Here is a 55345-nt window from a genome sequence, read left to right as displayed (position 1 = left end):
GCACCTTGCCGCGCAGTTCCGAAAAGCTCCTGCTGCCAGATGCCGCCAGCGCGCCAACATTCCGTTGACGATTCGCAAGTCCCACTGGAAATCCGTCTCCGTTCTTCCTACGTTCGCTGACAACCCCATCGGCGCCGATCCCGGTTCCGGGCGAGCGCGCCTTTTTTATTGGCGCGGTCGCGCACCCATGGGATTCCTTGAGGGCAACTCGGATGGATGAAGTGATCAAGGCGAAGCGCCAACAACAGAACGCGGGCTCCAGCCTGCGCGCAATTACGATCCGTGGCGCGCGCGAGCACAACCTCAAGAACATCGACGTCGAGATTCCCCGCGACAAGCTGGTGGTGTTCACCGGCCTCTCCGGCTCCGGCAAATCCTCGCTCGCCTTCGACACCATCTACGCCGAGGGCCAGCGCCGCTACGTCGAATCGCTGTCGGCCTATGCGCGCCAGTTCCTCGAGATGATGCAGAAGCCTGACGTCGACCAGATCGACGGCCTGTCGCCGGCGATCTCGATCGAGCAGAAGACGACGTCGAAGAACCCGCGCTCCACCGTCGGCACCGTGACCGAGATCTATGACTACATGCGCCTGCTCTGGGCGCGCGTCGGCGTGCCCTATTCGCCGGCGACCGGCCTGCCGATCGAGAGCCAGACCGTCTCGCAGATGGTCGACCGCGTGCTGGCGCTGCCCGAGGGCACCCGCCTCTATCTGCTCGCGCCCGTCGTGCGCGGCCGCAAGGGCGAGTACCGCAAGGAGCTCGCCGAATGGCTCAAGAAGGGCTTTCAGCGCGTCAAGATCGACGGCACTTTCCATGAGCTCGCCGAAGCGCCTGTTCTCGACAAGAAATTCCCGCACGACATCGACGTCGTGGTCGACCGCATCGTGGTGCGCGCCGACATCGGCCAGCGCCTCGCAGAGAGCTTTGAGACCGCGCTGAAGCTCGCCGAAGGCCTTGCCGTCGTCGAGTTCGCCGACGCACCCGCGGCCGCGCCCGCGGAAGAGAAAAAGAAGACGGCGAAGATCCACGACAAGAGCGGCCCCGAGCGCATCCTGTTCTCGGAAAAGTTCGCCTGCCCGGTCTCCGGCTTCACCATTCCCGAGGTCGAGCCGCGCCTGTTCTCATTCAACAATCCCTACGGCGCGTGTCCGGCCTGCGGCGGCCTCGGCGTCGAGCAGCATGTCGACGAAGACCTCGTCATCCCCGACAAGGAGCTCGCGATCGGCAAGGGCGCGATCGCGCCCTGGGCCAAGTCGTCGTCGCCCTATTACGTGCAGACGCTGACCGCGCTCGGCAAGCACTACAAGTTCACGCTGACCACCAAGTGGAAGGACCTGGCCAAGAAGACGCAGAACGCCATCCTCCACGGCTCCGGCGAGGACGAGATCAAGTTCTCCTACGAGGACGGGGTGCGCTCCTACGACACCAAGAAGCCGTTCGAAGGCGTCATCACCAACATCAACCGCCGCTACCGCGAGACCGAGAGCGAGTGGGCGCGTGAGGAGCTGGCGAAGTATTTCCACGACGTGCCCTGCGAGGGCTGCAAGGGCTTTCGGCTCAAGCCCGAGGCGCTCTGCGTCAAGATCGGCGGCAAGCATATCGGCGAGATCTCCGAGCTGTCCGTGAAGGGCGCCGGCGCATGGTTCGAGACCGTGCCGGAGGCGCTGAACGCGCAGCAGAACGAGATCGCCGGCCGCATTCTCAAGGAGATCCGCGAACGTCTCACCTTCCTGCTCGACGTCGGCCTCAACTATCTCACCTTGTCCCGCTCCTCCGGCACGCTGTCCGGCGGCGAGAGCCAGCGCATCCGCCTGGCCTCGCAGATCGGCTCGGGCCTGACGGGCGTGCTCTACGTGCTGGACGAGCCCTCGATCGGCTTGCACCAGCGCGACAACGCGCGCCTGCTCGACACCCTCAAGCGACTGCGCGACCTCGGCAACACCGTGATCGTGGTCGAGCATGACGAGGACGCCATTCTGCTCGCCGACCACGTCCTCGACATCGGCCCCGGCGCCGGCATGCATGGCGGCAACATCATTGCCGAAGGCACGCCCGCCGAGATCATGCGCAACCCGAAATCGCTGACCGGCAAGTACCTGACCGGCGAGCTCGAGGTCGAGGTGCCGGAGCGGCGCCCGCCGAACCATCGTCGCACCATCAAGGTGGTCAACGCGCGCGGCAACAATCTCAAGAACGTCACCGCCGAAATCCCGCTCGGCCTGTTCACCGCCGTCACCGGCGTGTCCGGCGGCGGCAAGTCGACGCTGCTGATCGACACGCTCTACAAGTCCATCGCCCGCAAGCTGAACAATGCCAGCGAGGGCGCCGCCCCGCATGACCGCATCGAGGGCCTCGAGCACATCGACAAGATCATCGACATCGACCAGTCGCCGATCGGCCGCACCCCGCGCTCGAATCCGGCGACCTACACCGGTGCCTTCACGCCGATCCGCGAATGGTTCGCCGGCCTGCCCGAGTCCAAGGCGCGCGGCTACGAGCCCGGCCGCTTCTCCTTCAACGTCAAGGGCGGCCGCTGCGAGGCCTGCCAGGGCGACGGCGTCATCAAGATCGAGATGCACTTCCTGCCCGACGTCTACGTCACCTGCGACGTCTGCAAGGGCAAGCGCTACAACCGCGAGACGCTGGAGGTCCTGTTCAAGGGCAAGAGCATCGCCGACGTGCTCGACATGACCGTCGAGGAAGCCGCCGAGTTCTTCAAGGCGGTCCCGCGCGTGCGCGAGACGTTCCAGACCCTGCACCGCGTCGGCCTCGACTACATCCACGTGGGCCAGCAGGCGACGACCCTGTCCGGCGGCGAAGCCCAGCGCGTCAAGCTGGCAAAGGAGCTGTCGAAGCGCGCCACCGGCCGCACGCTCTACATCCTGGACGAGCCCACCACCGGCCTGCACTTCCACGACGTCAAGAAGCTGCTTGAGGTGCTGCACGAGCTGGTCGCGCAGGGCAACACGGTGGTCGTCATCGAGCACAATCTCGAAGTCATCAAGACCGCCGACTGGGTCATCGACCTCGGCCCCGAAGGCGGCGACGGCGGCGGCGAGATCGTCGCCTGGGGCCCCCCGGAAGACATCGCAAAAGCGCCGCGGAGCTATACGGGCAAATTTTTGGCGCCGGTGCTGAAGAAGGCCGGGAAGCCGAAGCGGCGGAGCACGAGCGAGGCGGCGGAGTAGGACGACGCAATGCCGTACGGCTTCGAATTTGGAGATGATGGCGCATCTCCTGACGTGACCGTACGCGCCAACGTCCCCCGGAACATCGCACACAAAACGGCGCTTCTAGCCGCAATCGCGACACAGCTCAGATTTCCGGATTATTTTGGAGGAAATTGGGATGCGCTCGAGGAGTGCATCTGCGATCTATCCTGGCTGCCAACCGGGCGGGTACTCGTGAAGCACGACGACGCGCCGCTCGTTGACGATGTGCGGAACGCGATTGTCTACGTTGCCATACTGAACAGCGCCGCCCGCAAGATGTCGAAATCGGAGCAACATCCGCTTTCGATCATGTTTCCCACCCAATACCGTGACCAGGTCTTGTGGCTACTTCGATCCAGCGAAAGCTCGTAGAATCAAACGTGCAGGCGGTTTGGCGCTGATCTCGGAGGAAAACCGACATGTCCGCTAGCCTCATTCAAACTTACCGCGCCTTCGCCTACAACAATGCCTGGGCCAACCATCGCCTGCTAACCGCCTGTGCCGCGCTGAGCCAGTCGGAATTCGAAGCCCACCGCACCGGCTTTTTCCCGAGCATCCAGCGCACGCTGAACCACATCTACGTCATCGACCTCTTCTACCTAGATGCACTGGAGGGCGGCTGGCTCGGACCACGGGCCTGGGCGAACGAGGTGCCGTACCCCACGGTTTCCGAACTGAGGCCTGCCCAGGCCGCGATGGACAAGCGCCTGCTGGCCATCTGCGACGCGCTCACGCCCGAGCTGCTCGACGGCCTTGTCCGGATCAACCGGGACACCAGCGTCCAGACCGAACGCCGCGACCGGCTGCTGATGCATCTGTTCCAGCATCAGATCCATCACCGCGGACAGGCGCACGCCATGCTGTCCGCAACCAGCGTCGCCCCGCCCCAGCTCGACGAGTTCTTCGCGGCGGGAGAGGCGCCGCTCAGAGCCGCCGAGTTCGCGGAGCTCGGATGGACCGAGGCGACGATCTGGAAGTCCTAGCGCGTGACCCGGAAGACGGCGCAGCGGCGTTCCGAACGCTCATGCCCGCTCAGCTCAGAAATTCCGGCGGCACATGGTCCGTCAACCACACTCCGTTGTCCGCACGATAGAACTTGAGCCCCTTCGCATGCATGCCGCCCGCATCGACCCTGAAGATGTGCGGCTTGCCGTGGCGCTGTCCGACACGCTGCGCCGTCGCCTCGTCGGAGGACAGATGCACCTGCTGGCGGGCCTGCGGCTTCAGGCCCTCGGCGAGGATCGCATCGACGAACCGCGTCGCCGTGCCGTGGTACAGGATCGAAGGCGGCTCTTGCGGCGGCAAGCCGAGCTCCACCGCTACGGAGTGCCCCTGGGCAGCCCGGATCATCAGCCCGTCCGCTGACAACGAGAATCTCTTCTTGTCGCTGCTTGCGACGACGCCGAGCAGGTCGGCGCGGTCAAACGTCGTCCCCGCCGCATTGGCTTTTTCAACCAGTTCGTCGATATTGACCCAACCCTCGGCACCGAGCGTCAAGCCGATCTCGTCGGGCTTGTGTCTCAGCACGAAGCTGAGGAACTTGCTAAGTTGGACCTGATCGACCGGCATCTGTGTCTTCCTGTTTCACGCTTGTAACATCCGGCCACTTGGCTCGACCACCCCTCCTCCATGCCCTACTCCCTCGTCATCTTCGATCTCGACGGCACGCTTGCCGACAGCTTTCCCTGGTTCCTGCGCACCATCAACGACGTCGCCGACCGCTTCGGCTTTCGGCGCGTTGCGGATGAGGACATCGAGCCGCTGCGGCATGCTTCGAGCCGCGACATCCTCACCCGGCTCGAGGTGCCCTTGTGGAAGCTGCCGGCGATCGCGCGGCATGCGCGGCGGCTGAAGGCGGAGGCGGCAGCGGAGATTTCGCTGTTTGCGGGCGTCGAGACGATGCTGCGGACGCTGGCCGACAACGGCGTGCAGCTCGCGCTGGTGACGTCCGACAGCGAGGACAATGCGCGCGAAAAACTCGGCGAGGCAGCCGCGCTGTTTTCGCATTTCGAATGCTCGGCCTCGCTGTTCGGCAAGCCCGCGAAATTCCGCCGCGTCATCCGCCGCGCCGGCGTGGAGCCCGGCCAGGTCATCGAGATCGGCGACGAGGTGCGCGACATCGAGGCAGCGCGCAGCGTCGGGATTGCCTGCGGCGCGGTGTGCTGGGGTTATGCGGCACCGGCAGCGCTGCGGGCGCTGGGGCCGGATCACGTGTTTGAGCGGATGGGGGAGATTGCAGACGCGGTGTGCAATCGTAGGGCGGATTAGCGCAGCGTAATCCGCCGATCGATCGCCGATGCAAGATGGCGGATTACGCTGCGCTAATCCGCCCTACACACCCTACTCCGTCTTGCGCAGGAACGCTCCGAACGCCCTTGGGCCATCGCCGGTCTTGATCTCGCCGATCACTTTCAGCTCGGCTGCGTCGATGATATCAAGCGTGTTGCTTTCCCAGCACGCCACGATGACGCGCTTGCCGTCGGCGGTCGCATTGATGCCCTCGGGGTAGTCGCCGACATTGATGCGCTTGATCGGCTTCAGGCTCGCAATGTCGAACACGCTGACGGTGCCGCCATACTGGTCGGTGACGAAGCCGCGGCCTAGCGCCAGCGCCACCGCATAGGGGCGCATGCCGACCGGCACGCGGCCGATCTCGCGCCCTTCTGCAATGTCGATCACGGAGACGTCGTCGGAGCCGACATTGGCGGTGTAGGCGTACTTGCCGTCGGCATCGATGGTAACGCCGAACGGACGGGTGCCGACCTTGATCGTCACCTTGCGCTGGCGCGTCGCGGTGTCAACGACGGAGACGCTGTCGTCATCGCGGTCCGCCGAGAGCAGCAGCTTGCCGTCGGGCGTCACCGCAAGCCCCGACGGCGAGGCCCCGACCGCGATGCTGGCGGTGACGCTGCGCGAGGCGGCATCAATCACCCGCACCGCCGCCGCGTACCAGTCCGCGACATAGACGGACTTGCCATCGGGCGCGACCGCAATGCCGAGCGGCCCGCCGCCGACCTCGATCCGCCCCGTCACCTGCCGCGTTGCGGCGTCCACCACCGTCACCGCCTTGGCATCCGGGCTCGTGACATAGGCGAAGCGCCCGTCGGCGCTGACGGCAACGCCCGCCGGCTTGCCGCCGATCGGGATGGTCGCGACGCTGCGCGAAGTGGCGAGATCCACGACCATCAGATCGTCGCTGAGCTGGTTGGTGACGAACGCCTCCTCGGCAGCGGCGCTGCCGAGGCTGGCATGACAAAGGCTGGCGGCAAGCGCCGCCAGAACCAGCATCCGCACGGTCAGCTACCGCTCTCGATCTTCTTCTTCAGAGCTTCGAGGCCGGTCTTGTAGAGCCCGCTCACGGCCTTCACCGCGGCCTCGTCGCTCAGCTCCGGCGGCGGATCGTTGTTGGGAAAGCCGCGGTAGAACGCCCCGGCCCATTCCAGCTTGGACTTGCCGTCCGAAGCCGGCGACACCGTCAACGTCGAGGAATAATTGGTCACCGGCAGCACCTTCACGTCCACCTTGGTGATCCGGTACGAATAGCTCATCATGTCGGGCTCGTATTTGTAGAGCTCCTCATCGACCGTCGCCCCGCCCGTCAGCGTCAGCTGGCGCGTCGCGCCGACCTCGTTGCCCTTCTCGCCGGTGGTCTTGGTGACGGGCGGAAGCCAGCCCATGTCCTGGAAGTTGCGGATCGCGGCCCAGACCTTGTCCTGCGGCGCGTTGATCTCGATGGATTCCCGCACCTTCTGCCGGGTCGGCCCATGCGCCCAGGCCGCCGGTGAAAAAACCGGACCCAAGGTCGCCGTCAAGCCTGCCGCCCCAACCACAGCCAGCGCCGCAGCCATGGCCGTGCGCCGTCCAATCGTCACCCTCATCTCGTTTCCTCATACGTCCAGTTGATCGTGCGCGACTTGGAATGCGCGCTGCGGTCATCCTAGCGCATTTTGGGGCCGAGGGGAGACCGGTTCGTGGCGCCGTTGCGGCGGAGCTCGGCACGACCCACAAGCTGTTGCGCGACCCGGCGGTCAACGCCACCGAACCGAAATATTTCTCTTTATCAGAACTTCGGATTATCGTATAGAAGGGCATCCCAACCCGGCCGAGGGGCGCATCGCGATCGTCACGACACGCGGGATGGGACGTGGTGGACGCGGGCTGCGTCGGCGCGAAGGTGGTTTGCAGGGCGGGTCACACCGTGAGCAAGGACTAACGCGCACACGACCGGTGCAGCCTGCGTACGGCAAAATCGTGTGGTCCTGGCGCCCGGGGTCTGTGCGCCAAGTGTTGCGGTGATGTTGCGGCCCGACCGGGCGCGCGCATCAGCCATCCGCAAGGCGACGGGGGCAATAGTGCATCGCTCCCCGGGGAGATCACGACATAAGCCGTAAAACCACTGCGCAGGGAAGGCCGGATGTTTGGCTTCACCTGTATGCCGCTGTGCAGCTTTTTAAGCACACGCTTTCGCACAGTGGACCGCGGGTGCCAGCCGGCACCCGGCCTTCCCTGCGCCCTCGGCACTTTTGAGGGCGGCAACTGAAGCAAAACTCGGGCACGATGTGCCGCGAGAACGGGAAACCGCGCGAAGGAGCACCGGATGGTACATTCATTCCTCCAGCGTCGCCTCGACGAACCCGTGCGGATCCGAACAAAACTCGCGCAATAGCCGGTAGTGATCCGTCTCCTCGACCGTCACCGGCTCCAGCCCGTATTTCCCGAGCCGCAGCAGCCGCGCATTCGGATAAGCCATCAGCATCGGCGAATGGGTCGCCATGATGACCTGGCAGATCCGGGAATCCTCCATGCGTCGCAGCAGCTTCAAGAACTCGATCTGGCGCGCCGGGGAAAGCGCCGATTCCGGCTCGTCGAAGATGAAGATGCCCTGGCGCTGACAGCGCTCCTCGAAAAAGCGCAGGAAGCCTTCGCCGTGGGAGTGCGACAGGAAATCGGGACCGACCTGGCCGGCATCACGCGCGGCCTTGTCCAGATACCGCGCGACCGAGAAAAAGCTCTCGGCACGAAAAAACCAGCCATTGCTGATCTTCGGCAGCCAGCTCGCGCGCAGCGCCTTGCCGAGCTGGCCGCCCATCTTCTCGCGCGCCTCTGAATGATCGACCGGCATGTAGCCCTTGCCGCCCCCGGCATCGTCGTAGCCGGCGAGCGATGCGATGCCTTCGAGGATCGTCGACTTCCCGGTGCCGTTCTCTCCAACGATGATCGTGATGGCGGTGTCGAAGCTGAGCTCGAAATCATCCGGGAAGATGGGCAGGCAAAACGGATAAGCCTCGCGATCGTGAACTTTCGACGGGTCGAGCCAGATCCGCTTCAGATACGGCGCCGGCAGGTTGATCGTGCGATGACCTCGCCGGCTCATAGCCGCCTCTCCGTCCATTCCGCCACCGGCATTCCAAGCCGGAACGTAACGGGAACAATGATGCCGCGCAAGTGGCAGGGGATCCCGGCGCGAGCCCCGTTCGCAGCCTAGTCCAGCGCCTCCAGCACCAGCTCCATCGTCATCAGCACGGGATTGTCGCCGCGGACCAGGCGCCCCTCGGCCAAGCCGCCAGTGTAATCGATCAGCGCGACGTCGAGCGAAGCTTCGAGCGCGCCAAAGGGTCCGGGTGCAATCGTCCCGGCGGTGATCGCAAGCTCAGTCGCGAACGGCTCGGTCACCCCGCCATGGGTGAAGCGGGCGCCGATGGTCGAGCCGACGCCGCCATGGATCTTCGCGCCCGCGATGCCGTGCGCACGGCAGAACTCTTCGAGCGCGCCGGCAAAATCCTGATTAGGGCGCAGCCGGAGCGCGAAGGCGCGGCTCGTGGTGCGCGCGCCGGTGCTCGCAGCCGCCACCGGCCCGAACAGCTTGAAATTGGTCTCGGGATCGGGCTCGGCGGTGAACATCGCGCCGTCAATGCCGAAGGCGTCGACTTCGAACGGTTCGGCGACAACAGTCTCGTCTGGCAGCATGTGGCCGCCGCTGGTCTTGCCGCCCGCCTCCGTCCACAGCCCATGGCAGTGAAAGAACGGCGCTCCGTCGCGCGTGCCGAGCGTCATGGAGCCGAGCTTCGTGCGCGTCACGCCGCCGGGCCGGTACGTGTCGCTATAGAACGCCGCATTCTCGCCAGTCTTCGACAGCGCCGGCATGACATAGGCGAAAGGCTTGAGCGCGCCCTGCCTGAAGTTCAGCACGCCGCTCGTAAAACCTTCGGCCGCAAAGCCGCGCCGCGCGGCTTCCAGCAGCGGCAGACCTGCCTGAAGCGTGAACGAGAAGGCGCGCCCCCTCGCCTCCACCCATTGAATGCGTTCCGCGATGGGCGCGCCCGGCTGCTTGATATTCCGCATCACCTGCGCTCAGCCCGCCTTCGTCTTGTCGAGATCGAGCAGCCCGCGCGCCTCGAGCTCATCACGCACCATGCGCTTCGGCACCTTGCCATAGCCGGATTTCGGCAAGGCCTCCCAGAAGAAGAACCGCTTCGGCATCTTGTAGCGCGGCACCTTCGGCGAAAGGAACGCCGCCATTTCGGCCTCGCTCACCGCCTTCGCACCTTCGCGCGCCACGCAGACGGCGACGCCAACCTCGCCCCAGGTCGGATCGGGCACGCCGAGCACGGCGACCTCGCCGACCGCGGGATGAGTCAAGATCTTCTCCTCGATCTCGCGCGGATAGATGTTGGAGCCGCCGGAGATGTACATGTCGGAGGCGCGGCCGGTGATGTAGACGAACCCCTCCTCGTCCATGTGGCCGAGGTCGCCGGTGCGGAACCAGCCGTTGCGGAACGCCTTCGTATTGGCTTCGGGATTGTCGTAATAGCCGGCGAGCACCGCCGGCCCGATCACGCAGATCTCGCCGCTCTGGTTGGCCGCGAGCTCGCGGCCCTCGTCGTCCTGGATCGAGACCTGCATGCCGGTGCGCTCAAAGCCGCAGGTGCCGATCTTCGCGTGCGGGCCGTCCTCGGGATCGTGCAGCGCTGCCGGCAGCACGGTGATGTTGCCGGTGACTTCGCCGAGGCCAAAATACTGCACGATGACCTTGCCGAGCTTCTTCAGCGCGGTCTTCTGATCCTCCCGATACATCGGCGCGCCCGCATAGATCACGTGCCGAAGCGAGGAGTGATCGTATTTGTCGACGGCGGGGTGCTCGACCATCATCTTCAAAATTGTCGGCACCGTGAAGAGATTGGCGACCCGATGCGTCTCGATCAGGCGGAACGCCTCGTTGATGTCGAATTTTTCGGTCGGCAACAAGACAGTGCAGACGCCGCGCGCGGTCTGAACCAGCTGATGCACGCCGGCGCCATGCGACAGCGGCGCCACCACCAGCGAGGCGTCATTCTCGGTGACGCCGGGCGTCAGATCGGCGAGATGGTTGGTGATCACAAAGCCCATTTGGCCGTGTGTCAGCACCGCGGCCTTGGAGCGGCCGGTGGTGCCCGAGGTGAAGAAGAACCAGCAGGGATCGTCATGCTCGACAGCGACATTCGCAACATTGGCGCCGGCCTGCGAGGCAATGGCCTCAGCAACCGAACGCTCGCCGAACGCGCCCTTGCCGTCGACGCTCCAGGTGAACTCCAGCGCACCGCCCTTCACCGCCGCCGCATGCTCGGGAAAATCGACATGGCACAGAAACGCCTTGGCGCCGGAGGCCTCTGCGAGATAGGTGACCTCATCCGGCATCAGGCGGAAATTGGTGGGCACCCAGACCGCGCCGAGCCGGAACGCGGCGAACATCGAGAAGAACATCTCGTCGCCATTCTTGGAATGGACCAGGATACGGTCGCCCTTGGCAATGCCACGCGCGGCGAGCGCTGCGGCCAACGCCGAGACCTGCGCATCGATCTGCCGCCAGCTCCAGGATTTGTCCCCCCAGACGAAACCGGGACGCGCGCCATGTCGCCGGGCATTCTGGGTCAGCATGTAAGCGAGATTCATGACGCGGCGCGACATGCGCAGGGGCTGCATGGGGATTCCTCTTCGAGGGCGGACGGCGCGCTGGCCGCCGGCTCATTGCAGCCCATTTATCGCCATCGCCCGCGCCCCTGCAAGGCCGCCGGATGCACGGCTCCCCTACGGTTGCTTGAACGCAAACGGCGTCGCCGTGATCGCCTTCTGCTTGACGCAGGTCTGCGGGCCAAAGCCGCCGCAGAAGCTGCCATGAAGATCGAAGCGGACGGTGCGCGCAGCGCCGCGCTTCATCGGCGGGGCCATGATCTTGTAGCGGAGGACATAGCCGTCAAACACCGGGCGAATGTTGCCGTCCGGCAGCGTCACCAGGATGTTGATGACGCAGCCGCCAGTTCCGCAATAGGTCGTCTCGCGATCGCCGCATTTGGTGTCCTGGAAATCGACGATGTAGTCGTCGCGGCCGTCACCGGTCAGGTCGATCTTGCGCACCGTATCGGGCGCGAAGGTCACCTCGCCACCGTCCTGGCTGGTGCATTCCTCATTGGCGTAGCGCACTGCCTTCTGCACGCCGGGCGGATAGTCGGAGGGATTGAACGGCTTTGCATCCTCGGCGCGCGCGGCGGAGGCGAACAGAGCGAGCAGAAGCATCAAATAGCGCATGCGCGTTTGTCGCCGGCGCGGCCGCAATCGTTCAGAAAATTTTAAACATGATCGGCGCACCCTTCCTCAGTTCTCGCGTACAGAGTGTCGCATCATGGTCAAAGCGCCCGCCTTCCTCCTGTTGTCGCTGGCGCTCGCCGGATGCGCCGTGGCGCCACAGGCGCATCTGGCCTCCGATCCCGCGTTCAAGCCTGCACGTTATGCCTGGGATGGCGCCGGCGAGGATCCCAATCGGCAGCGGGCAGCAGCACAGCCAGCGCGGACCTCGGCCCGATCCGAGCGGAACGGCTCGCAAGCCGGACTTCAGCCCCATTCGAAGGAGTGGTGGCAAGCGCAGGACGGCAGCGAGGCCGAGCAGGATGCCAGGGTCAACCGCTCCCTGGTCATCTGCCAGGGATGCCTGCGTCCGCCGCAGCAGCCCGAAGATTCCAGGCTCGCCAAAGCGGCCGATTGAACCGAACGACCTCAGCTACTGAAACCAGGCGACCTGACCGCGCGTTACCGCTTCGCGCGAGGATCGCAATTGGAGGTGCGACGACATGAGCGACGTCATCGACAACAAGGACCATCACTGCTTCGAGCTCGAGGTCGAGGGCCATGTTGCGACCGAGCATTACAAGCTCGACGGCGGCGTCATCACGTTCGAGCACACCGACGTACCAAAGGAGCTCGGCGGCAAGGGCGTCGGCTCGAAGCTGGTGCAAGGCGCGCTCGACCAGGTCCGCGCCGCCGGATTGAAGCTGATCCCGCAATGCCCGTTCGTGAAGGCATGGATCGAAAAACATCCGGATTATGCGGACCTCGTGGCGAGGTGAGAGCACAGGCCCGCCGCCCGTAGCCAGCGGGCCTGCCGACAGCTACGGCCTATCGTCCGTGCTTGAGCATGTCCTGATCATTCAGATCCCAGTCCTGCCACAGCTGAAGGATGCCCAACAGCACCACCGCCGCGCCGAGGCTCGTGTGGTAGATGCGGAGAAAGCCGTCAGCGGAATAGCCGAGGGCGTAAGGCGAGGCTATGAGCCACAGTCCGACGAGGATCGTCGTCACCTCCTGCCAACGCTGCAAGGCGACATATTCGAGCTGGCTGATGCCAAATACGACCAGGCCGATTGCGACCGCATTCAGGATCGCCGTCGGGTGCCCGGCAATCGCCGGATCCTGGACGGGAAACCACGGCGAAGCCACGATGAGCGCGCCGAGCAGCATCCCGCACCAGTCTTCCCATGTCCGATGAGTATTCAAGAAACCAAAGTCCGACATCGTAACCTCCTCCAAAGAGGCATACGTCTGCGGCTGGCAATCATGACACTCCGAATGTCTAGCGACCCTGCCGGCCGCATTCGGGCGTATGTCCTTGAGAGGACGTGGGAGCCGCCGTGGAACTTGCAAGAGCGGCGCCGGTAATTATTGGAGCCGGCGTGGTGTTCACCAAGGGTGGCTTCTCATACTGCACTGCAGCTACAGGCACGCGCGTTTGCAGATATCTGCCGTGCGGCAAGCTCCCATGGCCGCGCCTTGCCAAGGACCGGGACGGTCCTAGATCAACGCCTAAGACCCACGTCGGAAGGATCTTGCATGGTGGCATCGGTACGGGACAACAAGGACAGGAGGCGCTTCGAACTCGATGTCGGCAACGAGGTCGCCTTCGCCAATTACCGGCTGACCTCGACGGCGGTCATCATCACCCACACCGAGACGCCCCGCGCGCTGCGCGGCCGCGGCATCGCCTCCGAGCTGATCAAGGGCGCGCTGGACTTGATCCGGCGCGACGGCCGCAAGGTGATCGCCGGCTGCGGCTTCGTGGTCGACTATCTCGACAGGCATCCGGAGAATGCGGATCTAGTCGGCTGAAAGCAAAAAGGGCCCGCGCGATCGCGGGCCCCTGCGGCACGACCGGCATTCGGTCAGTGCTTGAGGTCAGTGCTTGATCTCAGGCGGCAGCTTGCCGCCATTGGCGGCGAGCTTGGACATCACCTGCTTGTGCAGCCAGACGTTCATGCTGGCCGAGTCGTTCATGTCGCCGCTGTAGCCGAGCTCCTTGGCGAGATCCTTGCGCGCAGCGAGGCTGGAATCGATGTCGAGCGCCTTCATCAGGTCGACGATCGAGGTGCGCCATTCCAGCTTCTCGCCCTTGTGCGCGGCCACCGCCTTGTCGACGATCGCCGCCACATCGACCGCGGCCATGGGCGCGGAAGCCGGCGCCGACGCTCCAGGCGCGGCCCCTGCGGGCGCACTGCCCGGCGCCGCGCCACCGGCGGGCGCGGCGGAAGCCGGCTGGCCGCCGAAGATCGCGCTCATGATTTTCCCGAAAATGCTCATGTCTGCTCCCCGAAAAGGATCCGTTGGAAGGGCCTTGAGTGGCACTTATAGACCAAGTTACTGCGTGGCGCCCGCGAAGTTCTGCGAACCACCACCAGCATCAGCTTATCTGCGGCGAAATGACGGCCGAATGACATCGTCGAGGTTGCGATGCGGCATCGAATTTCACCCAAGCGTGAGGACAGGACTCGGAAATGGGCGTACGCTTCCAGCTCAGCTCGCGATGTCGTCCGGAATTCGCGTCTGGTCGGAATTGCGGGACTTCAGAGAATGGCGGCCGCTTGCGCCGTTTGCCGGCGCCGAATTCGGCCGCTCGGCAAGGGAGCTAGCGACCATGGCTACACTCTACCAGGGCAATGTCCCCACGATGGCCCAGCCCACTGATGCGGCTGGACCGGTGATCCGAACCATCCAGCTGTCTGATCTGCACGATGCGCTCAGGCGCGGCTGGGAAGATTTCAAGGCGGTGCCGAGCCACGCCATCCTCCTCTGCGTGATCTACCCGGTGCTCGGCCTCGTGCTCGCCCGCGTGGTGATGGGCTATTCGGTGCTGCCACTGCTGTTTCCGCTCGCCGCCGGCTTCGCGCTGATCGGCCCCTTCGCAGCGCTCGGTCTCTACGAGCTTTCCAGCCGGCGCGAACGCTATGAGGAAGCAAGCGCCTGGGATGCGATGGAGGTGCTGCGTTCGCCCTCGTTCGGAGCGATGCTCGGCCTCGGTACGTTGCTGCTCGCGCTGTTCGTGACCTGGGTTGCGACCGCGCAGGCGATCTATGTCGCAGCGTTCGGCTATGAGGGAGTCACCGGAATCTCGGATTTCATGACGCGCGTGCTGACGACGCAGCAGGGCTGGTGGCTGATCGTGGTTGGCTGCGGCGTCGGTTTCCTGTTCGCGCTCGCCGCGCTCTGCATCAGCGTCGTGTCGTTCCCCTTGATGCTGGATCGCCATGCCGGCGCGTTCGAGGCGATGAGCACCTCGCTGCGCGTGATCGCGAGGAACCCGGTGCCGATGGCGGCCTGGGGCGTGATCGTCGCGGTCCTGCTCGCGCTCGGCACCATCCCGGCGTTCCTCGGCCTTGCCGTGGTGATCCCCCTGCTCGGCCATGCCACCTGGCATCTCTACCGCAAGGTGATCGTCTCGGAGCCCGGTGCACGTCCGGTGCCGCCCCCGCCGCATCGTCCGCGCAAGCCGGCTGCCGACTTCCCGGCCAACCTCTTCCCCTGGCGTAACAGGACGGGCGCCTGACGATATCGTGACATGCGATCCTGCCCTGGTTCGGGCAGGATCGCGGCCTGTCGCACGCCTTGCTTTGGCCGCGGTTCCGATCGAGATTGAGCGCCCCGGTCAGATCGCTTCACGGAATTCGTTACCTCGAATGACCTCGACGATTTCTCGTCTCGCTCTCGCAGCCTTCGCCCTCTCCGCGTCAATCCTGTCCGCCCAGCCAGCGTTCGCCGCGGTTGCCTGCGGCTCGGGCAATTTCGATGCCTGGCTTGCGGACTTCAAGACCGACGCTGCGGCCAAGGGGATCTCACAGCAGGCCATCGCATCTGGTCTTGCCGGCGTAACGCTGGATCAGAGCGTGCTCAACCGCGACCGCTCGCAAAAGGTCTTCGCCCAGACCTTCGAGGAATTTTCCGGCCGCATGGTGCCGCCGCGCCTGGAACGCGGCTCCAACAGGATGAAGCAGTACGGCTCGGTGCTGTCGCGCATCGAACAAACCTATGGCGTCCCCGGCGAGGTTCTGGTCGCGATCTGGGGCCTGGAGACCGATTTCGGCGTCAACACCGGCAAGTTCGCCACGATCCGGTCGCTCGCCACACTGGCCTATGACTGCCGGCGCGCCGAGCAGTTTCGCGCCGAGCTGCTCGACGCACTGCGCATCGTCCAGCGCGGCGATCTCGTGCCAGCCGAGATGAAGGGCGCCTGGGCCGGCGAGCTCGGCCAGACCCAGTTCATGCCGTCGTCCTGGATGAAATACGCCGTCGATTTCGACGGCAACGGCAAGCGCGACCTCCTGCACAACGCGCCCGACGTGCTCGCCTCCACCGCCAATTATCTTGCCGGCTATGGCTGGCAGAAGGGCAAGGATTGGCAGCCGGGCAGTCCGAATTTCGCGGTGCTGCAGCAGTGGAACAAGAGCGAGGTCTATTCCAAGACCGTCGCCTATTTCGCCACCCAGCTGGCGCGCGCCCCTTAAAGACCCATCAACAAACGCGTAGGGCCGATCGTCTGACGACCGGCCCTCTCTCGTGCGTTTGCCTACCCGTTCACTTGGCCATGGTGGCGTGCATCGCCTTGTTCAGATGCGCGCCGCACGCACTCATTTTGCCGTTGAGCAGCGAATCCTGGGCAGCCGCGATCTCCTTCTGCGCGACGAACTTGCTGTCGCCGTCGGCCATGTTCTCGATCGCGGTCTCCGTCTTCTCCAGGTTGGCGGAGCTGCAACCGCCCGTGGCGTACTTGGCGGCCTGGGCCGGCGCGACGGCGAACGCGACGGCGGCAATTGCGATAACCCCGAGTAACTTCGTCATGATGTTACTTCCTTCTGTTGTTCTTGAGACAGGACCCGCGACATTGCCGGCCTCTGCAACATGACTTTCCCCCGGACGCGGCAACTTGCCGCAATAAATTCCCCGCGAGAATTGCGTGATGTTGCGCATCACGCAGAGCCGCATGCGAAATTTCTGATTTTCATTACATCCCGGTAATCATCGTCACACGCTCGGCGTGTGTGCGCTGCGCTATCGTGGGTGCGAATGGGCCGTTCCGACGCATCCTGCCGCGAAAAAGCCTGTGGGACCCTTTCGCGCCTAAAGTCCATCCCACAAATAATGAATCTATATTCAAAATAACGATTTTCGTCTCATGCGAATCGCGCATGCCCGACTTGGGTGTAGAAGCTGACGACCCGACTTGCTGGTGACAGGCACGCAACCTATTTCGGCTATGATCGAGATCAGTCGACAGCCCTTAAACCCGTGATTTCACGGAAGTTTGTCGTCAGATTCGGTCCATACAGTTCAAGCCTTGGGCGGGACTGGCGAGAGGTTAAGCCTCCCTTACTCGCGGTATGCGTTACTCGCTTAGCTGCATCGCAACATCGGAACTTTCGCACTGCACCACTCTCACCTATATTCATTTCAACGATGCAGCCCGGGCAAGGGTTGAATCGAACTACAGGAGACTACCAATGCTGCTCTCGCTCATCCGCATGATCCAGGCCTTCCGGGACTATCAGCGCAATGTTGCCGAGCTGTCCCAGCTCAGCGATCGCGAACTGGCCGATATCGGCCTCGATCGCTCGGACATCCCGCGCGTTGCCGCCGGTCAGTATCAGGGCTGATATCGTTTCAGCCCTTCCACCGGAACGGACCGATAGCGCCCGCCTCGTGCGGGCGTTGTCGTATCTAGCGGCAGAAAACTCGATCTCGGCGATTCCACTCCACGCCGAAAAGCGCTACCTGTCCGCCCCATGACAGGACCTCAATCCAACATCGTGCACGTGATCGGCGCCGGCCTTGCCGGCTCTGAAGCCGCCTGGCAGGTGGCCAAGGCCGGCGTGCCCGTGGTGCTGCACGAGATGCGGCCGACCCGCATGACCGAAGCGCACCGCACCGACGGGCTCGCCGAGCTCGTCTGCTCCAATTCGTTCCGCTCGGACGACGCCGCCAACAACGCCGTCGGCCTGCTGCATGCCGAGATGCGCCGGCTCGATTCGCTGGTCATGCGCGCAGCCGACGCCAACCAGGTGCCCGCCGGCGGCGCGCTCGCCGTCGACCGCGACGGCTTCTCCGCGGCCGTCACCAAGGCGCTGAACGACCATCCCCTGATTCAGATCGCCCGTGGCGAGGTTGCAGGCCTGCCGCCGGCCGACTGGAGCAACGTCATCGTTGCCACCGGCCCCCTCACCTCCGCACCGCTCGCCCATGCCATCCGCGAGTTGACCGACGAGAACGCGCTCGCTTTCTTCGACGCAATCGCGCCGATCGTGCACCGCGAATCCATCGACATGTCGGTGGCCTGGTTTCAGTCGCGCTACGACAAGGTCGGCCCCGGCGGCACCGGCGCGGACTACATCAACTGCCCGATGACCAAGGAGCAGTATGACGGCTTCGTCGCCGCGCTCATCGCTGGCGAAAAGACCGAGTTCAAGGAGTGGGAGACCAACACGCCCTATTTCGACGGCTGCCTGCCGATCGAAGTGATGGCGGAGCGCGGCCCCGAGACCTTGCGCCACGGCCCGATGAAACCGGTCGGTCTCACCAATCCGCACGATCCCACGACGAAAGCCTACGCGATCGTGCAGCTGCGCCAGGACAACAAGCTCGGCACGCTCTACAACATCGTCGGATTCCAGACGAAACTGAAATACGGCGAGCAGCAGCGCATCTTCCGCACTATTCCCGGGCTGGAGAAGGCGGAGTTCGCCCGCCTCGGCGGCCTGCATCGCAACACCTTCCTGAACTCGCCAAAGCTTCTCGACAGTCAGCTGCGCCTGCGCGCACAGCCGCGTCTGCGCTTTGCCGGCCAGATGACGGGTTGCGAGGGCTATGTGGAATCGGCCAGCGTCGGCCTGATCGCCGGTCTCTATGCAGCCGCGGACGCGCGCGGCGAGACGCTTGTCAGCCCGCCCGGCACGACCGCGCTCGGATCGCTGCTCGGCCACATCACCGGCGGCCATATCGAGACCATCGAGCCCGGCACACGCTCGTTCCAGCCGATGAACATCAATTTCGGTCTATTCCCACCGCTTGCGACCGCGCCGACAAAAAAGCCCGACGGCACGCGCCTGCGCGGCAACGAGAAGACGGTGGCCAAGAAGCAGGCGATGAGCGCACTGGCACTCGCCGATCTCGATCGCTGGATCGCCGATCATTTGCGCATTGCCGCAGCCGCGTGAGTTCAAGATGAGCCTCCCCAAAGACGACGCCGCGACGCTCTCGGCGCGCTGGACCGAGGGCGTGCTGCTCAAGCGCGACGTGTTCTCGACCGTCGAGCGCGGGCGCTTCCGCGGCGAGAGCGGCGAAGTCGATGCCGTGCTGCGCCGGCTCGACGAGGTGCCGTGGTGGTCATTCCTGCTGGCGCGCCATCTGTTCGCTCGCGAGAAGCACGCGCTGGCGCTCGCCAAAGGCCTCAACGTTGGACCGGAGCTGCTGTGGGCCGGACGCCGCGCGCTGGTGCGCGGCTTCGTCGACGGCGTCGCCTTGCATCTGGCCAAGCCGCATGGCGACCTCGCCTATTTCCGTTCGGCCAAGGTGGCCCTGCGCCGGCTGCGCCGCGCCGGTATTTGCCACAACGATCTTGCCAAGGAACAGAACTGGCTGGTCGGCCGCGACGGCCTCGCCTATGTCACCGACTTCCAGCTCGCCGCCTGCTTTGCACGGCGCGGCCGGCTCTATCGCATCCTCGCCTATGAAGACCTCCGGCATCTGCTCAAGCACAAGCGCTCCTACGCACCTGAGGCGCTGACGCCGCGCGAGCGAAAGATCCTTGCGAAGAAGTCATTCGCCGCCAGCCTGTGGCTTGTCACCGGCAAGAAAGTCTATCGCGCGATCACGCGCGGCTTGTTCAACTTCACCGACCGCGAGGGCGGCGGCCGCAGGCTGGTCAATGATGCGCCGGTGCTGACCGAGCTGATCCGCAAGAACCCGGCCGTGCGCGACACCGCCATCGTGGCTTTCGCGGACCGCCGCTCCGGCGTCGGGCTCTATGCCTTCGTCGAAGCCGATCAGGCCACGCTCGAGGGCCAGTTGCGGAATGAGCTTTCGGCCGCCAAGGGGCCGAAACCGCCGGAGCACATCCAGGTGGTTCACGCGCTACCGCGCGACGCCAGCGGCAAGCCGCGAACCGAGATCCTGCAACTGGTCGCCATGAACCAGCTCGATTTGATCGAGCCGATGATGAAGAACGACCAGGACCGCGCTTTCCTCAAGGACATCCTGGAACAGCGAAAAAACCTGCGCGACCGCTTCAATTTCGAGGCGAACCTGCCAGCGAACTGACGGGCAGTCTCGCCTTGAAGCGTCCACATTGGCGATAGAGAAGCGGTCGGACAAGTCAGGCTCGGCGGGGTCATGGGCACTCGGGGGACGATGATGCATCGCGTGGTTGGCGGCCTGATTGCCGGCCTTCTGCTGCTGGCGGCCGCGCCCGCAATGGCCGAGACCCCGGCCGAGCTGATCTCCAGCTTCCGCCTCAAGCACGGTGAGGTTCGCGTCGTCCGCGATTCCACCCTCGACCGCATCGCCATGGACCAGGCCCGCGCGATGGCGGCGAAGGACGACCTCAGTCACGACGCGGTCGGCCCCTTCAATCGCCGTGTCGCGCCCGCCGGCGCCGGCCGCGCCGCCGAGAACATCGCCTACGGCTACGACAATTTCGAGAAGACCCTGGGACAGTGGATCGACTCGTCCGGGCACCGCAAGAACCTGTTGCTGCACAACGCCTCCCGCGTCGGCATCGCCAGCGCCAGGAATGCCAGCGGCAAGCGCACCTATTGGGCCATGGTGATCGCGGGCGATTACGAGCCGAAGGGCAAGGGCAAGAAGAAGGACAAGGAGCCCCTCGTCGCCGTGAAACGCGAGGCCGCACCCGCGAGCAAGCCCAAGCCCAGCAGCTGTCACATCAAGCTGCTCAGCCTCTGTATCTGAGGCAAGCCAACGTCAGCCGCGTCGTGCCGCCTCGATCGCAGCGACGTCGATTTTCCTCATCCCCATCATCGCATCGAAGGCACGCTTGGCTTCAGCGCCGCCGGCCGCCAGCGCCTCGGTCAGCACGCGCGGGGTGATCTGCCAGGAGACGCCCCATCTGTCCTTGCACCAGCCGCACGCACTCTCCTGTCCGCCATTGCCGACGATGGCGTTCCAATAGCGGTCCGTCTCCTCCTGGTCATCGGTTGCGATCTGGAACGAAAACGATTCGTTGTGCGTGAAAATCGGACCACCGTTGAGGCCGAGACAGGCAACGCCGGCGACGGTGAATTCGACGGTGAGCACATCCCCCGCCTTTCCGGACGGGTAATCGCTGGGCGCGCGGTGGACGGCGCTCACGGCGCTGTCGGGGAACGTCTCGGCATAGAAGCGGGCAGCCGCCTCGGCATCCCTGTCGTACCAGAGGCAAATCGTGTTCTTCGCCATGTGCGTCCTTTCAATTCCCCATCAAATTTTGCTTTCAATCAGCATAGGCATCGGGATCCGGATGCTCCAGTTTGCCCGATCTTGCTCGTTGCGTCATTGTGTCTAGCTGAGGGAACCCGATGGCAGAGGCTTCTGACTTGATCGACATCGCCCGAATTCGCGCCGACACACCCGCCGCCTCCCGGCTCGCATATCTCCACAACGCAGGCGCTGGCCTGATGCCGGCGCCGGTCGTAGCGGCGATGAAGGGACACATCGATCTGGAGACCGAGATCGGGGGCTACGCTGCCGCCGATCGCGAGGCCGACCGGCTCAACGCGGTCTACGGCTCGGTGGCGCGTCTCTTGAATGCCGCGCCCGATGAGATCGCGCTGGTGGAGAATGCGACGGTCGCCTGGCAGATGGCGTTCTATTCGCTTCCGTTTCGCAAGGGCGACCGAATCCTGACCGCCGAAGCGGAATACGCCGCCAACTATGTCGCCTTTCTCCAGGTCGCCAAACGAACCGGCGCGGTCATCGACGTGGTGCCCAGCGATGCGAGCGGCGAGCTCGACGTAAACGCGCTCGAACGGATGATCGATGAGCGCGTAAAGCTCATCGCGATCACCTGGGTCCCGACCAATGGCGGGCTGGTCAATCCGGCGGCAGCTGTCGGCAAGATCGCGCGAGCGCACGGCATTCCCTATCTGCTCGACGCCTGCCAGGCGGTCGGCCAGATGACGGTGGACGTCGAGGCCATCGGCTGCGACATGCTGTCGGCCACGGGTCGAAAGTTCCTGCGCGGCCCGCGCGGCACCGGCTTCCTTTACGTCCGCCAGGCGCTGCTGCAACGACTAGAGCCGCCGATGATCGATCACTTCGCCGCGCCCTGGGTCTCGCGCGATGAATATCGGCTTCGCGACGATGCACGCCGCTTCGAGACCTGGGAGAACAATTACGCGGCCCGGCTGGGCCTCGGCGCCGCCGTCGATTACGCCCTGGAGATCGGCATCGCTCCGATCGAACAACGCTGCCGCATGCTTGCCGGCCGTCTTCGCGGCGGCCTTGCCGCCCTTCCCGGCATCACCATTCGCGACCTCGGACGCGCGCCGGGTGCCATCGTCAGCTTCACGCTGGACGGGCACGAGGCGGACGCCGTTGTCGCCAGCGCCGCTACAGCAGGCATCACCATCGGCGCTTCAGATCCGTCGAGCACGCGTATCGATGCCGAACTTCGCGCCTTGCCGCATGTCGTGCGGGCATCGCCGCATTACTACAACACGGAAGCCGAGATCGATCGGCTGATCGCTCATCTGGCGGATCTGGCGACACGGTAGCAAAAAGGCCGGCGCGGCCGGGCCGACCTTGAAGTCGGTCCAGCCTCGCGCCGTCTGGGCTTCAAGCTCTCGTCGTCAGCGCCGAGAGCTGGTCGGTATCGAAGCGGCCGCGTAGCTCGCTGATGGCTTTTGCATCCGGGGGACCACTTGCCGTCAGCTTCGCCAGCTCCTCGAAGTAATGCTCGTGTCCCGGCGGGGATACGGTCATGAGCACGCGCGCGGGCTTCTCGCTCGCGTTGGTGATGTTGTGGGGAACACCGGGAGGAATGAAGAGGAAGGTCCCTGGGGTCGCCCGGACAATCTCATCCCCGACGAACCATTCACACTCGCCGTCGAGCATGTAGAAGGTCTCTTCCTGAACACGATGAACGTGCCGGCCGGTGGCGAATCCTGCCGGAATTGTCCAATCGAACATGCTCGTATGCCCAGTGTCTTCGCCCGTCACCAGGAAGGCCATTGGTTGGCCGCGCAGCGTGACCCCCTCGGTCTCGCCGGGCCTGCGGATGACGTGTTTCGCGGTCATGTACACCTCCATCGCTTGTTGCAGCGTTCCTCACGGCTCGCGCGATGGTGGTCCAGTCCAGCCGGAAAGTCGCAAAGCCGTTCGGAAAACGTTGCAAAAAAGCTGCGAAATGTGGCCTTCTTCGATGATGGCCACGATCCTTGAATTTGGTCCCTTTCGCCTCGATGGCGATGCGGGGATCCTGTTCCACGGTGCTGAGCCGACCGCTCTCGGCCAGCGCGCAGTATTGCTCCTGGCGCTCCTCGTCCGGCAGGCTGGTGTGCCGGTTTCAAAGGATGCCTTGATCGAGGCGGCCTGGCCCGCCCAGGCCGTCGAGGACAGCAACCTGACCGTCCAGATCGCGGCGGTGCGGCGCACGCTGGCGGACATCTCCGGCGAGGCGCGTTGGATCGAAACGCTGCCGCGCCGCGGCTATCGCTATGTCGGCCCGACCGTGACGAAGTCCGATCCGGGTCCCGCACGAGCAACACCGCAAGCGCCGTTGCTGTCATTGCCCGACAGGCCGTCGATCGCAGTGTTGCCTTTCACGAACTTGAGCGGCGATGCGGCGCAGGACTATTTTGCCGACGGGATGGTCGACGACATCATCACCGGCCTCTCGCGCATCAACTGGCTGTTCGTGATCGCGCGGAATTCTACATTCGCCTACAAGGGCCGCGCGGTGGACGTGAAGCAGGTCGGCCGCGAACTTGGCGTACGCTACGTGTTGGAAGGCAGTGTCCGCAAGACCGGCACGCTGGTCCGCATCACCGGCCAGTTGATCGATGCGTCGACTGGCATGCACGTCTGGGCCGAGCGATTTGACCGCCGGTCCGAAGACGTCTTCGCCCTCCAGGACGACATCGCATCGTTGACCGTCGGTGCGATCGCGCCCAGCCTGCGGCGCGCCGAGATCAATAGGGTCAGGCGCAAGCGGCCGGACAGCCTGGATGCCTATGATCTCGTCCTGCGCGCCCAGCCGGACGTCGATTCCGGCATGCCGGCCCAGGTCACCCAGGCGCTCGTGCTGCTCGAACGTGCGATCGCGCTCGAGCCTGCGTACGCGCTTGCGCACGGCAATGCAGCGATGTGCCATCACTGCCTGTTTCTTCGAGCCGGTTTGCAGGAGGCCAATCGCCAGGCCTCGATCCGCCACGCGCGCTCGGCCATCGCTCACGGCCAGGATGATGCGCTTGCTCTCACGCTCGCGGGCTTTTCGATCGGCATGGACGGGCACGATCGCTCCGCAGCGTTCATCGCGTTCGAGGCCGCGCTCGCCATCAGCCCATCATCGGCGCTGACCTACATCCTCGGCAGCGTCATGCTCGGCTGGGGCGGAGATGCCGACCGCGCTATCGAATGGAGCGAACAAGGCCTGCGGCTCAGTCCGTTCGATTCCTGGGCTTTCGCCGCGTTCGACGCCCAGGCTCTTGGGCACTTCCATCGCGGCCGATATGAGGAAGCGTGTCGCGCCGCTTACCGCTCGGTTCAGGCCAATCCTCGCCACAGCATCACCCATGTGCAATTGGCCGCGGCGCTGGCAAAGCTTGGACGATTGCAGGAGGCGAAGGCGGCGGCCACGCGGGTGCTGGAGCTGCACCCGACGTTCCGCTATGGCCGTCAATTTCAGGGCGTCAACTGCGCGCCAGCGCTCGCTTCCTCCCTCGGCGATGCCCTCCGCATCGCAGGCCTTCCGGAGTAGCGCCCAGCCGGCTTGGCGTCTCAACGTGCCCTACGTGCAGCGCGCGCTCAGTCCGGATGCACTGAGCTTCGCCATCACCTCGTCGAGATGGGCGCTGTCGCGGGTCTCGATGACGAGTTGCAGGAGCGTGGCCTTGGCCGGCAGGTCGGAGAAGGTCCGCTGGTGCGAAACCTCGATGATGTTGGCGCCGGCTTCGGCCAGGAGGGCCGCGACGGCGGCCAATTGCCCGGGTCTGTCAGGAATGTCGAGCGAGAGCTGGGTCAAACGCCCCTCGCGCGCCAGCTCGCGGGTGAGGACGGATGCGATCAGCCGCGTGTCGATATTGCCGCCGCTCAGGACGAGACCGACCTTCTGGCCGGCAAAGCGGGTCGGATCGGACATCAGCGCGGCAAGACCGGCGGCGCCGGCGCCCTCGACGACCGTCTTCTCGATCGAGATCAGGGTCGCGACCGCGCGCTCGAGCTCGGCTTCGTTGACGAGCGCGATGTCGTCGACGAGGCGGCGGACGATCTCGGTGGTGATCTTGCCGGGCGATTTCACCGCGATGCCTTCGGCCAGCGTATCGCCCCGCGCCGGCAGATTGCCGGCATGGATGGCGTTGTACATCGAGGGATAGAGCCAGGCCTCGACGCCCAGGATTCGCAGCGACGGCTTGATCGATTTCGCCGCGATGCCGATGCCGCTGATCAGGCCGCCGCCGCCGATCGGCACGACCAGCGTGTCGAGCTCCGGCACGGCCCTCATCATCTCCAGCCCGACCGTGCCCTGCCCCGCGATCACCAGCGGATCGTCGTAGGGGTGGACGAAGATCATGCCTCTGGCTTCGCCGTGGCTGCGCGCGAACGCGGCCGCCTCCTCCAGCGTCGCGCCCGTGACGACCACCTCCGCGCCGTGATGCCTGGTGTTCTCGACCTTCACCATGGGCGTGCCGACCGGCATGACGATGGTGGCGGGAATGCCGAGTCGTTTGGCGTGATAGGCCACGCCCTGCGCGTGGTTGCCAGCCGACATCGCGATCACGCCCCGCGCGCGCTCCTCCGGCGTTAGCGCGGTGAGGCGGTTGAGCGCACCTCGCTCCTTGAACGAGGAGGTGAACTGGAGGTTCTCGAATTTGAGCCAGATCTCGCAGCCGCAGATGCTGCTCAGCGTGCGGCTGTAGCTGCAGGGCGTCTCGACGACGGCGCCCCTGATCGTCTCGGCGGCAGCTTGAATGTCGTCAGGAGCGACCGGAAAGCCGCCGAGGTCGGACGATGTGGTTTGGGACAACTCAGCCATGGGACAGCATAGAGCATCCGGCGGCTCGAGGCGATAAGCCAGCCGCTATTTGGTAAATTCCCGGGAACGTGAAGCCCGCCACAATGTCCAGAGCGTACGCAGCCGCGACGTCGGCTGCGGCGCGAACGGATTGCGGCCGGGCTGCGACAGGCGCTTGAGATCGGCCCTGACCTGGCTCAGCGGCAGAAACGCCGGACGCGCCTGCACCGGAACGTCCGCCAGCAGCGACAAGGCCGTGGTCAAATGCTGCTGCGCCTCGCCAGCAAGCTGCTCCAGTACGGCGCGGAGGCTCGCCGTCTCCTTGCCAGCGAACACGTCCTCCATCTGGCAGCCATGGCTCGCCAGCACCTGTTGCGGCAGGAATAGCTGCCGGCGCGACGCATCGCGCGGCAGGTTCGCGATGATTTGCACGATGCCCTGCGCCAATCCCGCATGACGGGCGAGATGTTCGGCCGCCCCCGACGGCGGCCCCAGGACCTGCGCCGCCAGACCAAATAACGCCGACGAGGTCGCGGCCAGATAGCCCTCCAGCGCCGCCATGGTCGGCATCGGATCGTTGTAGAGGTCGAACTGGTGCTCGTCGACGAGCAGCGACAGCGGCTCGACCGGCAAGTCGAACTCACGGATCGCGCGCAGCAGCTCCGCCGCGACCGGATTGCCCTCGGCGCTGCCATGGACATGGCCTGAGAGCATGTCGGTCCACCATTGAAAGCGGATTTCGCCGGGCAAGGGCTGGCTCACCTGGTCGCGGACGCGGACGATCTCGACATTGAAGGCATAGAGCGCCAGCAGCGCGCGGCGCTCGGAGGCGGGCGCAAACAGCGTCGCGGCATAGCGCGGAAAGTCATGGCTGCGCACGAGATCGGCGCAGAAAGTGGCGGAATCTGGCGGCGGCGCGGCGCTGCTCATGTGCTGTTCATGGCACCGCGATCAGCGCAGCGGCAACCCGCCGCCGTTCGCCGATCATGATGTTGTAGGTGCGCACGGCGGGACCGGTCTGCATCGTGTCCAGCACCACCCTCACCGCCTTGAGCGCCTGCCGCAGCGCCGGCGGCGGCAGCCAGACCCCGGTTCCGGTACCGATCAGCAGGGTGTCGATGCTGTTGGCGGCCGTGAAGACCCGGTCCAGCGAATAGCGGTCGATCCTCGCGGGATCCGTCACGTCCCAGGCCCAGATCGCGTCGGGCAGGCACAACAGCGAGCCCCGATGCGACATGCCTGCGAAGGCGAAGCCGCCCTTGCCATAGGCCTCGATCGGCGCCGAGCGCGGGAAATGCGGTGCGTTGGGATCGCCGGCCATGAGCTTCGTCCGAATGGGCTTACTGCCCTCGCAAACGCCTGCGAGGGCATGCGGTTCGGATCATGCCTTGCTTTTCTTCGCCGGCGTAGCCGTATCGGGCGCATCCTCGCGATGCTCGCCGACGCCGAGATAGATCAGGATCGGCGCCGCGATGAAGATCGAGGTATAGGTGCCGACCAGCACAACGCCGAACATCATCACCGCGGTGAAGCTGTGGATGGCGTGACCGCCGAACAGGAGCAGCGCCAACAGCGCCAGCGTCACCGTGAAGTGGGTGATGATCGAGCGCGACAGCGTCGAGTTGATGGACTCGTTGAGCAGCTGCGGCATCGGCATCTTCTTGTAGCGACGCAGCATTTCACGGATGCGGTCGTAGATGACGACGGTGTCGTTGAGCGAATAGCCCAGAATGGTCAGCAGCGCGGCGATGCTGGTCAGGTCGAAATCGACCTGGCTGATCGACATGAAGCCGATCGTGAGCACGATGTCGTGCACGTTGGCGATCATGGCGCCAAGCGCGAACTGCCATTCGAACCGGAACCACAGATAGATCAGGATCGAGATGATCGCGAGCATCAGGCCGAGCATGCCGTAGGCGAGCAGCTCGCCGGCGACGCGCGGGCCAAGCACCTCGGTACGCTGAATGTCGACGCTGTCGCCGAGCGCGCCACGAAGCTTTTGCAGCGCAGCCTGCTGGGCGGCGTCGCCGCCCGGCTGTTCCGCAACGCGGATCAGGACGTTCTCAGGGCCGCCGAACTCCTGCAACTGGACTTCGCCCAGTCCCAGCGCGTCGAGCTTGGTGCGCATCGCCGCGATGTCAGCGGTGCCGGACTTTGCCTTGACCTCGAGCAGCGTGCCGCCCTTGAAGTCGATGCCCAGATTTAGCCCATGGGTGAAGAACAGCGTAATCGCTACGATCGACAGCACCGCCGAAATCGGGAAGCTGATCCGGCGGAAACGCGTGAAGTCGAAATGCGTGTTGTCCGGGACGATCCGCAACGACGGCAACAGGCCGAGGGCTGCGACCACAGTGAGAATGGCGATGAGGACGCCGAGCCCGATGAGAACGGTGTGAGTCACGATCAGGCTCCTAGATCGGCACGCTCTGCGGCCGCTTCCACCGCACCCACCAGGCCACGATCAGCCGGGTCATGGTGAAGGCGGTGAACACCGTGGTGATGATGCCGATACCGAGCGTCACGGCGAAGCCGCGCACCGGGCCGGTGCCGATGTAGAACAGCACCGCGGCGGCAATGAAGGTGGTGATGTTGGAATCGAGGATGGTCGCGAGCGCCCGCTTGAAGCCGGCGTCGATCGCCGAGATCGCGTTGCGGCCGCCGCGCAGCTCCTCACGGATGCGCTCGTAGATCAGCACGTTGGAGTCCACGGCGATACCGACGGTGAGCACGATGCCGGCGATGCCGGGCAGCGTCAGCGTTGCGTTGAGCAGCGACAACAGGCCGAAGATCATGGCGACGTTGATGGCCACGGCGATGTTGGCGAACACCCCGAACAGCCGGTAGGTCAGCAGCATGAAGATGATGACGAGGATCGAGCCGACATAGGCCGCGAGCTCGCCCTTCTCGATCGAGTCCTGGCCGAGGCCCGGACCGACGGTGCGCTCCTCGACCACCGTCAGCGGCGCCGGCAGCGCGCCGGCGCGCAGCAGGATCGCCAGATCGTTGGCCGACTGCACGGTGAAGCTGCCGGAGATCTGGCCCTGGCCGCCGGTGATGGGCTCGCGGATCACGGGCGCCGAGATCACCTTGTTGTCCAGAACGATCGCGAACGGCAGCCCAACGTTCTCCTGCGTGGCCTGCGAGAACTTGCGCGCACCCGAGGTGTTGAACTTGAAACTGACGACCGGCTCGCCCGTGCGCTGGTCGAAGCTCGCCTGAGCGTCGGTCAAATCGCCACCCGCGACCAGCACCTGCTTCTTGACCACATAGGGCGTGGGCGGCGGCGAGGCGCTCATCAGCAGTTCGGATTCCGGCGGCAATCTGCCCGCTTGCGCCTGATCCGGCGGCACGGAGGTATCGACCATCCGGAATTCCATCTTCGCGGTCCTGCCCAGCAGCTCCTTCAGGCGGGTCGGGTCCTGAAGGCCGGGGACCTGCACCAGGATGCGGTCATTGCCCTGGCGCTGGATCACGGGCTCGACGGTGCCGAGCTCGTTGACGCGGCGTTCGACGATCTGGATCGACTGCTCGATGGTCTTGCGCAGGCGATCGAGGATCGCAGCCTGCGGGACGCTCAGGCGGATCACCCCGCCGCCGGCATCGGTCACCTCGAGGTCGCGCTGACCGCTGGATCCCATCAGGCCGCCCAGCGGCTGAGACAGTTCGCGCAGCTTGGCGAGCGCAGCCTGAGCGTCTGATTCCTTGGTGATGCGAACCTCGACCGCGTCGTTGCGCACGGTCACGCCGCCGGTGAAGCCGATCTTGGCATCGCGCAGCGTGCGGCGAACGTCGTCGCGGATCTGGTCGAGCCGTTCCTTCTTCACGTAGTTGGAATCGACCTCGAGCAGCAGGTAGGAGCCGCCCTGGAGGTCGAGGCCGAGCACGAGCCGGCGCTGCGCCCAGGCCGGCCAGGTCTTGACCTGCGACTCGGGGAAGAAGTTCGGGACCGCGCAGAGGCACACGATCAGCGCCGTCAGGATGATCCCGAGCGCCTTCCACCGCGTGAAATACAACATCGACTGGACCTGTCAGATCAGGAGACTTGAGATGCTCGCGGACGCGCTCACTTCGAGGCGGCGTCGTCCTTGGCGGCTTCCTTGCTTTCCTTGGCCGGCTCGCCCTTGGCGCGCACGCCCGAGATCATCTGGCGCATCTGCCGCACGCGTACGCCGTCGGAAATCTCGAACTCGATCTGATCGTCGTCGACGACCTTGGTGACCTTGCCGACAAGGCCGCCCGAGGTCACCACGGTGTCGCCGCGGCGGATATTCTTCACAAGGTCGGCGTGGTCACGGACCTTCTTCTGCTGCGGACGCAGAATCAGGAAGTACATGATCACGAAGATCAGGGCGAACGGCAGCAGCGACATCAACATGCTGTTGGTGTCGCCGGCGCCCGCGGCCTGGGCATACGCAGGGGTAATCAGCATTCGGACGATCCTCGTGAGAACGGGGGAAAGCCGGTCAGGCCCTCAAAGGCGACCGGTTCGGTCAAATTCGCGCGGACTATAGCGGCCATTGCCCCAATTGCAACGCTGCCAGACTGCCCTTTTGACCCACCTTGCAGCGCGCCGTCAGGCCCGATAAGGCTGCGTTCTCAGGAACTTCGGACATGCCCAAAAACCTTAGCAAAAGCCCGGCCGGCAAAGGCCCCCGCACCCCTGCCCGCAAGCCCGCCCCCGTCGCGGCAAAACGCCCCAAGGGGGCCGTCAAGGCAGCCCTCGAGGCGGCCCCAAACCTCTCCCAGGAGCGCATGGTCCGCGCGCTGGAGACCATTGCGGCGCACCTCTCCGCCCAGGGCAAGCCGGCCCTCGAACGCGAGTCGTTCAAGCAGGCCGATGCCTATGTCTGGCACCCCGACGGCCGCCTCGCCGCCGTGCCGCGGGTCAGCCGCGTCGAGCTGTTCCTGCTCAAGGGCGTCGACCGCATGCGCGACATCCTGATTGAGAACACCGAGCGCTTCGCCAACGGCCTGCCCGCCAACAACGCGCTGCTCTGGGGCGCGCGCGGCATGGGCAAGTCGTCGCTGGTCAAGGCGGCGCATGCCAGCATCAACGCGGAGCGAAAGCCGGCGGACAGGCTGAAGCTGATCGAGATCCACCGCGAGGACATCGAAACGCTGCCGATGCTGATGGAGAAGCTCCGGGACGCCAGCTTCCACTTCATCGTGTTCATCGACGACCTCTCCTTCGACGGCAACGACGCGTCCTACAAATCGCTGAAGGCCGTGCTCGAAGGCGGCATCGAGGGCCGGCCCGAGAACGTCATCCTCTACGCCACCTCCAACCGCCGCCATCTGCTGGCGCGCGACATGATCGAGAACGAGCGCTCGACCGCGATCAATCCCGGCGAAGCGGTCGAAGAGAAGGTCTCGCTGTCGGATCGCTTCGGCCTGTGGCTCGGCTTCCACCGCTGCAGCCAGGACGAATACCTCGCCATGGTGCGCGGCTATTGCAGCCATTTCGGCGTTAAGGTCGACGATGAGGCGCTGGAGCGCGAGGCGCTGGAATGGTCGACCACCCGCGGCTCCCGCTCGGGCCGCGTCGCCTGGCAGTTCGTGCAGGAGCTGGCGGGCCGACTGGGCGTGAAGCTGTCGGCGAAGTAAGGCTGGCTTTCACCCCACTCACAACTGTCATTCCCCGCCTTGTGCGCAATTGCGCACTGGAGCGGGGAATCCAGTTCGCCGCAGCCTATCGGCTCAACCACAACTATCTCTTGAATACTGGATCGCCCGCTTTCGCGGGCGATGACACCGTTCGTGTGGTGAGGGGCTGGCGGCGCCTCACGCCCCGTTCAGGAACTGAAGCGGGTCAACCGGGCTCGATCCTTTGCGGATCTCGAAGTGGAGCTGCGGCGACGCCACCTCCCCGGATTGACCCGACTTGGCAATGACCTGACCGCGCTTGATGGTATCGCCGCGCTTCACCATCAGCTCACTCGCATGGGCATATGCGGTGACGTAGCCGTTGGAGTGCCGAACCAGGACAAGATTGCCGTAACCCTTCAGCTCGTTGCCGGAATAGGCGACGACGCCGTCTTCCGCCGCCTTCACCGGCGTCCCCTCGGGCACCGCGAGATTGATGCCGTCATTGGACTTGCCATTGGTCTTGGCGCCGTAGCTCGTGACCACCTTGCCGCGCACCGGCCAGCGGAAGGTCGGCAGCGCGCTGGTGGTCTCCGCAGCTTTCGCCGGGGTCTCGGCGGGCTTCTCTTCGACGTTGGTCGTGGCCTGGGCCAGGCGAGCGCTCTGCACCGGCGCGGCGACAGCCGCCATCTTGGTGGCGGGCGCGGGAGCGGCAGCAACCGGCTGGAGCGTGCCGACGACCGGAGCAGCCCCGACAGGAGCCGCCGCAACCGGCGCCGCGAGGGCAGCGGTCTTGGCACCGGGCACGGTCAACCTGGTGCCGAGCTTGAGCTTGGCCGACGGATCGAGGCCGTTGGCACGGGCGAGCTCGGCCGACGTAATATGGTTCTTGCGGGCAATGCTGGCGAGCGTGTCGCCGTGGTTGACGAAGTGGGTGCTCGGCGGCGCCGCAATGGCCGCAACCGGCTTGGCTGCAGGCGCCATCGCAGGAGCCGCAGCGACGGGAGCCAACGCGGGCGCAGGTGCAGCGGCCGTGGCCGGATGCGGGATGATCAGCTGCTGGCCGGGCGAGAGCGAACGCGGCCCCTTGTAGCCGTTGGCGGCAAGGATCGCCTGCGGCGTGACACGATAACGCTTGGCGAGGACGTCGAGCGTATCGCTGGTGCCGACGATGATCTTGGTGCCTCCGGCCGGCTGAGCCGCGGCAACGGAACGCGGCGGCACGGTGGCCGTGGTCTCAAGATGCGGCTGCGTCGGGGGCGCGTAGGAGCTGACGCCGCGCCCGCCTCCGGACACGCCACCACCACCCGTGACGGGATAGGATTGCGGTGAGGACACCGCCGGCGGCGGCAAGGGCTGAGACTGATAATAGCCGGGCTGCGTCTGCGGCCGCGAATATTGCGGCAGCTCGCGCTGCTGCGGCGGCGGGGCCTGCTGCACCGAACCGGTCTGGTCAGAGGAGAAGGGGTTGGAGAAGTTCGACTGGGACAGCCGCGACGACATGTCGGCGCTGCATCCTGCGAAACTGAAGGAGATCAGCGCCAGCACCGCGACCTGCGGTACGCGGCGCGAGTAAAGCAACTCGGCGACGACGGACATGGTTACTCACTCGTACGCAACAGAACTGGTGTTTTAAGTAAACACGCGCCGAGTAAATAACGGCTTAACCCTCCCAATAAGATGTTGGCGGCGCAGCCGATCCGGAAATCTACAGCTCCCGCGCCACCCCGGGCAGTGCCGGCACGAAGCGGACCTCGACGAGTTCCTTGCGCTCGATCCCGGCTTCGGTGCGGGTCAGGCGGACCAGCGTCTGCACACCCTGATGCGGGCCGACCGGCGCGATCAGGATGCCGCCGACCTCGAGCCGCTCGACCAAATTGTCCGGAAGCTGCTCGACCGCGGCGGTGACGATGATGCGGTCGAACGGACCGATATTAGGCGGCAGATTGAGCCCGTCGCCGAGCATCACCTCGACATTGTGACAATCGAGCTTTTCGAGCCTGGCGCGTGCCGTGTCGGCAAGCTTGCGGTAGCGCTCGACTGTCAGGACCTGGCCGGCGAGCCGCGACAGCACGGCAGCCTGATAGCCGGAACCTGCCCCGATCTCGAGCACGCGGTGCCGCTTCTGGAGCTGGAGCTGCTCGGTCATGTAGGCCACGACGAAGGGCTGGCTGATGGTCTGCCCGCAGGCGATCGGCAGCGCGCTGTCACGATAGGCCCCGTCGCGATCGGCCTCGTCGACGAAAAGCTCGCGCGGCACCTCCTCCATGGTTCGCAGCACCGCCTGATCGCTGATGCCCCGACGCCTCAGCGTGAGCTGAAACATCATCTTTTCCGGCGGATGCTGATGGGAGGTCATTGCCTGCTTGTGCTGTCTTGCCGGGGCCAGTGGACGTTAAACCCGGGCGCAAGAATCGTGTTCCTGCTCAGGAACCCATGATAACCTTCGCCTGGAGCATTTGACCACAAATTGGCTTCCCACGGGCGAGCCGCGATGACCATTTTCAGGTATCCGTTCGTCGAAACGCGCATTGCGTCAATTCGTGTTATCTGCGAACGTTTTTGGCAATGGGCAAGGGACTCAATTATGACCGCGACAGGGCTTTCCGGCCGCTCTGTATTTCTCGTCGAGGACGAGGTGATGATCAGGATGATGGTCGCGGACATGCTCGAAGAGCTCGGCTACAAGGTCGCAGCTGAGGCCGGCGACATCACCGAGGCCATGCGGCTCGCCCAGGCGACCGAGTTCGACATCGCCATTCTCGACGTCAACGTCAACGGCAAGGTGATCTCGCCGGTCGCCGATGTGATCAAGGCGAAAGGCTGCCCGTTCATCTTCGCCACCGGTTACGGCTCCTCCGGCCTGCCCGAGCAGTACCGCGACCGGCCGGCGCTTCAAAAGCCGTTTCAGCTCGACGCACTCGGCAAGACCATCGAAGCCGCACTTCGCGGCGGCTAGCCGCTATTTCAGCGTCGCGCTGAGCTCTTCCGAAAACGCTTCGTTGGTACGGTCGAGCCTGAGCGGCGTGACCGAGACGTAGCGCTCGCGAAGCGCAGCCAGATCGGTGCCGTCCGCCGGGGTGTCCATCATCGCGGCGCGCTCGAAGCCGATCCAGAAATAGGGATTGCCGCGGCCGTCCTGGCGCTCGTCGATCCTGAGGAAACCGAGATTGCGCTTGCCCTGGCGCGTGACGCGGATGCCCAGCACATCCTCGGGCGCGCAGGACGGGAAGTTGACGTTGATGACGGTGTCCTTCGGAATGCCCGCGGCAATCACCTTGCGCAGGATGTCGGGCCCGAACTTGCGGGCGGTGTCCCACGGCGGGCGCTCGCGGGTCTCGACGCTGAACTCCTGCGACAGCGCGAATGAGGGCAAGCCCAGGATGGTGCCTTCCAGCGCGCCGGCGATGGTGCCGGAATAGACCACATCCTCGGCGACGTTGCGGCCCTTGTTGACCCCGGACAGCACGACGTCGGGCAGCTTAGCCCCGAGGATATGGCGCGCGCCCATGATGACGCAGTCGGTCGGCGTGCCGCGCACGGCAAAGTGCCGCGGACCGACTTCGCGCAGGCGCAAGGGATCGTTCAGCGACAGCGAATGCGACACGCCGGACTGGTCGAGCTCGGGCGCCACCACCCAGACGTCGTCGGACAATGCGCGCGCGATCTCCTCCACGACCTTGAGGCCGGGGGCGTGGATGCCGTCGTCATTGGTACAGAGAATGCGCATGCGAAGGGTCGATTCCAAAAAAACGGGGTCTGAGCGGTCTTATCCGGCTCCGGCCGATCAGGCAAACCGGCTGATCGGAGGTTCCCGGCCACGTCCTACCGGCGGATGCGCCATTGCGGCAGGAAGCGCGCCAGCCGCCCCTCGGCACGCAGACTCATCGCGGGTACCGCCGGACTGACGATCGGCGCCTCGATCACGCCGAGCGCCTCCAACTGCGCAACGAACGCATCCGGCTCCGGCGTCTGCGGAAAGCGTTCGCGCGCCACCGTCAGCGCGTTGTCGAAGTCGGCAGCATTCACACCGGGCTTGGCCCGCCGGCTCTGCACGAGATCCTCGTCCCAGAGCCGCGCGATCTCGATGTCGAGCACGCCGCGCAGGCGCTGATCGACGGCCTGGATGCCCGCCCCCGTCACCGCCCATTGTCGGCCGACCCAGAAGATGTCGCGGTGCAAGGCCATGAACGGTGGGTTCGCGTTGCGGGGCCGGCAGGATAGCCGGCCGCCAGATCTTCGCAACCGATCGTTTCCGCCGTTACAGGCGAGCAATGCGATTCTCGTCTTGACGCGTTTTCTTGGCGCGAACCGTACCCACTTCGCCCGAAAACGCTTTAGTCGCGCCCGATCACCTTCACGCCGCCCATATAGGGCTGCAGCACGTCGGGGACTGGGATCGAGCCGTCCTCCTGCTGATAGGTCTCCATCACGGCGATCAGCGCGCGGCCGAGCGCGGTGCCCGAACCGTTCAGCGTGTGGACGAAACGCGGCTTGCCGTCGGGACCGCGCGAGCGCGCATCCATGCGCCGTGCCTGGAAGTCGCCGCAGACCGAGCAGCTCGAGATCTCGCGGAATGCCCCGCCCTCGCCCTGCCCCGGCATCCAGACCTCGATGTCATAGGTTTTTTGCGACGAGAAACCCATATCTCCTGCGCAAAGCGTCATCACGCGATAATGCAGGCCGAGCCGCTGCAGCACCTGCTCGGCGCAGGACAGCATCCGCTCCAGCTCGTCCTTGCTCACCTCCGGCGTCGTGATCGAGACCAGCTCGACCTTGGTGAACTGGTGCTGGCGGATCATGCCGCGCGTGTCACGCCCGGCAGCGCCCGCCTCGGCGCGGAAGCACGGCGTCAGCGCAGTGAGCCGCATCGGCAGTTGCTTCTCGTCAAGAATGGATTCGCGCGCGAGGTTGGTGAGCGAGACTTCCGCGGTCGGAATCAGGCCGAGGCGCTCAGTCCTCAGCCGCTCCTGGTCGGGCGAGGCAAGCAGCTCGCCCTTGATCGCCCAGAACTGATCGTCCTCGAACTTCGGCAATTGGCCGGTGCCGAACATGATCTCGTTGCGCACCAGCAGCGGCGGATTGATCTCGGTATAGCCGTGCTCGTCGACGTGCAGATTCAGCATGAATTGTCCGAGCGCGCGCTCGAGCCGCGCCAGCGCCTTCTTCAGCACGACGAACCGCGCGCCGGAGAGTTTTGCCGCCGCCTCGAAATCCATGTAGCCCAGCGCCGTGCCGAGGTCGTCATGCAGCTTCGGCGCAAAGCTGTAGTTGCGCTTGTTGCCGAACACGTGGTGCTGGACGTTGCCGTGCTCGTCGACACCATCGGGCACTTCGTCGAACGGAATGTTCGGGATCGCGGACAGCTCTTTGGTCAGCTCCTCATCGGCGGCTTTGGCGGCGGCCTCGAGCTGCGGCATCGTAGTCTTGAGCTCGGCGACTTCGGCCATCAGCTTGGCCGCGCGCGCCTCGTCCTTGGCCTTCTTGGCATCGCCGATCTCCTTGGACGCCGCGTTGCGCCGCGCCTGCGCCTGCTCGGACGCCAGGATCGCCGCGCGCCGCGTCTCGTCGATCGCGAGCAGCGAGGCCGACAACGGCTTCAGGCCGCGCCGGGCGAGGCCGGCGTCGAAGGCTTGCGGATTGTCGCGGATCGATTTGATGTCGTGCATGGCTGTGGTCCTGGATCGGCGCGTAAACAGACAACGGCAAACGTTGTACGTCAGCGCGTCCCCTAGCACAGCTGCCATCATCCGCGAAAGCGGATGATCCAGTATTCCAGAGACGGTGGTGATTCTCCGAGGGGCCGCGGCGTACTGGATTCCCCGCACCAGTGCGCAATTGCGCACCAGGCGGGGAATGACACCGGAGCGTGGGGCCGCCCTACTCCGCCGGATTAGCCGGCGTCGACACGTCGGTGCCGGTGGCGGCCTGCGCCGCGGCGGCAGCCTTCTTCTCCACCATCGCCACCGCGATGATCGAGCCCTCATAGAGCGCCATCAGCGGAATCGCCAGCGAGCACTGGCTGATCACGTCGGGCGGCGTCAGCACGGCCGCGATGACGAAGGCGATGACGATGAAATAGCGCCGCTTCTCGCGCAGCATCTTCGAGGTGATGATGCCGATGCGGCCAAGCAGCGTCAGGATCACCGGAAGCTGGAAGGCAATGCCGAAGGCAAAGATCAGCGACATCATCAGCGACAGATATTCGCCGACCTTCGGCAACAGCTCGATCTTTGCGGTCTCGTCGCTGCCGAGTTGCTGCATGCCAAGCGAGAAGCGCGCCAGCATCGGGAACACAACGAAATAGACCAGCGCCGCACCCAGCACGAAAAAGAACGGCGTCGCGACCAGATACGGCAGGAAGGCCTGCTTCTCGTGCTTGTAGAGCCCGGGCGCCACGAACATGTAGACCTGCCCCGCCACGATCGGGAACGAGATGAAGGCCGCGCCAAACATCGCCAGCTTCAGCTGGGTCAGGAAATATTCAAGGAACGCAGTGTAAATGAGCTTGGCGTTTGCGGGATCGCCGACGGCCAGGACGTAAGGCCATACCAACACGTTGAATATCTGCTTGGCGAAGAAGAAGCAGAAGATGAACGCAATGCCAAAGCCGAGCAGCGCCTTGATCAGCCGCGAGCGCAGCTCGATCAGATGGTCCATCAGCGGGGCTTTGCTGGCCTCGATATCGGCGTCGGTCATGACGCTTTGGCGTCCTTGATCGCTTCGGATGGCGCGGTGTCCTGCGCAACCGGTGCCTGCTCGACCTCACGGGTGATCGCGAGCGGCTCGTTGGCGGCCGCATGCGCCTCGGCTTCAATGAAGGTCGCAGGCGTCGGCGCTTCCGGGGTGGTTGGTGTTACCGGCGGTTCGACCGCCGTTGTGGTCGACGTCTCTGCCGGCTTGTCCAGCGCATCGACACGGAGCGCGTCGCTGACGTCCTTCTGCAGCGAGGTCAGCGGATTGAAGCTGGTCGCGGCTTCCTTGACCTCGTCGAAGCTCTTCTTGAGGTCGGCCATTTCGGCCTCGCGCATCGCTTCCTGGAACTGGCCCTGGAATTCGGCGGCCATCTTGCGGGCCTTGCCCATCCACTGGCCGACCATGCGCAGCACGCCCGGCAGCTCTTTCGGGCCGATGGCGATCAGGGCCACGACCCCGATCAGGACCAGTTCACTCCACCCGATGTCGAACATGAGGTCTTCCGTTCACGCGAAGCCGCAGCCGGCCCAATCCCTTGCGCGCAGGATCGGGCCGCACCCCGCGTCTCGCGTGCTTCTTCCGGCTCAGACGGCCTTGCTGCCGACGTCGGACCGCGCCGCGGTCGGCGCACCATTGTGCTCGATGGACTTGGCCGGCTCGGGCTTCTCGGCGGGCTTGTCGTCGTCCTGCATGCCCTTCTTGAACGCCTTGATGCCCTGCGCCACGTCGCCCATCAGATCCGAAATCTTGCCGCGGCCGAACAGCAGCAGGACCACTGCGATCACCAGGATCCAGTGCCAAATGCTGAGTGAACCCATCCTGCAACCCTCCAAACGCGCATGGCCGGGGACCCGGCCGATCTTCACCGAAACCTAGGCTTGGCAGGTCTCAAAAACAAGGACCTAGGCAGCGCCAATTCGCTGTTGGCACTACGTAATCTTGCTAGTGTTAACCGGTCGCAGGGCACCGGTAAAACGCAAAGGCCTCACTCTTCGGTGCCGCCTTCACCGCCCCCCTCATTGCCGCCCTGCGGCGCCTCTTCCGGGGTCTCGGGCTCGACCGCAGGCGCCAGCGCCAGATCGAGGTCCTCGCCCGGTTCCAAGGGATCCTCGTCTTCGCGGAGCTGCGGGTCGTCCGACGGCGTCGGCACGCTGAATCCGGTCGGCAGGCGCGAATCCAGCAGGCCCGTGCCCTTCAGCTCCTCGAGGCCCGGCAGATCGCCGAGCTGTTCCAGGGTGAACTGCGACAGGAAGTCCTCGGTGGTTCCGAAGGTCAGCGGACGGCCGGGCGTCTTGCGGCGGCCGCGCGGCTTGATCCAGCCGGTCTCCAGCAGCACGTCGAGCGTGCCCTTCGAGGTGACCACGCCGCGGATCTCCTCGATCTCGGCGCGCGTCACCGGCTGGTGATAGGCGATGATCGCCAGCACCTCGATCGCCGCGCGCGACAGGCGGCGGGTCTCGGTGCTCTCCCGCGTCATCAGCCAGGCGAGATCGCCCGCCGTGCGGAAGGACCATTTGTTGGCGATGCGAACGAGATTCACCCCGCGCAAGGAATAGTCGGCCTGCAATTGCTCGAGCGCGGCCTTGACGTCGACGCCCTCGGGCATGCGCTTGGCCAGCGTCGCGGTATCCAGCGGTTCACTCGAAGCGAACAGCAGCGCTTCCAGCAGCCGCAATTCCTCGGGACGTGCCTGGGATTCGTTCTCCATCGGCTCGGCCTCTTCTATCCGCACTTCAGCCAGGCTTGCCATGGCAGATTCTCCTTCTTGCACTTAACCGACCGGCGCATCAGGCGCAGGAGCTGCGTCCGGCACCGGTTTGGGGCGCCCCTTCCGGAAATAGATGGGCGCAAACGCCTCTTTCTGGTTCAGCTCGAGCTGACCTTCGCGAACCAGTTCCAGCGCGGCGGCGAAGCTCGAGGCGAACACCGTCGCGCGCTGCGTCGGATCGGCGACGTGCCGGACCAGGAAGTCGTCGAGCACGCCCCAATCGTCCTGCTCGCTGATGCTGCCGACCAGCCGCTCCAGCGTGGCGCGCGCCTCGGCGAGCGACCAGACCGTGCGCTTGGCCAGATGCACGCTCGCCAGCACGCGCGACTGGCGCTGCGAGGCGTAGGCGGTGAGCAAATCGTACAGCGTCGCCGTGTATTTCGGATGCTTGATCTCGGCGATCTGCTCGGGCTCGCCGCGCGGGAAGATGTCGCGAAGCAATTGCTGCCTGTTCATCAGCCGGTTGGCGGCTTCGCGGATGGCCTCCAGCCGGCGCAGGCGATTGGCGAGCGCGGTCGCCATCTGCTCGGCGCTCGGGCCCTCCGCGCTCGGCGGCTCCGGCAGCAGCAGGCGCGACTTCAGGAAGGCGAGCCATGCCGCCATGACGAGGTAGTCGGCGGCAAGCTCGAGCCGGATCTTTCGTGCGGCTTCGATGAAGTGGAGATACTGGTCGGCCAGCGCCAGGATCGAGATCTTGGCGAGGTCGACCTTCTGCTGTCGCGCCAGCGCGAGCAGCAGATCGAGCGGGCCCTCATAGCCCTCGACGTCCACCACCAACGCCGGCTCACCCTCGGCGAGCTCTGCGGGCCGCCCGGTTTCGAAAGATAGAATTTCTGCGGTCATGCGGAAGCCGTGTTTGCCCGTGCGATCAATGCGTCCAGCTCAGTGCGTGCGGCGACGCGGTCGAGCGGTTGCGGCGCCTTGCGCGCGGCGAGCGCGGCGTTCGCCCGCTCCAGCGCCCGGCCCGACAGCTCAGGTGTCTGGCCGGCGACCTCGCGCATCTCCTCGATATTGCCGTTGCAATGCAGGGCCATGTCGCAGCCGGCCGCGAAGATGGCGCGGGTCCGCTCGGCGATATTCCCCGACAGCGCGTTCATCGACACGTCATCACTCATTAACAAACCCTGGAACCCGATTGCGCCGCGAATCACGTCAGCAATCATTGTCGCAGATGTCGTCGCCGGATGGGCGGGGTCGACCGCGCTAAACACAACATGTGCAGTCATGGCCATCGGCAGGTCCGAAAGCGGCTTGAACGCGGCGAAGTCGGTCCGTTCCAGCTCTCCCCTCGGCGTATCGACCGTCGGCAGCTTGAAATGGGTGTCGGCAGTGGCCCGGCCATGGCCGGGGATGTGCTTGAGGACCGGCAGCACGCCGCCCTGCTCCAGGCCCTCGGTGACCGCGCGGGCAATCGCTGCGACCTTGCCGGGCTCGGTGCCATAAGCCCTGTTCCCGATGACCGCATCGGCGCCCTCGACCGGCACGTCAGCGAGCGGCAGGCAATCCACGGTGATGCCGAGATCGGCAAGATCGGCTGCGATCAGACGGGCGGACAACCGCGCCGCGGTGAGCCCGAGTGCCGAATCAGTGTCGTACAAGGTCGAGAAAACGGCGCCCGGCGGATAGACCGGCCAGTGCGGCGGACCCAGGCGCTGCACCCGTCCACCCTCCTGATCGATCAGGACAGGCGCGTCGGTGGCACCGGCCGCCGTCCGCAATTCCGCAACCAGTGCAGCGACTTGAGCTGGGGTTGCGACATTGCGCTTGAAGAGGATGAAGCCCCATGGGCGCTGGTCGCGGATAAACTCCCGCTCGACGGCGGTCAGTTCCGTTCCGGATACACCGGTAATGAAGGCCCGCGTGCTCATAACGGCCGATTAACCCTGACCCGCGAGGGGGTCAAGGAAACGGCCGTTAATTCCTCTGGACGAAGCAGGCGGACAAGCCTGCAGACTTCAGGCTGTTGCAGGCGTGCGTCGCCTCCTCGGCCGAACCATAGGGACCAGCGAAGGCGCGGTAGACGACGCCCTTGCCCTTGTCGGTGAGGTCGACGCGCTTGATCACCGGCGAACGGGAGCCGAGCACGCTGCCATATTTGCTCTGAAGCACGCGGTACGACGCGGCCGCGCTATCCTCGCTCTGCTGCGAGGAGACCTGCACGATGTAGCCACCACCGCCGCTGCTGGCGGGCGCGATTTGCGTCGGGGTGGTCGCAGCCATCCGCTGCGGCGGTTCGGCCGCCGGGACCGATTGCGGCGCCAGCGACATCGGCTGGTTGGCGCTGGCATTGGCCGAAGTCGGCGGATTGCGCGGTGCCGGCGGCACCACGGGCGCGGCAACAGGCTTCGGCGCAGCCGTCGGCTTGGCGGCGGCGGCCGATTGCGGCGTGGCGCTATCGGTCTGATCGCCCTTCACGGCGACAGTCCTGATCGGGCGCGGCGAACTGTTCGACATCGTGCCGTTGCTCGCGCCCGTGCTCGGCGGCGGTACCGCAGACGGCGACACGCTCGCCACCGAGGGCGGGTTCGCGTTCTGGTTCAGCGGCGGGAACACCACGCGAGGACCACCCGCCTTGGCGTTGACGTCGACCGGCGCTTCTTCGCGCGGCACGATCTTCTCGGTGCCATCGCCGCTCACCATGCGATCCGGCACCTTGGCCGAGGAATCCGACGGCGCGGGTACGATCTTGGTCGGAGTGTTGTCGGCCTTGATGATCGGCGGCTCACCGCTGCGGGGCGATCCGACATAGGTCTTGTAGGCGAAGGCGGCGCCGGTGCCGACCACGGCAAGCGCCAGGATCGCAGCGACCGTCATCATGCCGCCGCGCTGCTTCTTGGGCTCTTCGGGCTCCGCCTCCGGATAGTCGCTCTGATACGCGTAGGGATCGTCGGGATAGGCCGGATCGCGCTGATAGTCCTGCTCGCCTGCCTCCAGCCGGCCATAGAGCGCATCGTCGTAACGCGCCGGATCGGGCTGCTGATGCGGCTCCTGATAGGCGTGTTGCTGGTAAGCCTGATCCTGCTGGTAGGCATGATCCTGATAAGCCTGCGGCTGGTGAAGTTCAGGCTCGGGCGCGGCGGGCTGGGCTGAATAGCGGTGCAACGGATGAACCGGGTTCACGGACACGGGATAATCGGGCTCGGGAGCAGGCGCCGGCTGCGGCTGCACGTTGGCGCGCCGCATCCATGAGGGCGGCCCGGGCTGCGCCGGCGGGGCCTGCTCGGCATAGTCCTGCTGATAATCGTCCTGCCGATCCGCTTGCCGATAGTCGTCGTCCTGATAGCTCTGTGCGGGCGCAGGGACTGCCGGCGGATGTGCGCCGGGCCGCCCCTGAGCTGCGAACGGATCGGTCTGTCCGATCAGGCGGGCGAGCTCGGCCAAGGGATCGCTTTCCGCCTTGCCATGCTGGGCGCCACCGCGACCATAGTCATCGGAGGGAAACGGTCTGTCCTGATATCGTTCGGCCATCGTGATGATGCGTCCCTTCGGGAAAGCCGCGCGCCCCTCGACCAAGGCACGGCTTTCGACCCACAAGGCTTTCAACCAAGTCTAAGCGATCCGGCTTCTGCCGGTTACCCCCGATATTCCCCTTAAGTAGTTCGCCCCAAACTACCGCATCTCGTTCGGAGCATGGACGCCGAGGATGGCGAGGCCCGATGCCAGAACCGAGACGACGCCCTGGACCATGGCCAGTCGCGCCTTTGTAAGATCTGCATCATTATTGATAATGAAGCGTAAATAGGGCAAATCGCGCCCCTTCGTCCAAAGTGCATGAAATTCGCTGGCTAAATCATAGAGATAAAAGGCAATTCGGTGCGGCTCGTGGGCCGCGGCGGCAGCTTCCAGCATGCGCGGAAATATTGCGAGCCGCTTGAGCAGGTCGAGCTCGACGGGGTCTGACAGCCGTTCCACCGCCGACTCAGCGAGCCAGGCGATCCGCTCGCCGACATCCTCCGGCAGTTCCGGGAACACCTCCGCTCTCGCGTTGCGGAAGATCGAGTGGCCGCGGGCGTGGCCGTACTGGACGTAGAACACCGGGTTATCGCGCGACTGTTCCATGACCTTGGCGAGGTCGAAGTCGAGCACCGCGTCGTTCTTGCGGTAGAGCATCATGAAGCGGACGGCATCCTGGCCGACCTCATCCACCACCTCACGCAAGGTGACGAAGTCCCCGCTCCGCTTGGACATTTTCACCGGCTCGCCGTTGCGCAGCAGCTTGACGAGCTGGACGATCTTGACGTCGAGCGAACCCTTACCAGAGGTCGTCGCCTTCACCGCCGCCTGCATGCGCTTGATATAGCCGCCATGGTCGGCGCCCCAGACGTCGATCATCTCCGCAAAACCGCGGTCGAACTTGTTCTTGTGGTAGGCGATGTCGGCGGCAAAGTAGGTGTAGGAATCATCCGACTTGATCAGCGGACGATCGACGTCGTCGCCGTAAGCCGTCGCCTTGAACAGCAGCTGCTCGCGGTCTTCCCAATCCTCGACCGGCGCGCCCTTCGGCGGCGGCAGGCGGCCTTCGTAGACATCGCCCTTGGCCTTCAGGAAATCGATGGTCTCGGCAACCCTGTTGTTGCCGCTCTCGATCAGCGAGCGCTCGGAGAAAAACACATCGTGGCGGATGTTGAGGGCGGCGAGATCGTCCTTGATCTCGTCCATCATCATCGCGATCGCCTTGGCGCGCACCGTGGGCAGCCAACCGGCCTCGTTCATCGCGAGGAGCTTGTCGCCGTGCTCTTTCGCCAGCGCCGCGCCGACCGGCTTCAGGTAGTCGCCCGGATAGAGCCCCTCCGGGATCGCACCGATGTCCTCGCCGAGCGCCTCGCGGTACCTGAGGAACGCGGAGCGCGCGAGCACGTCGACCTGGGCGCCCGCGTCGTTGATGTAATATTCGCGCGCGACGTCGTGGCCCGCGAACTGGAGCAGGCTCGACAGCGCGTCACCAAACACGGCGCCGCGGCAATGGCCGACATGCATCGGACCGGTCGGATTGGCCGAGACGTATTCGACATTGACCTTGGACCCGCCGCGGACGCGGCCGTAATCGGCGCCCTCGCGCAGCACTGTCCGTAACGCCTCGGCCCAGGCGGCCGGCCTCAAGGTCAGATTGATGAAGCCGGGACCGGCGACGTCGACCTTGGCGATCAGCGCGTCCGCGCGCAGCCGCTCTGCGATCCGCTCGGCGAGGTCGCGGGGCTTTGCCTTGGCCTCTTTCGCCAGCACCATGGCGGCGTTGGTCGCCATGTCGCCATGGGAGGGATCGCGCGGCGGCTCGACCACCACGCGCGCGAAATCGATGCCCTCGGGCCAGTTGGCTTCCGCCGCCAGCGTACGGCAGGCGGCGTGCACGCGTGCAAGCACGTCGGCGAACAAATGCAGTGCTGAGGATGTGTCGGGCATGGCCGCCGCCTAACGCAAATCCGGGGTCGAGTCAAAAAGCCGCTGGTGCTCGGTCAGGGCGAAACGGTCGGTCATTCCGGCAATGAAATTGCCGATCCGGCGGGCCCGGTCGCCCTCATTGTCCGCCTCCGCCCCCAGCAGCCATTCCGGCGGCAGCTCGCTAGGGGATTTCAGGTATTTCGCGAACAGGTCGAACAGGATCTGCTCCGCCTCCCCCATCACCCGCATCACCCGCTTGTGACGGTACATGTGCTGATAGAGGAAGGTCTTGATGGCGGCCTCTTCCTCGGCGACCTCGGCCGGAAATGCGACCAGCGCCCGGCTCTGCTGGCGGACATCCTGGGCCGATTGGGGCTTCACCGCGGCGAGGTTCTTCTGCGCCTGCGCGAACACCGCGCCGATCAGGTGCGAGATCAGCTCGCGCACCAGCTCGGCGCCACGCCTGAGGTCCTCGAGATCGGGATAGTGCGCTGAGGTCTCGGCGATGATCTCGGCCGTGAGCGGCATCACCTTGAGATCGTCGAGATGGAACAGGCCGGCGCGCAGGCCATCGTCGATATCGTGGGCATCATAGGCAATGTCGTCGGCGATGGCGGCGACCTGCGCCTCCAGCGAGGCGAAGCTCCACAATTCGAGGTCGTAGATCTTGATGTAGTCGGCGATTCCGACGGGAATGCCCTGCTCGCGATAGCGCCCCACCGGCGCGCCGCTGCGGTCGGTCAGCGGGCCGTTGTGCTTGACGATGCCCTCCAGCGACTCCCAGGTCAGGTTGAGCCCGTCGAAATCAGGGTAGCGATGCTCCAGCGAAGCGACGACGCGGAGCGTCTGGGCGTTGTGGTCGAAGCCGCCAAAATCCTTCAGGCAGGCGTCGAGCGCCCGCTCGCCGGCATGGCCGAACGGGGGATGGCCGAGATCGTGGGCCAGCGCCAGGGTTTCGGTGAGGTCCTCGTCCAGCCCGAGCTGCCGGGCCAGCGCCCGGGCGATCTGCGCCACCTCCAGCGAATGGGTCAGCCGGGTGCGGTAATGGTCGCCCTCGTGGAACACGAACACCTGGGTCTTGTACTTCAGGCGGCGGAACGCGGTGGAATGGATCACCCGGTCGCAATCCCGCCGGAACGGGCTGCGGGTCCGGCTCGGCGGCTCCGCGACCAGCCGGCCGCGGCTGCGGTCGGGATCGCAGGCATAGGGCGCATGGGGGGCAGCCATTCCGACGGACACGACGAATTTAGTCCCTATCCATTTGATTCTGCGTATCCTTGCACTTAACTATGCCGGACGCGGGATACCAAATGAATTGGGCAAGTGAACCTGGTATGACCGCGCGACTATCGGAGACGAGCCATGACGACCGACGTGACCATCAGTGACCGCGCCGCACGCCGGATTGGAGAGATCCTCAAGGGCGAAGGCTCTGGCGCGATGCTGCGCATCTCGGTCGAGGGCGGCGGCTGCTCGGGTTTCCAGTACAAGTTCGACATCGACCGTGCGCGCACGGACGACGATCTCGTGATCGAGCAGGACAATGCGGTGGTGCTGGTCGATCCCGCCTCGCAGCCGTTCCTGGCGGGATCGCAGGTCGATTTCGTCGACGATCTGATCGGTGCCTCGTTCCGCGTCAACAATCCCAACGCCACGGCGTCCTGCGGCTGCGGGACCAGCTTCTCGGTCTAGCCCGACTTTTGACGGGTCATGCCTGGATCATTCCGGCAAATTGCAATGGGAGTGCCGCTATCGCGCGGACTGCGGTTCAATCCCCCGCCAGCTTCTGTCCGACCGCGTAAAGCCTGCAATCTTCGCCGCGCGAATTGATCTTGCATTTCATCAAAGCAGGTTCGCGTGCCTCCGGAGCTGTGCGGCCAACTCCAATACCGCAGTGGCCGCCCGTGCTCACCGCGAAGGCCTTGGCATCATCGGGATTGGCGAGATAGTCCGCGAACGCCTCCTGACAAGCGGCGACAGCCCCCGGCGGGATTGGCAGCTCAGCGAACAACGGCGCCTCTATGACGGTCTTGGTCGGAAGACCCAGCTTTTCGAGGAAGGGTTCAACGGATGGAAACCAGGTGTCTGCCGGCGCGAGCATGACGGTATTGTGGCCGTTCGGTCGGAACGGAGGCAGCACATGCAACTGCGCTGGCGCACCGCCGGCGCTGTAGGCCGCGAACATGCGCTGTGCCAAGTCTGGACCGTAGAATTGATCGTTCTCAGCATAGAGCCAAAGCATGGGGACACGGGCCGTGCGCCCCAATGCGGCTGATGTATAGACCAGATTATCAGGCGAGCAAGGTTGGTTGGGTGCGGAGAAGCTATGCCGACCGCCGTCAAAATTCACGGCGCCAACGACTCCCGGTATGTTCTGTGCGGCGACGGCCATCACCGTGAGCCCCCCAACGGAATGACCGAGCAAGACGACATGCTCAGCGTCGACCCAGGGCTCATGACGCAGTGAAGCGACCGCCGCAATGACATCGTCGCTGGCAGCGCGCGTGGCCGGAAGATAGTCGCAGGTCTGCCGCGCAGACTCGGAGAACCCTCCCCCAGATCGTCCATAGCCACGACGCATGATTGAGACCACTGCATATCCGCGCTGCGCGAAGGCGACGGCCGCCTTGCTGTAGCCGACTGGAGAACGGTTGAGGATTTCAGTGAAGAATTCCTCGCCGCCGCTAGGCATTCCGTGAGTGATCACGACGAGAGGAAATTTGCCGGGACGATCAGGACGAATGACGAAGCTTTCCAGCGACACTTTGTTGCCGGAGATCACGACAGGCAACATCATGTGTGCGCTCATCAGCGGCCCGTCGCCGGCGCGGGCGGAGGCCGTGAACAAGATGAGAAGCAGGACAACAATGCGCATGGCGCAGCAAGGTAACAGCGCGCATCCGAATTGCCAGCGTCCGGCCAACAGGTGCGAAACACATATTCATGCACGTGGTTAGCGCCTACGCGCCTGTTATCTGCTTCTCCTCGTCCGTCCACTCCATTTCGACCGGCATCAGCTCCGGCTGCAGCGGCGCGTCCTCTGACATCGTGTAGCCGTCGAGCGCGCGCAGCAAGGCCGCGACCAGCGCCGGCTTGCGCAGCGGCTTGGCGAGGAAGTCCGACATGCCGGCCTCGCGGCAGATCCTGACGTCCTCGGGGAAGGCGTTGGCGGTCAGCGCGACGATCGGCAAAGCTTCGCAGCGTCCGCCTTGCGCGCGGATGGCGCGGGTGGCCGCGAGCCCGTCCATGTCGGGCATGCGCACGTCCATCAGCACCACGTCGTAATTGCCTTCGAATGCTGCCGCGACGGCCTCAGCGCCGTCGGTGACGACGCGCAGCTCGACGTCGAAGGCCCCCAACATCTTGCTCACGACCATGCGGTTGACTGCATCGTCCTCCGCGACCAGCACGTTCAGCGGCCGATCGAGACCGGCGATACGGGCCTTGAGCTCGTCGGCCTCGTCGTGGCCGGCCGTCTGCTCGGAGGCCTGGACCTGGCTCCAGGGCAGCACCAGCGTGAAGCGGAAGGTCGAGCCCTCGCCCGGCGCCGAGGTGACGCCGATGGTGCCGCCCATCTGCTCGATGATGCGCCGGGAGATCGCAAGGCCGAGGCCAGTGCCGCCGAAGCGGCGGCTGATCGAGGCATCGGCCTGCGCGAAGTCGCTGAAGAGCTGGCCGAGCTTTTCGGGAGCGATACCGATGCCGCTGTCGGTCACCGTCCATTCGACGGTCGCCAGCAAGTCGCGGCGCGCCTGGCAGGTTGCCGAGATCGTCACCTCGCCCTCATCGGTGAACTTCACCGCATTGGACGCGAGGTTGAGCAGCACCTGGCGGATACGAGCGACGTCGCCGCGCAGCGTCGGCGGCAGGTTCGGGTCGAGTGCCAGCTTGACCGTCAGCCCCTTGGCCTTGGCGCTCGCGCGCACCACGGTCGCAACCGCCTCCACCAGCGCCTGCGGGGCGAAGTCGATCACCTCGAAGGTGAAGCGCCCGGCCTCGAGCTTGGACAGGTCGAGGATGTCGTTGAGGATGCGCTGGAGATTGTCGCCGGACTCGCGGATCGTGGTGACCGCCTCGCGCTGCTCCGGATCGAGCCTGGTCTCGAGCAGCATGCTGGCAAGCCCGAGCACGCCGTTCATGGGCGTGCGGATCTCGTGGCTCATCACCGCGAGGAAGTCCGACTTGGCGCGACTCTCGGCCTCCGCCTTTTCCGCGCGCCAGCGTTCGGTCACGTCGCGCCCGAAGCCGCGATAGCCGAGGAACTGGCCCTCGCGGTCATAGGCCGGCTTGGCCGTCAGCGACCACAGCCGCGCCTCGCCGCCGGCGACGACCTTGAGGTTCATCTCGTGCAGCGGCTCGTTCTGCTCCATCAGGCCGACGACGTTGTAGGCCGCGCTCTTGTCCTCCGGGCACAGCATGTCGAGCACGTCGGCGAAATGCGATCCCTTCAACAGCGGCAGCGGCAACTGAGCGACGTCCGCGAAGCGCTCGGGCACGTCGATCAGATGCCCTTCGGCATCGGTCTGCCACAGCCAGTCGCTGGCGTTCTCCTGAAAGTCCTTCAGCAGCAGCGAGATGATCTCGGTCTGGCGTTCGAGCTCGAGCTGGGCCTTGAGATTGCCGAGGAACAGATTGCCCTGCGAGACGATACTGCGCGCCATGAAAAATGCGAACAGCAGCAGGAACACCGCCGTCACCAGATACGGCCCGGCGCCGCAGAGCAGCATCGCACCGGCGCAGGCGGTCGTCATGGTGGCGAGATAGACGAGGCCGGCACGCGGGAAGGTCGACAGCGTGAAGGCACCGCCCGACATCATGCCGACCATCAGGCAGGCCAGGATCAGCTGGCTGGTCGGCTCGATGCGGCTGAACAGAGCGAGCGGCAGCGCGCCCCAGATCGCGGCGAGCAAGACCGCCTGCCGCAGCATCTGCCGCGCCGCGCGAGGCGAGGCCTCCTGCGGCGGGTTCTGATGCGACCGCCGCCAGGCGCGCACCGCGAGCGAGGCGGTGGCGGCGAGCGTCAGGCCCCAGATCGCGAGGAAGTCGTTCCAGCCCCTGCCCCAGAACAGGATCAGCACGATGGCGACGTTCAGCATCGTCACCGCCATCGTCACCGGGATCAGCCGCGTCACGGCGTCGATCTGCTTGGCGCGGATGCGGCGGATCTCGCGCTCGCTGAGATCGGCGGTCAGGCCGTCCTCGATCTCGAAGCCGCCGAGCCAATACAGGAACGCGCCGATCAGGCCGTCACGCGGCTCAGTTTGCTTCATCGACTTGTCCGGCCATCCCATTCGCGGAACCTTTTGACGATCAATGGCCTGCCGCATGCTTAAGCCGGGTTAATTTTGTGGGAGATTTTGCGGCGTCCTTGACGGGCGCGTTTGCAGTTTGTTCTAACCATGGCCCCTGCCCGGAGCCCGCCGACATGACCATCAGAGTTGCCACCTGGAACGTGAACTCGGTCCGGCAGCGGATCGACCTCCTGCTGACCTGGCTGAGGGAGTGCCAGCCGGACATCGTCTGCCTCCAGGAGATCAAATGCGTCGACGAGGCCTTTCCGCGGCTGGAGATCGAGGCGCTCGGCTACAACGTCGTCACCCACGGCCAGAAGACGTTCAACGGTGTCGCGCTGCTCTCCAAGCTCCGGTTCGACGAGACCAAGTCGGGGCTCGCCGGCGACGACGAGGACGCCCATGCCCGCTTCATCGAGGGCGTGGTGACGCTGAAGACGGGCGTGATGCGCATCGCCTGCCTTTATCTGCCCAATGGCAATCCGGTCGGGACCGAGAAATATCCCTACAAGCTCAAATGGATGTCCCGGCTTCTTGACTATTCGAAGGAGCGCCTCAAGACCGAGGAGCCGCTGATCCTCGCCGGCGACTTCAACGTCATCCCGCACGCCCGTGACGTCCATAACCCCGCCGCCTGGACCGAGGACGCGCTGTTCAAGCCGGAGACGCGGGAGAGCTTTCAGTCCCTGCTCGGCCTCGGCCTGACCGATGCCCTGCGGGCTGTCACGGATGAGCCCGGGCTTTACACCTTCTGGGACTACCAGGCCGGGGCCTGGCAGAAGAACCAGGGCCTGCGGATCGATCACCTGCTGCTGTCGCCCCAGGCCAGCGACCGGCTCGCCAATGTCGGGATCGACAGCTATGTGCGCGGCTGGGAGAAGCCCTCGGACCACGTGCCGGTGTGGGCGGATCTGGATCTGGAGGCGGCGTAGGCTACGCAGAATTGGGGGGCACGCTGCGCTTTGCCCACCCTACGAGACCGAGATTGCCGAGCTACTGCCGGCGGCCGCCCTGCACCCACTGTTCCAGCATTTGCAGGCACATGGCGCGGTCGTCGTCGGAGGCCTTGGCGAAGGCGCGGCTGTAGCTTTCCTTGATCCAGGTCTCTTCGGCGCCGGCGCTGTCACGCGCCAGCGTCAGCCACATCAGGCCGCGCGCGGCCTGCCTCGGCAGGCGGTCGCCGTTGAACAGCATCTGGCCGAGCAGCGCCTGCGCCTCGTGCTGGCCCTTCTGCGCGGCGAGGCCGAGCCAGCGCGCGCCATAGCGGAAATCCTCGCGCGAGGCGTCCGGCGTCTTCAGGTAGAGCCGGGCGAGATCGTATTGAGCGTCGGCATTGCCGAAATAAGACGCCGCATAGGAGAACATCTCCCGCGCCCGCTCCGGATCCGACTTGACCTTCGAGTTCGGGATGCCGCTCAGATAGTAGCGGCCGAGCGCGACAAAGGCGTTGGCCACGATCTGCGCCTGCGGTGCCGACGGGCTGTCCTCGGCATGCGCATTGGCGATCCGGCTGAAATATTCGAAGGCGCGCAGATCGTCCTGGGCGACGCCGTCGCCATTGGCGTACATGCGGCCAAGCTTCCACTGCGCGATGGGGTGGCCACCCTCGGCGGCATACTGCAGCGCACTGAGCGAGGTCTCCTGAGGCACAGCCGCCGGCGCGACCTTACCGCGCGCGGTCACCGCGGTCCCCGGCAAGGTGGTCACGACCGGGATGGTCGCGTCCTTCGGGTTGACCGGAGCCCCGTCGAAGGCAAGCGCCGGGGCGGCCAGCGCACCGGCCCCCAACACAAACGCAACTATGGCACGCCTAGATGTCCGCATAGCACTGTTTCTCGTGCGCGCCGCCCGGATGGGTCACTGCCCCCCCGACCGCTGGTCCAACCTGTTGAGCATACTTCCAGAGCGCACCTGACGTGTGGTTAGTCGCGCGAGCGGTCCATTTGGTCTTGCGCTGGGCCAGCTCGGCGTCGCTCAATTTTACGTTAAGGGTACCGGCGACCGCGTCGATCTCGATGATGTCGCCGTCCTCGAGCAGCCCGATCGGGCCGCCAATGGCCGCTTCCGGCCCGACATGGCCGATGCAGAAGCCGCGGGTGGCGCCGGAGAAGCGGCCGTCGGTGATGAGCGCGATCTTGCCGCCCATGCCCTGGCCGGTCAGCGCCGCGGTGGTCTGGAGCATTTCCCGCATGCCGGGGCCGCCCTTCGGCCCCTCGTAGCGGATCACGATGACTTCGCCTTCGCGGTAGGTGCGCTTCTGGACCGCCTCGAAAGCATCCTCCTCACGGTCGAAGCACCTGGCCGGACCGGTAAACCTGAGGTTGGACATTCCCGCGACTTTCACGATCGCACCTTCTGGCGCCAAATTGCCCTTCAGACCGACCACACCGCCAGTGACGGTGATGGGCTTGTCTGCCGGGTGCACCACGTCCTGGTGCGGATTCCACTTCACGCTCTTGAGGTTTTCGGCGATCGTGCGGCCCGTGACGGTAAGGCAATCACCGTGCAGGAAGCCGTTGTCGAGCAGCGTCTTCATCAGAAGCGGTATGCCACCTACTTCAAACATGTCTTTGGCGACATAACGGCCGCCCGGCTTCAAATCCGCGACATATGGTGTCTTTTTGAAGATTTCGGCAACGTCGAACAGGTCGAACTTGATGCCGCACTCATGCGCGATCGCCGGCAGGTGCAGCGCAGCATTGGTCGAGCCGCCCGAGGCTGCGACCACGGCGGCGGCATTCTCCAGCGCCTTGCGGGTGACGATGTCGCGCGGCCGGATATTTTCGGCGATCAGGTCCATCACCTTCTCGCCCGCGGTCATGCAGAAGGCGTCGCGGATTTCATAGGGTGCCGGAGCACCGGCCGAGTAAGGCAGTGCAAGGCCGATCGCCTCGGACACGGTCGCCATGGTGTTGGCGGTGAACTGCGCGCCGCAGGCACCCGCCGAGGGGCACGCCACGCGCTCGATCTCGTCGAGGTCCTCGTCCGACATGGCGCCGACCGAGTGCTTGCCGACGGCCTCGAACATGTCCTGCACGGTGACCTGCTGCCCGCGGAACGTGCCGGGCAGGATCGAGCCGCCATAGATGAAGATCGAGGGCACGTTGAGACGGACCATCGCCATCATCATGCCCGGCAGCGACTTGTCGCAGCCGGCGAGCCCGACCAGGGCGTCATAGGCATGGCCGCGGACGGTCAGCTCGACGGAGTCGGCGATGCATTCGCGCGACGGCAGCGAGGAGCGCATGCCGTCATGGCCCATCGCGATGCCGTCGGTCACGGTGATGGTGCAGAACTCGCGCGGGGTGCCGCCGGCCGACGCCACGCCCTTCTTCACCGCCTGCGCCTGGCGCATCAGGGCGATGTTGCAGGGAGCGGCCTCATTCCAGCACGAGGCGACGCCGACGAAAGGCTGGTGGATCTGCTGGGTGGTCAGACCCATGGCGTAGAAATAGGACCGATGCGGCGCGCGCGCAGGGCCTTCCGTCACGTGACGGCTCGGCAGCCTCTGCTTGTCAATCTTCGCGCTCATCGCAAACCAGTTTCCTCGGTCAACCCTTTCAGACCCGAAAAATCAGAGCCAAGATTTGAATCGACCTTGGGATTTCTCGTCGCCTTCGAAGACCGCCGCTGCCCTAGAACATTAGAGCGATTTTATTCATGTTTGGGTGTGGCCAAAAAGCGGCGGTGATGCGAACCACCAGTGATGACGGTTAAATCGGAACCGAGTGTTGCGTAGACAGCACAATCGTTACCGGGAAGACACGGGGTGGACTACTTCAATACCCTCGCGGGAAGGATGATCCCACAACTTCAGATTTTGTATCGGCAACAACACTTCCGCATTTGCTCCACGAGGCGGTGACCGCGCGGGTGAGTCGGGGCGCGCCGCTCGTCAACGATTCTTCCCTCGTGTCCCGGACAAGCCGCACCGTTGAAGGAGCGCTGCGCTCCGTCCGGGGCACCAGCGGAGTTATGACGCACGCTTTCTCCACGCCGTCATTGCGAGCGAAGCGACTTGTCCGCCGAAGCCTCGGCGAAGGCGGAAGCACTCCAGAGTCTTTCCGCGGAGGGATTCTGGATTGCTTCGTCGCAAGCGCTCCTCGCAATGACGGAGCAGGAGGCACCATCGCGATGCTCCAATGCATATCCCAGCTGCAGTGCCGTAGGGTGGGCAAAGGCGCATCGCGCCGTGCCCACGATCTCTGTCCATAAGCAACAAGGCGTGGGCACGCTGCGCTTTGCCCACCCTACGAGATCGAGATTGTGGCACGCAGCTCAGCTCACGGACATGCCTTCGCGTCCTCGCGGCGCAATTCGCCCGAGCTTTGCTTGGTCTCGCGACCCTCTCATCCAAGAGGGCGCAGGGAAGGCCGGGTGCTGGCTCGCACCCGCGGTCCGCTGCGCGAAAAGCACACACAGAAAGAACCGCACAGCAGCATACAGGTGTGGCCGATCACTCGGCCTTCCCTGCGCGATGGCTGGACGGCTTATGCCGTGATCTCCCGGGAGCCGACCATTCCTTCTGGCCTCCCTCGCCCCGCGAATTTGGATGATGCAGTCTGCCCGGTTGGGCTCGCTCGCACCTTCGCGAGGACTTGACCGTAGCAACGACGGCCAGGAC

55 protein-coding genes are annotated in these 55345 nt (G+C 65.1%); 19 read left to right on the top strand and 36 right to left on the bottom strand.

The window, feature by feature from the left end:
* Positions 1-212 precede the first annotated feature (212 nt).
* The 3 genes from uvrA to BM190_RS19530 are packed head-to-tail and all read left to right on the top strand — an operon-like array spanning position 213 to position 4195.
* Positions 213-3188, top strand: coding sequence for an excinuclease ABC subunit UvrA (gene uvrA, locus BM190_RS19540; RefSeq protein WP_092257906.1), 2976 nt, complete (start codon positions 213-215; stop codon positions 3186-3188).
* 9 nt (positions 3189-3197) lie between these two features.
* Complete coding sequence (locus tag BM190_RS19535; RefSeq protein WP_092257903.1) at positions 3198-3584, top strand: barstar family protein; 387 nt, start codon at positions 3198-3200, stop codon at positions 3582-3584.
* A gap of 47 nt (positions 3585-3631) precedes the next feature.
* On the top strand, positions 3632-4195 hold the full coding sequence (locus tag BM190_RS19530) for a DinB family protein (RefSeq protein WP_092257901.1): 564 nt from the start codon (positions 3632-3634) through the stop codon (positions 4193-4195).
* A gap of 49 nt (positions 4196-4244) precedes the next feature.
* Here BM190_RS19530 and BM190_RS19525 read toward each other — a convergent pair whose 3' ends face one another.
* The gene (locus tag BM190_RS19525) at positions 4245-4781 is read right to left on the bottom strand and encodes an RNA 2'-phosphotransferase (RefSeq protein WP_092257898.1); all 537 of its coding nucleotides are present in this window, start codon (positions 4779-4781) and stop codon (positions 4245-4247) included.
* Between the two features lie 60 nt (positions 4782-4841).
* Here BM190_RS19525 and BM190_RS19520 point away from each other — a divergent pair, with 60 nt between their 5' ends.
* Positions 4842-5480 carry an HAD family hydrolase gene (locus BM190_RS19520; protein ID WP_092257895.1) on the top strand — a complete coding sequence of 213 codons (639 nt, stop codon included), beginning with the start codon at positions 4842-4844 and terminating at the stop codon, positions 5478-5480.
* A 72-nt stretch (positions 5481-5552) separates the two neighbouring features.
* Here BM190_RS19520 and BM190_RS19515 read toward each other — a convergent pair whose 3' ends face one another.
* The 6 genes from BM190_RS19515 to BM190_RS19485 all read right to left on the bottom strand — a co-directional run bounded on the left by BM190_RS19515 (position 5553) and on the right by BM190_RS19485 (position 11774).
* Positions 5553-6506, bottom strand: a complete 954-nt coding sequence (locus BM190_RS19515; protein ID WP_092257892.1) for a YVTN family beta-propeller repeat protein — start codon at positions 6504-6506, stop codon at positions 5553-5555.
* A 2-nt stretch (positions 6507-6508) separates the two neighbouring features.
* Positions 6509-7090 carry an SRPBCC family protein gene (locus BM190_RS19510; protein WP_092257889.1) on the bottom strand — a complete coding sequence of 194 codons (582 nt, stop codon included), beginning with the start codon at positions 7088-7090 and terminating at the stop codon, positions 6509-6511.
* Between the two features lie 728 nt (positions 7091-7818).
* Entirely contained in the window at positions 7819-8586 is a 768-nt protein-coding gene (locus BM190_RS19500; protein WP_092257886.1) for an AAA family ATPase, read from the bottom strand.
* A 107-nt stretch (positions 8587-8693) separates the two neighbouring features.
* Positions 8694-9554: a PCC domain-containing protein gene (locus BM190_RS19495; protein WP_092257883.1), complete on the bottom strand. Its 861-nt coding sequence runs from the start codon at positions 9552-9554 to the stop codon at positions 8694-8696.
* A 9-nt stretch (positions 9555-9563) separates the two neighbouring features.
* On the bottom strand, positions 9564-11171 hold the full coding sequence (locus BM190_RS19490; RefSeq protein ID WP_092257880.1) for an acyl-CoA synthetase: 1608 nt from the start codon (positions 11169-11171) through the stop codon (positions 9564-9566).
* Between the two features lie 105 nt (positions 11172-11276).
* Positions 11277-11774 carry a hypothetical protein gene (locus BM190_RS19485; protein WP_092257877.1) on the bottom strand — a complete coding sequence of 166 codons (498 nt, stop codon included), beginning with the start codon at positions 11772-11774 and terminating at the stop codon, positions 11277-11279.
* 94 nt (positions 11775-11868) lie between these two features.
* Between BM190_RS19485 and BM190_RS19480 the strand changes: the two genes are divergently transcribed.
* Both BM190_RS19480 and BM190_RS19475 read left to right on the top strand, forming a co-directional pair.
* Positions 11869-12228 (top strand): hypothetical protein, encoded by a 360-nt coding sequence (locus tag BM190_RS19480; protein WP_092257874.1) that lies wholly within the window; start codon positions 11869-11871, stop codon positions 12226-12228.
* 85 nt (positions 12229-12313) lie between these two features.
* On the top strand, positions 12314-12589 hold the full coding sequence (locus BM190_RS19475) for a GNAT family N-acetyltransferase (RefSeq protein WP_092257871.1): 276 nt from the start codon (positions 12314-12316) through the stop codon (positions 12587-12589).
* 49 nt (positions 12590-12638) lie between these two features.
* Here BM190_RS19475 and BM190_RS19470 read toward each other — a convergent pair whose 3' ends face one another.
* Positions 12639-13034: an SPW repeat protein gene (locus BM190_RS19470; protein WP_026201931.1), complete on the bottom strand. Its 396-nt coding sequence runs from the start codon at positions 13032-13034 to the stop codon at positions 12639-12641.
* A gap of 315 nt (positions 13035-13349) precedes the next feature.
* On the opposite strand from BM190_RS19470, the gene BM190_RS19465 reads away from it, so the two are divergent.
* Complete coding sequence (locus BM190_RS19465) at positions 13350-13625, top strand: GNAT family N-acetyltransferase (protein ID WP_092257868.1); 276 nt, start codon at positions 13350-13352, stop codon at positions 13623-13625.
* Between the two features lie 66 nt (positions 13626-13691).
* Here BM190_RS19465 and BM190_RS19460 read toward each other — a convergent pair whose 3' ends face one another.
* A complete protein-coding gene (locus BM190_RS19460) occupies positions 13692-14093 on the bottom strand; it encodes a DUF3597 domain-containing protein (protein WP_026201930.1) in 402 nt (133 codons plus the stop codon).
* A 334-nt stretch (positions 14094-14427) separates the two neighbouring features.
* On the opposite strand from BM190_RS19460, the gene BM190_RS19455 reads away from it, so the two are divergent.
* Together BM190_RS19455 and BM190_RS19450 are read left to right on the top strand one after the other, a co-directional pair.
* Entirely contained in the window at positions 14428-15336 is a 909-nt protein-coding gene (locus BM190_RS19455) for a DUF2189 domain-containing protein (protein WP_092257862.1), read from the top strand.
* A gap of 130 nt (positions 15337-15466) precedes the next feature.
* Entirely contained in the window at positions 15467-16291 is an 825-nt protein-coding gene (locus BM190_RS19450; RefSeq protein ID WP_018317895.1) for a lytic murein transglycosylase, read from the top strand.
* A 70-nt stretch (positions 16292-16361) separates the two neighbouring features.
* On the opposite strand, the gene BM190_RS19445 is transcribed toward BM190_RS19450, so the two are convergent.
* Positions 16362-16625, bottom strand: coding sequence for a hypothetical protein (locus BM190_RS19445; RefSeq protein WP_092258596.1), 264 nt, complete (start codon positions 16623-16625; stop codon positions 16362-16364).
* A 659-nt stretch (positions 16626-17284) separates the two neighbouring features.
* On the opposite strand from BM190_RS19445, the gene BM190_RS19440 reads away from it, so the two are divergent.
* From BM190_RS19440 to BM190_RS19425, 4 genes are all read left to right on the top strand, one after another.
* On the top strand, positions 17285-17437 hold the full coding sequence (locus BM190_RS19440) for a DUF1127 domain-containing protein (RefSeq protein WP_007590701.1): 153 nt from the start codon (positions 17285-17287) through the stop codon (positions 17435-17437).
* A 129-nt stretch (positions 17438-17566) separates the two neighbouring features.
* Positions 17567-18994: a methylenetetrahydrofolate--tRNA-(uracil(54)-C(5))-methyltransferase (FADH(2)-oxidizing) TrmFO gene (gene trmFO / locus BM190_RS19435; protein WP_092257859.1), complete on the top strand. Its 1428-nt coding sequence runs from the start codon at positions 17567-17569 to the stop codon at positions 18992-18994.
* A gap of 7 nt (positions 18995-19001) precedes the next feature.
* Positions 19002-20096, top strand: a complete 1095-nt coding sequence (locus BM190_RS19430) for a serine/threonine protein kinase (protein ID WP_092258593.1) — start codon at positions 19002-19004, stop codon at positions 20094-20096.
* Between the two features lie 93 nt (positions 20097-20189).
* Positions 20190-20744 (top strand): CAP domain-containing protein, encoded by a 555-nt coding sequence (locus BM190_RS19425; RefSeq protein WP_177237163.1) that lies wholly within the window; start codon positions 20190-20192, stop codon positions 20742-20744.
* A gap of 12 nt (positions 20745-20756) precedes the next feature.
* On the opposite strand, the gene BM190_RS19420 is transcribed toward BM190_RS19425, so the two are convergent.
* Positions 20757-21230: a VOC family protein gene (locus tag BM190_RS19420; protein WP_018317891.1), complete on the bottom strand. Its 474-nt coding sequence runs from the start codon at positions 21228-21230 to the stop codon at positions 20757-20759.
* Positions 21231-21349: 119 nt separating this feature from the next.
* Between BM190_RS19420 and BM190_RS19415 the strand changes: the two genes are divergently transcribed.
* Positions 21350-22546 (top strand): aminotransferase class V-fold PLP-dependent enzyme, encoded by a 1197-nt coding sequence (locus tag BM190_RS19415; RefSeq protein ID WP_244550678.1) that lies wholly within the window; start codon positions 21350-21352, stop codon positions 22544-22546.
* A 61-nt stretch (positions 22547-22607) separates the two neighbouring features.
* Here the strand turns inward: BM190_RS19415 and BM190_RS19410 are convergent, their stop codons facing one another.
* Positions 22608-23069 carry a cupin domain-containing protein gene (locus BM190_RS19410; protein ID WP_092258588.1) on the bottom strand — a complete coding sequence of 154 codons (462 nt, stop codon included), beginning with the start codon at positions 23067-23069 and terminating at the stop codon, positions 22608-22610.
* 127 nt (positions 23070-23196) lie between these two features.
* On the opposite strand from BM190_RS19410, the gene BM190_RS19405 reads away from it, so the two are divergent.
* Positions 23197-24750, top strand: coding sequence for a winged helix-turn-helix domain-containing protein (locus BM190_RS19405; RefSeq protein ID WP_177237198.1), 1554 nt, complete (start codon positions 23197-23199; stop codon positions 24748-24750).
* 30 nt (positions 24751-24780) lie between these two features.
* On the opposite strand, the gene BM190_RS19400 is transcribed toward BM190_RS19405, so the two are convergent.
* Genes BM190_RS19400 through yajC form a run of 6 tightly spaced genes read right to left on the bottom strand, consistent with a single transcriptional unit; the run spans position 24781 to position 30433 of the window.
* Positions 24781-26025: a threonine ammonia-lyase gene (locus BM190_RS19400; protein WP_092257850.1), complete on the bottom strand. Its 1245-nt coding sequence runs from the start codon at positions 26023-26025 to the stop codon at positions 24781-24783.
* Between the two features lie 45 nt (positions 26026-26070).
* A complete protein-coding gene (locus tag BM190_RS19395) occupies positions 26071-26934 on the bottom strand; it encodes a phytoene/squalene synthase family protein (protein WP_092257847.1) in 864 nt (287 codons plus the stop codon).
* Positions 26935-26941: 7 nt separating this feature from the next.
* Positions 26942-27325 carry an Mth938-like domain-containing protein gene (locus tag BM190_RS19390; protein ID WP_018317885.1) on the bottom strand — a complete coding sequence of 128 codons (384 nt, stop codon included), beginning with the start codon at positions 27323-27325 and terminating at the stop codon, positions 26942-26944.
* Positions 27326-27385: 60 nt separating this feature from the next.
* Positions 27386-28405, bottom strand: coding sequence for a protein translocase subunit SecF (secF, locus tag BM190_RS19385; protein ID WP_018317884.1), 1020 nt, complete (start codon positions 28403-28405; stop codon positions 27386-27388).
* Between the two features lie 10 nt (positions 28406-28415).
* Positions 28416-30020: a protein translocase subunit SecD gene (secD, locus tag BM190_RS19380; RefSeq protein WP_092257844.1), complete on the bottom strand. Its 1605-nt coding sequence runs from the start codon at positions 30018-30020 to the stop codon at positions 28416-28418.
* A 47-nt stretch (positions 30021-30067) separates the two neighbouring features.
* Positions 30068-30433 (bottom strand): preprotein translocase subunit YajC, encoded by a 366-nt coding sequence (gene yajC, locus BM190_RS19375; protein WP_092257842.1) that lies wholly within the window; start codon positions 30431-30433, stop codon positions 30068-30070.
* A 182-nt stretch (positions 30434-30615) separates the two neighbouring features.
* On the opposite strand from yajC, the gene BM190_RS19370 reads away from it, so the two are divergent.
* The gene (locus tag BM190_RS19370) at positions 30616-31608 is read left to right on the top strand and encodes an ATP-binding protein (RefSeq protein WP_092258585.1); all 993 of its coding nucleotides are present in this window, start codon (positions 30616-30618) and stop codon (positions 31606-31608) included.
* A 177-nt stretch (positions 31609-31785) separates the two neighbouring features.
* On the opposite strand, the gene BM190_RS19365 is transcribed toward BM190_RS19370, so the two are convergent.
* Together BM190_RS19365 and BM190_RS19360 are read right to left on the bottom strand one after the other, a co-directional pair.
* Positions 31786-33186, bottom strand: coding sequence for a LysM peptidoglycan-binding domain-containing M23 family metallopeptidase (locus BM190_RS19365; protein WP_092257839.1), 1401 nt, complete (start codon positions 33184-33186; stop codon positions 31786-31788).
* Positions 33187-33295: 109 nt separating this feature from the next.
* Positions 33296-33946, bottom strand: a complete 651-nt coding sequence (locus tag BM190_RS19360) for a protein-L-isoaspartate(D-aspartate) O-methyltransferase (RefSeq protein WP_018317880.1) — start codon at positions 33944-33946, stop codon at positions 33296-33298.
* Between the two features lie 228 nt (positions 33947-34174).
* On the opposite strand from BM190_RS19360, the gene BM190_RS19355 reads away from it, so the two are divergent.
* Entirely contained in the window at positions 34175-34546 is a 372-nt protein-coding gene (locus BM190_RS19355; protein WP_008547195.1) for a response regulator, read from the top strand.
* A 3-nt stretch (positions 34547-34549) separates the two neighbouring features.
* Here BM190_RS19355 and surE read toward each other — a convergent pair whose 3' ends face one another.
* The 12 genes from surE to BM190_RS19295 all read right to left on the bottom strand — a co-directional run bounded on the left by surE (position 34550) and on the right by BM190_RS19295 (position 46657).
* Complete coding sequence (surE, locus tag BM190_RS19350; RefSeq protein ID WP_018317879.1) at positions 34550-35317, bottom strand: 5'/3'-nucleotidase SurE; 768 nt, start codon at positions 35315-35317, stop codon at positions 34550-34552.
* A 95-nt stretch (positions 35318-35412) separates the two neighbouring features.
* Positions 35413-35775 carry a hypothetical protein gene (locus BM190_RS19345; protein ID WP_092257836.1) on the bottom strand — a complete coding sequence of 121 codons (363 nt, stop codon included), beginning with the start codon at positions 35773-35775 and terminating at the stop codon, positions 35413-35415.
* Between the two features lie 149 nt (positions 35776-35924).
* Positions 35925-37256: a serine--tRNA ligase gene (serS, locus tag BM190_RS19340; protein WP_092257833.1), complete on the bottom strand. Its 1332-nt coding sequence runs from the start codon at positions 37254-37256 to the stop codon at positions 35925-35927.
* 211 nt (positions 37257-37467) lie between these two features.
* Complete coding sequence (gene tatC, locus BM190_RS19335) at positions 37468-38286, bottom strand: twin-arginine translocase subunit TatC (RefSeq protein ID WP_018317876.1); 819 nt, start codon at positions 38284-38286, stop codon at positions 37468-37470.
* On the bottom strand, positions 38283-38777 hold the full coding sequence (gene tatB / locus BM190_RS19330) for a Sec-independent protein translocase protein TatB (RefSeq protein ID WP_018317875.1): 495 nt from the start codon (positions 38775-38777) through the stop codon (positions 38283-38285). Before tatB ends, tatC begins: the two co-directional genes overlap by 4 nt.
* Before the next feature lie 90 nt (positions 38778-38867).
* A complete protein-coding gene (locus BM190_RS19325) occupies positions 38868-39101 on the bottom strand; it encodes a twin-arginine translocase TatA/TatE family subunit (protein WP_018317874.1) in 234 nt (77 codons plus the stop codon).
* A gap of 167 nt (positions 39102-39268) precedes the next feature.
* Positions 39269-40033 (bottom strand): SMC-Scp complex subunit ScpB, encoded by a 765-nt coding sequence (gene scpB, locus BM190_RS19320; protein WP_177237162.1) that lies wholly within the window; start codon positions 40031-40033, stop codon positions 39269-39271.
* Between the two features lie 21 nt (positions 40034-40054).
* Positions 40055-40894: a segregation and condensation protein A gene (locus tag BM190_RS19315; RefSeq protein WP_018317872.1), complete on the bottom strand. Its 840-nt coding sequence runs from the start codon at positions 40892-40894 to the stop codon at positions 40055-40057.
* Positions 40891-41919, bottom strand: a complete 1029-nt coding sequence (nagZ, locus tag BM190_RS19310; RefSeq protein ID WP_092257827.1) for a beta-N-acetylhexosaminidase — start codon at positions 41917-41919, stop codon at positions 40891-40893. Before nagZ ends, BM190_RS19315 begins: the two co-directional genes overlap by 4 nt.
* 46 nt (positions 41920-41965) lie before the next feature.
* Positions 41966-43519, bottom strand: coding sequence for an SPOR domain-containing protein (locus BM190_RS19305; protein WP_092258582.1), 1554 nt, complete (start codon positions 43517-43519; stop codon positions 41966-41968).
* Between the two features lie 141 nt (positions 43520-43660).
* Entirely contained in the window at positions 43661-45451 is a 1791-nt protein-coding gene (gene argS, locus BM190_RS19300; protein WP_092257824.1) for an arginine--tRNA ligase, read from the bottom strand.
* Between the two features lie 9 nt (positions 45452-45460).
* Positions 45461-46657 carry a deoxyguanosinetriphosphate triphosphohydrolase gene (locus tag BM190_RS19295; RefSeq protein WP_244550677.1) on the bottom strand — a complete coding sequence of 399 codons (1197 nt, stop codon included), beginning with the start codon at positions 46655-46657 and terminating at the stop codon, positions 45461-45463.
* 135 nt (positions 46658-46792) lie between these two features.
* On the opposite strand from BM190_RS19295, the gene erpA reads away from it, so the two are divergent.
* Positions 46793-47122, top strand: a complete 330-nt coding sequence (gene erpA / locus BM190_RS19290; protein ID WP_018317867.1) for an iron-sulfur cluster insertion protein ErpA — start codon at positions 46793-46795, stop codon at positions 47120-47122.
* A 76-nt stretch (positions 47123-47198) separates the two neighbouring features.
* Here erpA and BM190_RS19285 read toward each other — a convergent pair whose 3' ends face one another.
* Positions 47199-48305, bottom strand: a complete 1107-nt coding sequence (locus BM190_RS19285; protein WP_092257819.1) for a dienelactone hydrolase family protein — start codon at positions 48303-48305, stop codon at positions 47199-47201.
* An 85-nt stretch (positions 48306-48390) separates the two neighbouring features.
* Positions 48391-50721, bottom strand: a complete 2331-nt coding sequence (locus BM190_RS19280) for a hybrid sensor histidine kinase/response regulator (protein ID WP_092257816.1) — start codon at positions 50719-50721, stop codon at positions 48391-48393.
* Positions 50722-50855: 134 nt separating this feature from the next.
* Between BM190_RS19280 and xth the strand changes: the two genes are divergently transcribed.
* Positions 50856-51653, top strand: a complete 798-nt coding sequence (gene xth / locus BM190_RS19275; RefSeq protein WP_092257813.1) for an exodeoxyribonuclease III — start codon at positions 50856-50858, stop codon at positions 51651-51653.
* A 61-nt stretch (positions 51654-51714) separates the two neighbouring features.
* Here the strand turns inward: xth and BM190_RS19270 are convergent, their stop codons facing one another.
* Positions 51715-52545, bottom strand: coding sequence for a tetratricopeptide repeat protein (locus BM190_RS19270; RefSeq protein WP_026201921.1), 831 nt, complete (start codon positions 52543-52545; stop codon positions 51715-51717).
* On the bottom strand, positions 52532-54253 hold the full coding sequence (ilvD, locus tag BM190_RS19265; RefSeq protein WP_092257810.1) for a dihydroxy-acid dehydratase: 1722 nt from the start codon (positions 54251-54253) through the stop codon (positions 52532-52534). The genes BM190_RS19270 and ilvD overlap by 14 nt, the downstream gene beginning before the upstream one ends.
* Positions 54254-55345: the final 1092 nt, after the last annotated feature.

Origin of the sequence: Bradyrhizobium sp. Rc3b, assembly GCF_900114915.1 — a bacterium.
Lineage (GTDB): Bacteria > Pseudomonadota > Alphaproteobacteria > Rhizobiales > Xanthobacteraceae > Bradyrhizobium.
The sequence above is the reverse complement of the archived record's forward strand: the minus strand, read 5'-3'. Positions and strand labels throughout refer to the sequence as shown.

Excerpts from the sequence above, each read along its gene's own strand:
- uvrA (WP_092257906.1), top strand. The coding sequence starts at position 213 with ATGGATGAAGTGATCAAGGCGAAGCGCCAACAACAGAACGCGGGCTCC.
- BM190_RS19535 (WP_092257903.1), top strand. The coding sequence starts at position 3,198 with ATGCCGTACGGCTTCGAATTTGGAGATGATGGCGCATCTCCTGACGTG.
- BM190_RS19530 (WP_092257901.1), top strand. The coding sequence starts at position 3,632 with ATGTCCGCTAGCCTCATTCAAACTTACCGCGCCTTCGCCTACAACAAT.
- BM190_RS19525 (WP_092257898.1), bottom strand. The coding sequence starts at position 4,781 with ATGCCGGTCGATCAGGTCCAACTTAGCAAGTTCCTCAGCTTCGTGCTG.
- BM190_RS19520 (WP_092257895.1), top strand. The coding sequence starts at position 4,842 with ATGCCCTACTCCCTCGTCATCTTCGATCTCGACGGCACGCTTGCCGAC.
- BM190_RS19510 (WP_092257889.1), bottom strand. The coding sequence starts at position 7,090 with ATGAGGGTGACGATTGGACGGCGCACGGCCATGGCTGCGGCGCTGGCT.
- BM190_RS19500 (WP_092257886.1), bottom strand. The coding sequence starts at position 8,586 with ATGAGCCGGCGAGGTCATCGCACGATCAACCTGCCGGCGCCGTATCTG.
- BM190_RS19495 (WP_092257883.1), bottom strand. The coding sequence starts at position 9,554 with ATGCGGAATATCAAGCAGCCGGGCGCGCCCATCGCGGAACGCATTCAA.
- BM190_RS19490 (WP_092257880.1), bottom strand. The coding sequence starts at position 11,171 with ATGCAGCCCCTGCGCATGTCGCGCCGCGTCATGAATCTCGCTTACATG.
- BM190_RS19485 (WP_092257877.1), bottom strand. The coding sequence starts at position 11,774 with ATGCGCTATTTGATGCTTCTGCTCGCTCTGTTCGCCTCCGCCGCGCGC.
- BM190_RS19480 (WP_092257874.1), top strand. The coding sequence starts at position 11,869 with ATGGTCAAAGCGCCCGCCTTCCTCCTGTTGTCGCTGGCGCTCGCCGGA.
- BM190_RS19475 (WP_092257871.1), top strand. The coding sequence starts at position 12,314 with ATGAGCGACGTCATCGACAACAAGGACCATCACTGCTTCGAGCTCGAG.
- BM190_RS19470 (WP_026201931.1), bottom strand. The coding sequence starts at position 13,034 with ATGTCGGACTTTGGTTTCTTGAATACTCATCGGACATGGGAAGACTGG.
- BM190_RS19465 (WP_092257868.1), top strand. The coding sequence starts at position 13,350 with ATGGTGGCATCGGTACGGGACAACAAGGACAGGAGGCGCTTCGAACTC.
- BM190_RS19460 (WP_026201930.1), bottom strand. The coding sequence starts at position 14,093 with ATGAGCATTTTCGGGAAAATCATGAGCGCGATCTTCGGCGGCCAGCCG.
- BM190_RS19455 (WP_092257862.1), top strand. The coding sequence starts at position 14,428 with ATGGCTACACTCTACCAGGGCAATGTCCCCACGATGGCCCAGCCCACT.
- BM190_RS19450 (WP_018317895.1), top strand. The coding sequence starts at position 15,467 with ATGACCTCGACGATTTCTCGTCTCGCTCTCGCAGCCTTCGCCCTCTCC.
- BM190_RS19445 (WP_092258596.1), bottom strand. The coding sequence starts at position 16,625 with ATGACGAAGTTACTCGGGGTTATCGCAATTGCCGCCGTCGCGTTCGCC.
- BM190_RS19440 (WP_007590701.1), top strand. The coding sequence starts at position 17,285 with ATGCTGCTCTCGCTCATCCGCATGATCCAGGCCTTCCGGGACTATCAG.
- trmFO (WP_092257859.1), top strand. The coding sequence starts at position 17,567 with ATGACAGGACCTCAATCCAACATCGTGCACGTGATCGGCGCCGGCCTT.
- BM190_RS19430 (WP_092258593.1), top strand. The coding sequence starts at position 19,002 with ATGAGCCTCCCCAAAGACGACGCCGCGACGCTCTCGGCGCGCTGGACC.
- BM190_RS19425 (WP_177237163.1), top strand. The coding sequence starts at position 20,190 with ATGCATCGCGTGGTTGGCGGCCTGATTGCCGGCCTTCTGCTGCTGGCG.
- BM190_RS19420 (WP_018317891.1), bottom strand. The coding sequence starts at position 21,230 with ATGGCGAAGAACACGATTTGCCTCTGGTACGACAGGGATGCCGAGGCG.
- BM190_RS19415 (WP_244550678.1), top strand. The coding sequence starts at position 21,350 with ATGGCAGAGGCTTCTGACTTGATCGACATCGCCCGAATTCGCGCCGAC.
- BM190_RS19410 (WP_092258588.1), bottom strand. The coding sequence starts at position 23,069 with ATGACCGCGAAACACGTCATCCGCAGGCCCGGCGAGACCGAGGGGGTC.
- BM190_RS19405 (WP_177237198.1), top strand. The coding sequence starts at position 23,197 with ATGGCCACGATCCTTGAATTTGGTCCCTTTCGCCTCGATGGCGATGCG.
- BM190_RS19400 (WP_092257850.1), bottom strand. The coding sequence starts at position 26,025 with ATGGCTGAGTTGTCCCAAACCACATCGTCCGACCTCGGCGGCTTTCCG.
- BM190_RS19395 (WP_092257847.1), bottom strand. The coding sequence starts at position 26,934 with ATGAGCAGCGCCGCGCCGCCGCCAGATTCCGCCACTTTCTGCGCCGAT.
- BM190_RS19390 (WP_018317885.1), bottom strand. The coding sequence starts at position 27,325 with ATGGCCGGCGATCCCAACGCACCGCATTTCCCGCGCTCGGCGCCGATC.
- secD (WP_092257844.1), bottom strand. The coding sequence starts at position 30,020 with ATGTTGTATTTCACGCGGTGGAAGGCGCTCGGGATCATCCTGACGGCG.
- yajC (WP_092257842.1), bottom strand. The coding sequence starts at position 30,433 with ATGCTGATTACCCCTGCGTATGCCCAGGCCGCGGGCGCCGGCGACACC.
- BM190_RS19370 (WP_092258585.1), top strand. The coding sequence starts at position 30,616 with ATGCCCAAAAACCTTAGCAAAAGCCCGGCCGGCAAAGGCCCCCGCACC.
- BM190_RS19365 (WP_092257839.1), bottom strand. The coding sequence starts at position 33,186 with ATGTCCGTCGTCGCCGAGTTGCTTTACTCGCGCCGCGTACCGCAGGTC.
- BM190_RS19360 (WP_018317880.1), bottom strand. The coding sequence starts at position 33,946 with ATGACCTCCCATCAGCATCCGCCGGAAAAGATGATGTTTCAGCTCACG.
- BM190_RS19355 (WP_008547195.1), top strand. The coding sequence starts at position 34,175 with ATGACCGCGACAGGGCTTTCCGGCCGCTCTGTATTTCTCGTCGAGGAC.
- surE (WP_018317879.1), bottom strand. The coding sequence starts at position 35,317 with ATGCGCATTCTCTGTACCAATGACGACGGCATCCACGCCCCCGGCCTC.
- BM190_RS19345 (WP_092257836.1), bottom strand. The coding sequence starts at position 35,775 with ATGGCCTTGCACCGCGACATCTTCTGGGTCGGCCGACAATGGGCGGTG.
- serS (WP_092257833.1), bottom strand. The coding sequence starts at position 37,256 with ATGCACGACATCAAATCGATCCGCGACAATCCGCAAGCCTTCGACGCC.
- tatC (WP_018317876.1), bottom strand. The coding sequence starts at position 38,286 with ATGACCGACGCCGATATCGAGGCCAGCAAAGCCCCGCTGATGGACCAT.
- tatB (WP_018317875.1), bottom strand. The coding sequence starts at position 38,777 with ATGTTCGACATCGGGTGGAGTGAACTGGTCCTGATCGGGGTCGTGGCC.
- BM190_RS19325 (WP_018317874.1), bottom strand. The coding sequence starts at position 39,101 with ATGGGTTCACTCAGCATTTGGCACTGGATCCTGGTGATCGCAGTGGTC.
- scpB (WP_177237162.1), bottom strand. The coding sequence starts at position 40,033 with ATGGCAAGCCTGGCTGAAGTGCGGATAGAAGAGGCCGAGCCGATGGAG.
- BM190_RS19315 (WP_018317872.1), bottom strand. The coding sequence starts at position 40,894 with ATGACCGCAGAAATTCTATCTTTCGAAACCGGGCGGCCCGCAGAGCTC.
- nagZ (WP_092257827.1), bottom strand. The coding sequence starts at position 41,919 with ATGAGCACGCGGGCCTTCATTACCGGTGTATCCGGAACGGAACTGACC.
- BM190_RS19305 (WP_092258582.1), bottom strand. The coding sequence starts at position 43,519 with ATGGCCGAACGATATCAGGACAGACCGTTTCCCTCCGATGACTATGGT.
- argS (WP_092257824.1), bottom strand. The coding sequence starts at position 45,451 with ATGCCCGACACATCCTCAGCACTGCATTTGTTCGCCGACGTGCTTGCA.
- BM190_RS19295 (WP_244550677.1), bottom strand. The coding sequence starts at position 46,657 with ATGGCTGCCCCCCATGCGCCCTATGCCTGCGATCCCGACCGCAGCCGC.
- erpA (WP_018317867.1), top strand. The coding sequence starts at position 46,793 with ATGACGACCGACGTGACCATCAGTGACCGCGCCGCACGCCGGATTGGA.
- BM190_RS19285 (WP_092257819.1), bottom strand. The coding sequence starts at position 48,305 with ATGCGCATTGTTGTCCTGCTTCTCATCTTGTTCACGGCCTCCGCCCGC.
- BM190_RS19280 (WP_092257816.1), bottom strand. The coding sequence starts at position 50,721 with ATGGGATGGCCGGACAAGTCGATGAAGCAAACTGAGCCGCGTGACGGC.
- xth (WP_092257813.1), top strand. The coding sequence starts at position 50,856 with ATGACCATCAGAGTTGCCACCTGGAACGTGAACTCGGTCCGGCAGCGG.
- BM190_RS19270 (WP_026201921.1), bottom strand. The coding sequence starts at position 52,545 with ATGCGGACATCTAGGCGTGCCATAGTTGCGTTTGTGTTGGGGGCCGGT.
- ilvD (WP_092257810.1), bottom strand. The coding sequence starts at position 54,253 with ATGAGCGCGAAGATTGACAAGCAGAGGCTGCCGAGCCGTCACGTGACG.